Origin of the sequence: Lactococcus sp. dk101, assembly GCF_009601055.1 — a bacterium.
GTDB lineage: Bacteria > Bacillota > Bacilli > Lactobacillales > Streptococcaceae > Lactococcus.
On the sequence record NZ_WITI01000009.1, the window covers coordinates 1 to 57,671 of the forward strand.

The window sequence follows — 57,671 nt, forward strand, 5'->3', positions numbered from 1 at the left end:
AAAGAGGATAAACGTGCTCAGAGAGGCCAATAAGCGTTTTCTGTTTAGCCATGTCAGTAGCAAAGAGTAATCCTGCAGTAATTAGCTGCATGGTATAAGGATTTGAGATAGCTTTAGCAAGCAAGTCATTCTGTTCTTTTTCTTTGATTTCAATTGACAATTGAGCTTTCGTATCATTTCTCTTATACTCTTCATCTTTCCAGTTCACTTTCTTTTCAATATGAAACTGGATTTCTGACACTGAACGGCCTTTTTTAATCTTTTCGTAGGTAACATCAAAATGAGTTTTGCTAGTAATCTCATCAATTCCCTTTTTTATAACCTCTTTAGTAAAGTTATTCATAGCTTTATATTCGTCAATCGTATCAGTCATTGTTCTTAAGTCTGTTACCTGAATTTTGGGATTTTTGAATTCATTTAACTGCTTCTGTGTTCTAATGTTTTTATATTTATAATTTTCGTATTGATTATAATTCATAGAAAGCCATCTGTAAAGGATAATGCTGTATTTTGAATTTAATTCCATTATATCTGTCAAGGCATATTGAGTGAAGTTACTTTTTAAATCAATTAAATATGGCATGATAGCTGAATCAAATCTTATTGTTACTTCATCATTATAGTCATTCCATTTTACGTAGGGAATTGGAACAATACTTTCAAATTCATAACCTTTATTTTTTTCAATTTTAATTTGAAAAAAGGCTTGTTTTTGCATTTTTTCGACAGATTTTTTGAATCTTGAATGTTTTCCTTCATCGCTCACATCAAAAAAAGAAAAAAGTTCCATCTTTGATACATACACAATATTATCTTTCGGTGGGTTTTCTGTATTGATACAAGAAACTGCTAATTCAAATATTTTCATAGGTGTTTTATCCATTTTAGCAATAGATGTAATTAAATCATTGTGCTCGACTATTTTTCTGCTTTTTAAATCTTCCATTATTTAATCTCTCTTTGTTGATTTAATTAAAGTAACAACGATCAATTGATTATTGTTTAACTGACACAGGAATATTTTTTAATTTGAATTTCCTAATACTTTATTATATCACAATAGCGATAGTTAATAAAAAAAAATCTATCTTTATACATTGTTTTTCCTATCGGTATACATTGTTTTTCCTATCGGTATACATTGTTTTTCCTATCGGTATTATCGTCCTAATACTTGAAAACACTACCTTTTATTCTTCTTAAAAGAATAAAAGATAAAATATATAATATAAATAAAAATGCTTCGCATTATTTTTTATTTTTAATAAAAATGATAAAATGAAAAAAAAGGAAAAAATATGATTGAGAAAACTGTTAGAATATTAGCGGATGAGATTGGAGTTTCGAAACAAAGAATCCAACAGATAATAGACAAATTACCAGATAATCAAAAGCCCACAAAAAGAGGCAATAGATATGTATTAAGTGAAATAGATATAATAAATATAAAAATAGAGATGGGCTTGTTAGATCCAACAGCGACAAATATCGACAAATATCGACAAATATCGACAATAAAAAATATTTTGGATCAACAAATACCGGAAAATATCGACAATAAAAGCCAAGCGGAACAGCAAATATCGACAAATATCGACAATAAAGAACAAAAAACAACGAAAGAGGATAAAGAAAGTGAGTTAAATTCAGAGTTTGACATTGTTTTTGATTTTTTAAAAAAAGAAATCGGTGAAAAGAATAATCAAATCAAAGAAAAAGATAAGCAAATAGCTCAAATTCAAAAGTTGCTTGAAAACCAACAAATTTTAACTCTTCAAGCTCAAGAAAAAATTAAACTACTTGAAGAGTCTAAAACAGAAGAAGAAGATCCACTCTCAACAGAAACTTTTCAACAAGAACAAACAAAAAAACAAGGTTTTTTTTCCAAATGGTTTAAATAAAAAAGATTTTTTATGGTCATTTATATTTTGATGTTACATGATAAAAAACTAATAGAAGAACTTTGTAATAAAACATAAATAGTTCAATGATTCTCCTAAAGGAGAGGATTGTCTGATTCATTTTCTGAAGTATGGTTGTGTTTCACCTCAGAAAGCAGCGATTCTAAAAGAAAAAGATCAAGTTTGATGTGACCATTGGGTAAAGGTGTCACAGTTTGGGCCAGTGCCATCAGTTTATTGTTTAGAACATCATAGTTCGCCTCTGTTGCCCTTGTGAGCCGTTCTAAGTCTTCGTATGCAGTTTTCCACCGTAATGCCTCTGGAATGTCTCCAATGGCTTCTGAGAGGCCAGAAAGGTCATCACCAAATGAAACCGGCTTGTTTTGCTTGTTACTTGATGTCAGTTGTTCTAATTGCTCCTGAATTCTTGTTAATTTCTGCAGGACTTGTTTTTGAAAAGCAGAGGTGTCGTCTGACTTAATCAGTTTGTCTTTGATAATGTTCTTTCCAACTTCAGAAATGACAATTCTTCCTTGCTCATCTTTAGAAAATTCCTGAGCAGGCAAGGATTTGATGTGAACATTTATCAGGTCTTCTGAGCTTTTAAATTCCCTAGCAAGTTCGGATAAGCTATAGGTTTTATTTTCCATTTTTTTCTCCCTCTCTTTCTCAGGCGAGCATAGCAAGTGACTGGTCACTTACGGGTAAAAGTATCTTTTACTAGGAAACTCTCGTTACCTGGTAAATTCACTTTCTTATCATGATTTGGGGCAATCCCCAAATCCCTATAAAATAATTTTTTTTGAGCACATCATAAAATAAAAAGGCCTCCTTTTTTTGTCTTATGCTTCTATATCAGCTTATCATAAAAAGGAGTTCTCTTTTTTATTTGTTTGAAAAAAGCACTTGTTTTCTTATTTTCTTCTCATTCTTATTTTTTGAGCCTCTTTTTTATGTAAGAGCATAAGGAAAACTGTACCCACAATAGGGGTAAAGCCGCAGTGCGACTCGTTTTAGAGTGATAACAGATTTTTCTCATATTTTAGTGTTATTTTAGTTTTAAAATGCTTTAACGCCGGACCCTTTTAGTATTCTTTTAGTTTTGTAAAATGAGAACAATTTAATGTTTAAACATATTTTAGTTTTTTTTTTAGTCTTTAAATGTGAAAAATATTAAATTGAATGACAACGATTAGAGCTTATTTTGCATCTTTTTTCGATTTTTATCACTTATTGTTTTATGATTTTTAGTTTTCGAATAATCAAAAAATTGTTAAGCTTATTAGCCTTCAAAATGCCAGTTTTTTGATAGTCTACATTTCCCACTTATTTCACAAAATGAGACTTAAGAAAAACTTTTTTATAAGAACAATAAATCACGATTGGAGGCAATCCGAGGAATATACAAAAAGAACCGAAGAAATGGAATGCTCTTCATATTTTCGGTATCTACTGAAATTAAGGTGTTAATGGGTATATCTGCTTATGCATAAAACAAATAGATAAGAAATTTTGTTTTTATACAACTTTGCAACAGAACCTTTTTTCCTTTATATCATTTTTTAACCGTTAAAGAGTGATTATTGGTGATTAATGACGTATCTATCTTAACTTCAAATCTAACAACAAAGTAAGTATCAATTTAAGTTATCTATAAGTTAACTGTTGACTAACGCTTCTCTTTTTGTTATTTTTACTTATGGAGATCCTGAAGATATGAAAAAAATATTATCGCTTGTTATTCCATGCTACAATGAGGAAGAAACAATCAAATTATTTATAAAAGAAACACAAAAATATGAGTGGCAGCTATCTGAACAACTTGACTTTGAATATATTTTTGTCAACGACGGTTCTAAAGATAATACGTTGAAAGTTCTAAAAAAAATTAGCGTTGTTAAAAACATACATTATATCTCATTTTCAAGAAATTTTGGAAAAGAGAGCGCATTATTAGCAGGATTAAGATTTTCAAGTGGGGATTTCATAGTTGTAATGGATGTAGATCTCCAAGATCCACCAAAAATCCTTGGTAACATGTATGAAAAAATTAAAGAGGGTTACGATGTTGTTGGCACGAGACGGATTAACCGAGAAGGTGAACCACGCTTTCGCTCTTTTTGTGCTAACCTTTTTTATAAAATTATGAGTCACATATCAGAAACACCGATTGTTAATGGTGCAAGAGATTATAGGATGATGACTAGACAAGTCGTTGACAGTGTTCTAAATGTTCAGGAAGTAAATCGATTTTCTAAAGGTATTTTTTCATGGGTAGGATACGATACCTACTACATTGATTTTGAAAACGAAGAGCGTGTGGCCGGAAAAACATCCTGGAATTTTTGGAGTCTATTTAAATATTCTATCGAGGGATTTATAAATTTTTCAGAAGCATTACTGAATATAGCGACATATAGTGGAATGCTTGCATTTCTTATTTCTTTTGTTGGGATGATATTTGTTTTTATTCGAAAAATTATATTTGGTGATCAAGTTGATGGATGGACAAGTATGGTGATTATCATATTATTTATTGGTGCCATCCAACTATTTTGTATCGGAATTTTAGGTAAATATATTTCAAAAATTTTTTTAGAAACAAAAAAAAGACCCTCTGACGTTAAGTCAAGTTTTTAGAGTCACAAACGTAGAATTTTAATGTATTTATTTTAAGCAATTCCTTTTTCAAATTGATTAGGTGTAAGATAGCCTAAACTTTGATGGATTCGTTTTGAATTATAAAAGGCTTCAATGTACCAGAAAATACTCTGATAGGCTTCTTCAAAGTTCTTATATTTAAATTGATACACCCACTCTCTTTTTAAATGTCCATGCCAAGATTCAAGACTGGCATTATGATAAGGATACCCCTTACGACTGAAGGAGTGGGTGAGTCCAGAATTTTTTATTGTCTCTTCATACTCATGACTTGTATACTGACTTCCTTGGTCAGAATGAAGAATAACAGCTTCTGGATAGTTTTGTGATTCCAATGCCTTAATCAAAGTCCTTTGTACTAATTCTACAGTCATTCGCTTGTCTAAATCCCAAGCAATGACTTTTTTAGTGTAACGATCCATAATGGTTGAGAGATAAGCCCAGCCTTGTTGAGTCGGGATATAAGTAATATCGGTTGACCAAACCTTATTTTTCTTTGTAGGCTCATTTTGTATGAGGTTCTTTCTTTTAATGCCATCCCTAACGGAGTGTCCTGGTTTAAATTTTTTAACGACGACTGACTTGATCTGAAGTTGTTTCATTATTTTTTGTACGAGGTTTAACCCTACTTTTTCCCCTTGATTTAGTAAGAGGTGCTGAATCTTAGGTGCCCCATAGATTCCCCGATTCGCCTTGAAAAGTTGGACAATCTTAATTGCCAAGTGTTGCCTCCGTAATTGAGTTTTGGAAGGACGTCGATTGATCCGTTCATAATAACTTGATTCAGGGACACCAAGAAGTTGACAGCTGAGCCTGACATTGAGTGCTAAAGTTTTAATGGTTTGAGTCATATCCGCAGCACTCACTTCTTTTTCTCGGCGAATATGGTCAATACTTTTTTTAAGATGTCTCGTTCTTCCTTAACTTTTGCTAGTTGTCTTTTTAATTCTAGAAAATCAGCTTTAGAAACTGAGCTTTCATTAGACTTAGAGTAGAGGTCGATCCATTTATAAATTGTTGCAGGAGACACGCTGTATTCTTTAGAAAGCTGTGTAACGGATTGCCCAGAACGGTAGAAGTCAATAAGGGTTTCTTTAAATTCTTTTGAGTATCGTTTTTGCATGTTTTTTTCCTTTGTGTAAATTATACAATAATGACTCTAAGATTTAAGGATAACATCAGATTATATGTAAAAGACAAATAGCATAAAAAACTGATTTAATATTATTTATCTTATATATTATCAATTTTGAAATATGATATAAATATCATCTAATAAAATTTCACCTAAAACTCATATAAACTGGTAAAATAAATATAACAAAAATCATGCATTATTGAGAGGGAGAAAAAGGAATGGCAGAAGCAAAATTTGAAGCTGCTTTAATCAAAAAACTAGAAGCAGAAGGATGGACCTATCGTAAAGATTTATCTTATGTCCCCCTTAAGGTCTTAGAAGCGCACTGGCGTGAGGTTCTTAATGAAATTAATGCTTATAAATTAAATGGCAAACCTTTGTCTGATGTTGAATTTGGCTTAGTGATGCAAGAAGTTCAAAGGATTAAAACGCCTTATGATGCTCAACTTTTATTGGTAGGGGCAGGGGGGGTCGGCTCTATTCCTATAACACGAGATGACGGCTCCAACTTAGAAGTAGAGATTTTTTATGAAGATGATGTAGCTGGTGGTCGGTCACGCTATGAAGTCGTCAGCCAAGTGATTTTTGATGAGCTTCCTCATGGACTAGCGAGCAAAAGAATTATTGATTTAGCCTTGCTTATCAACGGAATCCCAGTAGCGCATATTGAAGAAAAAGATGAACACTTACAAAACCAATGGGGCGCTTTTGAGCAATTAAAAGGGTATCACGCAGAAGGGATATATGAGGGCTTATTTGCTTTTGTTCAAGTTCAATTTATCTTGAGTCAACACTCTGCCAACTATTTTGCCCGTCCTAATCGTCTTGAAAATTATAACAAAACTTTTGTCTTTGGTTGGCGAGATGAGCAACAGAAAGATATCACTGATGCGTTTGTCTTTGCCCATCAAGTGTTAGGAATCCCTGCACTTCATCGACTAGTGACCGTGAACATGATTCCAGATGCTTCCAATAGTAATTTGATGGTGATGAGAAGTTATCAAATTCAAGCCACAAGAGCGATTTTACAGCGTATGAAAGAAATGGAACATAACGACTACATTCAAAAGGAAGGGGGCTATATCTGGCATACCACTGGATCGGGTAAAACGGTGACCTCTTTTAAAGTAGCCCAGCTACTAGCGGCTGCCCCTAAAGTAAAAAATGTTTTATTTATTGTTGATCGTGTGGACTTAGTGGATCAAACGCTAGAAAACTTTAAAGACTTTGCTTACATTCAATTTAAAAATAGAATTAAAAAAGTAAATGGTAGGGAGTTAAAACGAGAGTTGAGCCATAAAGGCGCTTCACAGATTTTATTAATTTCTGTCCAAGGTTTAACAAAAGCCGTTAAAAATGGGCTAAAAAATACCGATCGAAACGTTATTATTATGGATGAAGCACATCGAAGTGCCAATGGAGAATCGGTTCAGCTTATTAAAGGTGCCTTTCAAAAAACGACATGGTTTGGGTTTACTGGAACCCCTAATTTTTATAGTGATGAGATTAATGATGTTCAAACCACTCGAGACATTTCAACCCATGATATTTTTGGGAAGAGACTCCATACTTATACCATCAAGGATGCGATTGGAGACGGAAACGTGTTAGGGTTTGATATCACCTACTTTAATCCCACGATTGAAATTGAAGCACTTGACGAAAAATATTCCGAAAAAGATTATGAAAAAGAAGTTTATCAAAGTCATGTTTATCGAGAACAAGTGGTCCAAGACATCTTAAACCACTGGGACAAAACGTCAAGTGGGGCTTTGAACGCTGGCAAACGAGAAAAGAATGTTTTTCAGGCGATGTTAGCTGTTTCAGGAAAGCAAGCCGTGGTTCATTACTACAATCTTTTTAAAGAAAAAGCCCCTCATTTGAGGGTAGCAATGACTTTTTCTCGAGATGAATCTAATCAACCTGGAACAAAAGAACAGAATGAAGCCTTAAAAAAAGCGATCAAAGAATACAGTAGTTGCTTCAATGTCCCTAGTCTTTTAAATGCTCAAGATCCGGCACGGGCCTACATGATTGATATCACTAAACGGCTCGCTCGTAAAAAACCATATAACCAAGGAAAAGATGAGGACCGATTAGATCTAGTGATTGTCTCGGACCAACTTCTGACAGGATTTGACTCAAAATATATTAATACGATTTATATGGATAAACAGCTGAGAGAAGGGATGTTAATCCAAGCGATGTCCCGGACCAATCGAACGTTTCACTTGAACAGTAAACCTCACGGAAAAGTTCGGTTCTATCGTCAAGGCGAACAAATGAAGTCTTTTGTAGAAAATGCTCTTCGGATTTATACACGAGGGGGGAATGATACGCTTCAGGAAGCAGATGAAGACTCAAAAAATGAAGATATCCAATCCTTAGAATACGAGCATATCCTGGCAGAACCCCAAAGTCATCAAATCCAAAAATTAACAACCGCTGTTCAAGAACTAAAAGCGTTTGCGGGAGAAGATTTTAGTCAAATTCCTCGTGGTGAGAAAGATTTAAAACAATTTGTAAGGCTAGGGCTAGAAACACAAAATAAGATTCAACAATTGGTTCAACAAGGCTATGAATTAGGGAGCGAAATTGACCTATTAGATGCTCAAGGAGAAGCTACTGGTGAAAAAGTTCGACTTGATATTTCTAATTTTGAGGAGTTTGGGGCTTTGCAAGCAAGGCTTAATGATGCTAGAGAAAAATTGCCCGAAGAGGAGCGTCCAGACCTCACAGAAATTAGAGTGGGCTTATCTTTATATGACCATGAGATTATTGACTACGATTGGCTGGTTGATCTCTTAAACCTCTTCATGGATCAGAAAACTCCTGAAAACAAAGCTTCAATTGAAAAACATATTCTCCCATTGGATGAAATGAGCCAACAAGAGATCAAGGATATTATCGTAGATATAGAATCTGGGGAAATTAAGGAACACTTTACGAAAGCAACCTTGGAAGATCAAAGAAAGCACAAACGCTCGGATCGACAAGAGTTAAAAATCCGTCGATGGGCGGCCAATCAAAAAGTCAATGGCAATCGTATTGTCCAAGCCTTTGATCTTTTCTTACCAGGTCACAGCCTAGTAGACAATTCTCAATTATCAGCGCTTGTTTCAGAAATTGAAGCAGAGGAAAACTTAAGCTTTTTTGGAGCCTCAGAATTTGAGACTGCCTTAATGAGCTTCTTCAATTCACTATAAAAAATTAAAAATACTCGCAAGAAATAAGGAGCGAATAAAATGGCATTATCAAATGAACAAAAAAATAAAATGTGGGCCCTCTTAAATCAAACCCGAGGACAGATTGGTTTAACCGCCTATAAAGACTACATTTTTGGCTTACTATTTTATAAATATTTATCAGAAAAGGCCACACAATGGCTGGGAGAAGTTTTACGAGGCGACACTTGGGAAAATGTTTATGGTCAAGATCCTGTAAGAGCCTTAGATTATATGAAACAAAAGCTTGGTTATGCCATCCAGCCTAAGGAATTTTTTAAAGATTGGGAAGCTGCCATTCATGAAGAACGATTTAACATTCCAATGATTTCAGATACATTTGGCCATTTTAATCAGCAAATTGCTTTTGAAGCGAAAGATGATTTTGAAGGTATCTTTGATGGGATGCGTTTTGATAGTTCTGATTTAGGAAGTAATGCGCAAGCTCGAGCAAGTGTGATGATCTCGATGATTGAGTTACTCTCTGCCCCCGAGTTTGATCTCTCTACAGGAGGGGACACGGTTTCAGATATCTATGAATACTTGTTAGAAAAGTTTGCGACCGTATTGGCCTCAGACATGGGACAATACTATACTCCCAAAGAAATTTCAGAGGTCATGGCTCGTATTTTGACTTTTGGTAAGGCCGACGAAGACAATTTCTCTATTTATGATCCAGCGGTCGGTTCAGCTTCTCTCTTAATTACTACCGCCAGTCATATGAAACATTCGAATCAAAGGGGAGCGATTAAATACTTTGGTCAAGAAAAAGATGCCACCCCTTACCGATTGGCTCGAATGAATTTAATGATGCATAATATTGAATACAATGATATTCAAATCCATCATGCGGACACATTGGAGAGCGATTGGCCCGATGGAGTCATTGAGGGGAAAGATACGCCTCGAATGTTTGACGCAGTGATGGCTAATCCACCTTATTCTGCCCATTGGAATAATAAGGATCGAGAAGATGACCCACGTTTTCGTGAATATGGCATTGCGCCAAAAACCAAAGCGGACTATTCTTTCTTGTTGCATTGTTTGTACCATACCAAAGAGAGTGGCCGCGTGGCCATTATCCTCCCACACGGAGTCTTGTTTAGAGGCGCTGCGGAAGGACGGATTCGAAAAGCTTTGATTGATAAACATCAAATTGAAGCGGTGATTGGTTTTCCAGATAAACTTTTTTTGAACACAGGCATTCCTGTTTGTGTCTTAATTCTTAAAAAGAATCGAGCAAATTCGGATATTCTTTTTGTGGATGCCAGTCAAGGCTTTGAAAAGATGAAGAATCAAAAGCAATTGCGTCCAGAAGATATTGACAAGATCACTGAAACAGTCATTCATCGCAAGGCGGTTGATAAATATAGCCACTTAGCAACGCTTGAGGAAGTCATTGAGAATGATTACAACTTAAATATTCCGCGTTATGTGGATACCTTTGAAGAGGAAGAATCGATTGATTTAGGGGCGATTCAAGGTCAAATAGATGAAGTAGACGCAGAGATTGCGAAAGCTAACCAAACCTTAGCAAACTACTTTAAGGAACTGGGAGTGTTGAAATGAAAGAAAAAGTAAAGGCTCCAGAATTAAGGTTTCCAGGATTTACGGATGATTGGGAAGAGCGTAAGTTAAAAGATGTCGTTGAAAAGCAGATAAAAGGTAAGGCTCAATTTGAAAAATTAGCACCTGGAGATGTTGAATATCTTGATACATCAAGGTTGAATGGTGGCCAAGCAATATTAACTAACGGTCTTAAAGATGTAATGTTAGATGATGTTTTAATTCTCTGGGATGGATCAAAAGCAGGAACTGTTTATCATGGATTTGAAGGGTCCTTAGGCTCTACACTAAAGGCTTACAGGACTTCCGCTGACTCAAAATTTGTTTACCAATATTTGAAACGTTACCAAGATAATATCTATAACAATTATAGGACGCCTAATATACCACACGTCCAAAAAGACTTTCTAGATGTATTTACGATTAGTGTACCAAGGAGCGATGAGCAAGCTAAAATTGGTTCATTCTTCAAACAATTAGATGACACTATCGCTCTTCATCAACATAAGTTAGATTTGCTCAAAGAACAGAAAAAAGGGTACTTACAAAAAATGTTCCCTAAAAATGGGGAAAAAGTTCCTGAATTGCGATTTGCGGGGGTTGCTGACGATTGGGAACAGCGTAAGTTGGATACTATATTTAATAAAATAAGAAATGCATTTGTTGGAACTGCTACCCCTTACTATGTTGATGCTGGCCATTTCTATTTAGAATCAAATAATATTAAAAACGGTCAAATTAATAGAGATACTGAAGTGTTTATCAATGATGAATTTTATAATAAGCAAACTGACAAATTGCTTCATACAGGTGACATAGTAATGGTTCAATCTGGGCATGTTGGACACACAGCAGTAATCCCACAAGAACTGGATGGGACGGCAGCTCATGCTCTCATTATGTTTACAGATTACAAAGAAAAAACTGATTCATTTTTCTTGAATTATCAATTCCAAACTTACAAATCTAAAATAAAATTAGACAAGATAACGACAGGTAATACAATTAAACATATTTTGTCTTCCGAAATGAAAGAATTTTTTATAGATTATCCTAGTTATGAAGAACAACAAAAAATCGGCTCATTCTTCCAACAATTAGACAACACTATCACTCTTCATCAGCGTAAATTAGATTTGCTTAAAGAACAGAAAAAAGGCTTTTTACAAAAGATGTTTGTTTAGGGTCTATAATTAGATAATAACCCCTAAGAAATCAAATAAAAACAGCCCCTATAATCCAAATTCTAGATTATAGGGGCTGTTTATTTATTTTAATGTTATAATAACCCCAAAAGGAGGACGTTATGCCATACCATATATTTATTAATCGAGAATCTGGAAATGATAATATTTCTATTTTTTATGATGAACCTACTTTTGTAGTTATTGCCAATAAAGACGATTTACCAGCAATTCAATTAATTGAGGAATCTCAAAAACCAGGTATATATATATTACTAGGAGATAATAAACGTTATGTAGGTCAAGCCTCTAATTCTATTTTTTCTAGGTTACAACAACACAATACAAATAAACCATGGTGGAACAAATTAATATTTTTTGGACGTGAAGATGGGCATCTATCTAAAGCACAACTAGATCTTTTAGAACGTTTAATCATTGAAAAAATGAATACTGCTAATATTGATTTAGATAATAGCACTCAAGGAAATAAAAGCTATATTGATAAATTAAGCAAATTTTCAGCTCTGTCATTATGGAATAAGGTTGAGAAACTATTGAATGATGTTGCCAATATCGATTTATTTGATTCAGAACACATTCAAACTGAAGATAATAGTGACAACTCAACTCTAAATAGTCATATATCAATCATATTTGGAGAATCATTATATACTGGGAAATCATATAGAGATATATTTACGCAATTAGTTTCTAATTTAGTATTATCCGCAGAGTCGGATAAATTGATTCCTTTAATGAGTCCTAATGAACCCAATACAGTACAAATACTTGGCAATAGAGAACATATATCAGCTAAAGGGACGAAGTTGACTAAACCAATAGAACTAACTAAATACCATATGTATGTTAATTTTTCAAAAATAGGCTTATACAATCAAATCAAAAAATTAGCTGAACTGACTGGAAAAAAAGTTATATTTGAAAGGTGGTAATTCATATGGTTCAACAAATCGTCCTCCCCATCAAAGATTCAAACATTTTAAAAATGGTTCAAGATACCTTGCTTGATAGTTTTCGTGCAGGGCGTCGCAATTACACCATCTTTCAAGTGGGGAAAGCCACTCTCTTAAGGGTAAGTGATGTCATGAAACTTAAAAAATCAGATGTCTTTAATCCTGATGGAACGGTTAAACAAACCGCTTTTATTCATGATCAAAAAACAGGAAAAGCGAATACGTTATATTTGAAACCAGTACAACAAGATTTATTAATTTATCATGATTGGCTGGTCCAACAAAATCTTAATTCTGAGTGGTTGTTTCCCTCAACGACTCACCCAGACCGTCACATCACCGAAAAGCAATTTTATAAGGTCATGGCACGTGTTGGTGATCTTTTAGGAATCAACTATCTAGGGACGCATACCATGCGTAAAACAGGCGCTTATCGTGTTTATACGCAGTCGAATTATAATATTGGTTTAGTCATGCATTTATTAAACCATTCAAGCGAAGCCATGACTTTAGCATATCTTGGATTGGACCAAGCAAGTCGAGAGAACATATTAGACCAAATTGATTTTGGGTAATGAATGTTTAGAACTTAGTAGTCGTCCAAAAACGACTACTTTTTTTGTTGTTGCCAAATATAACTTCTGACATACAATTTTTAGCAATTACACGATCCATTTATCGAATCCTCCGGACTTCTTCAACCACACTGAAAGGGAGGGAACACTCTTCGGCTTCTCGGTATCTACAGAAATAAAGGTATGTTAGTGACTGCAATTTGTAGTTTCCTAATCAGCTTGCTTACGTTTGTCATCTTGTTGATTAAAAAATCACCAAAAATAAGAACCGTCTCAACTTTGTCTAGTTAACGGTTCTCGAACTAAATACGACCACCGACTTTTACTCGGCTATATTGGACTTGTTTGCAGCAAGTCATTTTCCCTTATTATATGACTTTTTTCAATCGTTTTATTTTCTTGATAGTTATCAATTTTTATCTGTAAGGGTAGCGCTATACTAGTATCATAAAGAAGATTAAAGGAAGTAGAAAATATGGCAAAAATAACACTGAACTTTCAAAAACGACTTCAACAACACAGTAATCACTTGGTTATCCTCTCAGCCATTCTCATTGTACTCGGATACCTTGGTAAATATGGTGTAAATCAAATATGGATTTGGAATTCGACAATGATTATTGCAAGTATTATCGGTTTTATACCTGTTGCAATTCATGCCTATCAAGCAATCAAAGTGAAACAAATTTCGATTGACCTGCTAGTTTCTATTGCAGTTATCGGTGCTTTGTTCATCGGTGAATATGAAGAATCAGCAATTGTCACTTTTCTCTTCGCTTTCGGTGGATTTTTGGAGAAAAAAACGCTTGAAAAAACGCGATCAAGTATCAAAGAACTCACGAATATGGCACCCAGCACAGCCCTATCTGCTGATGGCGAAGAAATAGATATTGATGAAGTTGAAATTGGTGATAAACTTTTAGTAAAAACAGGACGTCAAGTTCCTGTTGATGGTCATATTTACCAAGGGTCTGGCTATGTCAACGAAGCCAGCATCACAGGTGAATCACGTGAAATCAGAAAGGAAACTGGTGCTAAGGTTTTTGCAGGTTCTATCTTAGAAAATGGTACAATTTACGTAGAAGCAGAAAAAGTTGGTGAAGATACAACTTTTGGTAAAATCATTGAACTGGTTGAAGAAGCCCAAGATACCAAATCTCCTGCTGAGAAATTCATCGACCGCTTTGCTAAGTATTACACGCCAGCGGTACTTGTTATTGCAGCTATTGCTTGGGTTTTTAGTCATAATCTAGAGCTAGCCATCACGATTCTCGTACTCGGTTGTCCTGGTGCCCTCGTGATTGGTGCGCCTGTTTCAAATGTTGCAGGAATCGGTAATGGTGCAAAAAGAGGTGTCCTTATTAAGGGAGGTGATGTTATGGGTTCTGTTGCGAAGTTTGAAAATCAAACGCGCCCTCTCTGAACTCCAAATATCTTAGGCTGGTATTCCCATTAATACCTTGATTTCAGTAGACACCGAAAAGCCGAAGAGCGTTCCATTTCTTCGGTTCTTTTTGTATATTCCTCGAATTGTCTCCATACCATTGATCGTAGTTGAGGCAGTGCGTAGACTTCGATAAAATTTATTGCGACGTTTAATTGAGCGGTGATCTTGTTCAATTAAATTGTTAAGATACTTAACCGTTCGATGCTCGGTCTTAGTATATAAACCATTTTTCTGTAATTTTCTAAACGCAGAAGCTATAGAAGGTGCTTTATCGGTCACAACAACTCTCGGTTGACCAAATTGTTTATGAAGTCGCTTTAAAAAAGCATAGGCTGCTTGAGTATCTCTTTTCTTTCGCAACCAAATATCTAAAGTTAAGCCATCCGCATCAATTGCTCGGTAGAGATAATGCCACTTCCCTTTAATTTTGATATAGGTTGCGTCCATTTTCCAGGAAGAGAAGGATTGTCTATTTTTCTTTTTCCAAAGGTGGTAGAGAACTTTACTGTATTCCTGCACCCAACGATAAATAGTAGTGTGACTCACCTGTATTCCTCGTTCATAAAGAATTTCTTGAACGTCACGATAGCTCAAATTATAACGGAGATAGTAACCTACTGCAACAATAATTACGTCTTTTTGAAATTGCTTGCCTTTAAAATGGTTCATATTCCCTAACCTCACTATCTTTTTTCTTCATTTTACACTAAAATAGACTTAAAGAAAAACTTTGCAACAGAACCACCTAGTCTGTTGAACCGTTTTTCAAGTCCTTTACCAATGCCCCAAAAATCAGTCATTTTTGGAAGTGTCCAGACTTTTTCAGGAACATCTTCATAATGAATTAATGCCCTCATATTAGAAGTGTGTTTTGCGTAATTATCCATTGCAAGCTTTGCAAGTAATGGATTGTCTCCCATACCAACGGTAACATACAATCCTAGTGTTTCATAGACTTCTCTTTGGAGTTTCTGAGCTATTAGGTCAATCTGTTCATATCTATTCTTAACATCAGGAAAGAAAAGATCTAAGGATTCCGTAACATCAAGAAAGGACTCATCAATCGAGTAAGAATGTATTTCTTCTATCGAAGTATAATTCTGCAAAATACGGTTCATCTTGATATTGTATTCGATATATAATGCCATTTGTGGTGGGACAATATAGGTTCGTTTAGCCCATGACTCGGTAAATGCAACGTATTCTACTGTCGGCTCTGTTCTTTGTCCATAAATGTCTGTATGTGTCTTATACCATGCGGAATAGTTAAATTTTCTACTTTCTAGATGGAAAGGGAAATCCCTGGCACGACTCACGTTTGATTTGCCAAAAACTTCTTTGAACTTTGGACTTGAAGCTAATGTTAGACCGTAGGAATTGTCAGCCCTGCTCATCACACACAACGAGGTTGTAAGAGGTGGCAAGCCTCGTTGAACACATTCAATTGAAGCATAATTTGACTTCACATCTTCAAAAAGAATTGCCCTTCTCGGTTCTTTTTCATAATCAAAATAGCCTTGTTTTATCATAGAACAATTATACTTTATTTTTTCAAAAAAAAAGTCTATTTCTAGACTTTTTTATTTCATATTTTTAATTAAATCATTGAAAAATCTCGAAGCTGATGGATATCCTTGTTCTTTTGCGATTAAATTCAATTTTTTCCTTACAGATGGCTGCAAACTAAAAGTATAATTTTTTGTTTTCTCTACATCATCTACGAAACTTGGGATGTCTAGTTCTTCTGTTTTGTCTTTTGTTATCTGATTCTGATTTTTTATCGAATTTGTTATTTTTGTGTTATTAGGTTCAAATGCCATTTTAATTCTCCTATACTTACGAGTCTACTTATATATGTTCAACATATGTTATACTTACCATTATAAATATGACATATATTTAATATTCATACATATATTTATTTTTTTATTAAACATTAGTTATTCTGTTTGTTATTTCAGAAAATGTTATATCGATACTTTCAAAGAATTGCTTTTGCTTGTTGAATACATTTTTATCATTTTGTAATGCAGAAATGGAAAGCCTATCAAGTGTACTTCTATTAAAAAGTTCCTTTTCAGGAATTACTCCAATTACTGAATTATCATTTTCTAACGCATTTAACAACTCATGAGAAGATTTCGTATTATGTTTTACCATATTAGCTACATAAAATAATTTCGCTGTAAAATACGATTTTCTTGTCGCATAATCAATCGCTTCACTTTTTAGTTCTTCTATGCGTGCCTCTAAATTAAATTTCGCATTAAAGCCATGTTCACTAGGAGTAATAGGACTAATAATTGAGTTACTAACTATGAGTGCATTTTTTGTTGCTGTCGAAAAATCTGGATGTGTATCTATTATAAGATGGTCATATGTTTCTAGTTCTAATCTTTCATAATTATCAGAAAGCCAAAGATAGAATAACATATTCTTATTTGTTTTGTTCTCGATATCTTTTTCAATAGTATCTAATCGAGTGTCTCCTGCAATAATACTTATATTGTCAGTTATAACTCTTGGAATCACTTTTCCTTTTCCTATAAAAATATTTCCAACAGAATCCTCATTATCATAAATATTATATATTTGAGATAAATTACACTGATGGTCAAAATCAAAAAACAATACTTTTTTGCCTTTACTCGCCAAATATTCTCCATAATTATAGGCTAAAGTTGTTTTTCCAACTCCACCTTTAATCGCTGAAAATGTTGTTATATTCATCATTTTATCTCCTTTACGATGAAATTATATTTATTATGTATACGTATATTGTATCATTATAAATATTGAGTGTCAAGTAAAAGTATAAATATATTTGTTAAATATACTTATACTTTTTTATTGTATGTATGATTACCTAAAAAGATACTAATAATTAGTATCTTTTCTTGATTGTTTCATATTTTTTTGCCATTCAGCAAACCTTGCTTGTTCTTCATCCGAAGTGCTTTCAACATATTTTGCGTTTGACCATTCAGGAACTTCTTTAACTGGTTTTCGTCTTGTGGCTTTCTTTTCTTCCGCTCGCTGTTGTTTATTTTCTGAAACGATTGTACCCACTCCATTATCAAGATATTGTTGTGCTGAAATCTGTAAATACTTAACAATATTCTTTTTGCTTGCAGTATAATCGACCATATTGTCGCTGACATAGCCTAAATGTTCCCTCAGAGCCACTTTTCCGTTTTCCTTGACTAATTCATCATAAAGAGGGTAAACGTGCTTAGAAAGTCCTATAATCGTTTCTTGATTGATTGTATCAAGAGCAGTGATTAAGTTGTCTGTGATAAGTTGTTCTGTATAGGGACTAGACATACCTAAAGCGTAATATTCTAAACGTGTCCTTTCTTTATTTTCTACAGATAATTGAGCAACTTCATCATTCCGTTTGTATTCTTCATCTTTCCAGTGAGCTTTCTTTTCAATATGAAATTGAATATCTGTAATTGAACGTCCTTTTTTTATTTTGTCATAGTAAACAATAAAATGAGTGTTTTTTTCAATGTCTTTTAAACTATTTTTTATTATATAGCTTTCAAAATTATCAAATCTTGGATATTCTTTTAAAGTATCTGTCAATGCCCTTAATTCTCTAATTGAAATCTTTGGATTTTGATATTCTTTTAGCTGTTTTTGAGTGCGATTTCCCTTTAATTCATATTTTTCAAATTGGTTAAAATTCATAGAAAACCACTTATAGAGAATAATACTATACTTACTTTCAAGATTCATAATATCAATAATGGCATATTGCGTAAAGTTTCTTTTTAACTCAATAATATATGGCATTATACGTTTGCTAAATTCAATTCCAACTTCATCATTTCGGTCTTTCCATTCAACATAAGATATTGGTGCAAATACCACTTCTTTATCATCGACTTTAGTTTGAAAAACTGATTCTTTCACCATCGTTTTCATTACATTTTTAAAACGTGTTCCTTTATCTTTATCAGATGCTTCAAAAAAGGAATAAAGTTCTGATTTAGATAAATAAATGATGTTATCCTTTGGTGGATTTTCTGTATCAATACATGAGACAGCCAACTCAAATATTTTAAGTGGCGTTTTATCCATTTTCGCCACACTAGTGATTAAGTCATTATGTTGGACGACTTTACGATCTTTAAGTTCAGTCATATGGCTAATCCGTTCTTTTTTTGTTATAATAGGCATATAGGTACTCCTTTGTGGGTATTGTGGGAAAGCATAGGAACAATCTTTTGTAGGAAATTCCTATGCTTTTATTATAATCCAATACACCTTAAAAGTCAAAATAAATTAAGGTATATGCCCAGTTTTTTTAAGGTATATGCCCAGTTTTTTTAAGGTATATGCCCAGTTTTTTTAAGGTATGTTATCGTGTTAAGCCTTGCAAACACTGACTTTTTTTTCGCCCAAAAGAACAAAAGACAAAATATATAGTATAAAATATAAAAGGGGACTTTTGTCCCCTTCTTTTTTATTTTTTTCTTTCAGGCTTAAAATGAGCTGTCACAATACCAATAATTCTTGGTTGCTCATCCCAACTTGCAAATTTATCATCGTAAATAGGATTGATGGAACGAAGGACTAAGCCTTCCTCTTCCATATAGACTTTTTTGATATAGGAATTGCCATCCCAATCTACTGCACAGACCTGTCCTTCATAATCTGCTTGGTCTTGTTTTTTAATTAACACAACTTCGCCATTATGAAAATCTGGTTCCATTGAATTACCATTGATCCAAGTGGCTAAATCATACTTTAATTCTTCATGCCAATAGACTGTACTGTAACTAACATCATCTGTATACCCAAAACCAGTGCCTGCGGATAGAGCTTGCTCGATTACACGGTATGGACAAAGTGAAGCATTAAACTGAATGATTTTATTTTCTTCTGTTTGCTCATTTAATTGGTTTTCAGCAAAATTTATTGTTTTTTCTTGGCGAGGTATACTCAGTTCTTCCATAATTTGAGTTATTTTATCGCCTTGTCTTAAATTTGACTCCCCTAATAAATAGCTTATTGAAACATTGAAAAAATTAGCTAGTGCTTCGATGTTCTTGGCTCTAGGCTTCCCTTTTTCCAATTCGTATTTTTGAATAGCTTGATATGAAACACCAATTTTATTTGCTAGTTCCGTTTGAGATAAATCTAGCTCTTTTCTTAATTTTTTTAATCTATTAGAAAACTTCATTTTTTATCCTTAAAAAGTATTGACATACACAACTTAAAGTAGTATTATATATTCACAGGGAACATTAAAGTATTCCCAACAAAAAAAGAGGGCTTCTAGTTTTTGACTAGAAAGTCAAAAAAACGGAAGTCCCTCATCTCTGAAAGCTTACCAAGGGCATCTTTCAAAATGTTGCATAACAACGTAGAATACTGTTATTGTAACATTTTGCGACAAAAATCTCAAACCATTCACTTGTGATTCAGATGTCATTACAATAACAAAAGGTCTAACCTTACTACAAAAGGTTCTGACAATCTTCTAGCATCCCTGGTATGAATAGCCAGTTGAAAAGGAAGCCCCTCAAAATCCCGAAGAAGGTTCAACAACCCCACCAAAGAGCGCGCCCATGAACCCACGCTTGGCTGTTGTGAATGAGACAGGACGATGACACTCTTTTCATCTAGATAAAGGTCAGGCAGGCATCCCTTAGACACCTTAGGGAATGTACTGGAAGGGAACACACCCTTCGTCTATAGGTAGTTTTATTGACTAAAGCGGAGACGCTTTTTTTAATACAGAAAGGGGCGATTGTTATTGTAAAGGCGCATAAAAGAGAAATCATACAAGTATCCTATTTCCTTGCAGGTCAAGCTTCGCACGGACTAGAAGAATTAAAAAACGAATTTGAACAACTCAACGACAAACAAATCATGTTAAGAGATCCGCTAGGTGAATATCACCGTGACTCAAGTAAACAAAGGCAACAAATACATAAAACATCTGATTGTAATAAAGACACAAAGGTGTTACACTAGAGATAGAAAAATAATATTCATTTTGAAAGGAGAGACTATGGAAAAAGAAAAAATTATCCCACATCTAGTGTCGGTAATGAAAACAGAAATGATGTTCAATCTCACCATCTTGTTTCACAATAATCCTGAATACATCCTTTTAAAATTTAAGGACGAAGCACAAGCAAAAGAAACACTGGAACAAATTAACCAAGCAAAATATTTTCAAGAGGTCATTTCCATTTGGGATGACCGAAACAAGGCAACCATTGACGGAAGTCAGGTCAGTACCATAAGCATTGAAGAAGTTGGTGCATAAGGAGAAAAAGCATGAAAAAGATTAAAGATTGGAATAAAAAACAAAAAATCACTGGTGTAGTCGTTCTGTCTGTCCTTGTTTTAGGCGGTGGTGGAACAGCACTTGCGGTTCACAATAACAATGCGGCACAAGCCCAAGAAGTCGCAACTCAAAAAGCACATGACAAAAAGGTCGCAGATGCCAAAGCAAAAGCTTTGAAAGTTGAAAAAGAAAAAGAAGCTAGTGCAGAAATCGTATTAAGCGAAGCTCTTGCTAAGGCAGTGAAAGAACCTAATGCAGACAACATTAAAGCTGTTCAAACGGCAATGAAAAATGTTAAGAACGAAACGATCGTCAAACAAACCACCACTTCCCTTAAAGCAGTTCAAAGTCGTTTAGACCTTATCAATCAAGCCAAAAAGGCAGTCGCAGATTATCAAGCGGATGCCATGAACGACACGAAAAAAGCAACCGCCCAACAAGCATTGAACAAATTGACTAATGCAAGTGATAAAGCAACCTTGACAGCACTTCAAAACAAGGTTACAGAAAGCACTAAACAAGCGGACAACGCTAAAGCAGTTGCTACCGCAAGTGCGAAAGCACAAGCTGAACAAGCACAGGCTAAAGCAAGCGAACAAGCCAAAGCAAGTGCAAAACAAGCAAGTGGTTCTAATTCAAATTCTAGTAATAGCTCAAGCGGTGGTTGGACGAATGCCAATGGTTCAAACTCAAGTGGCTATTCAAACTCAGGCAACTATGCGAAGTCAGGAGCTAGCCAAAGCGGTTCTACTTCAAACGCAGGAAGTTCATCAAGTTCAGGTAGCACAACCTACAGTGGTGCTTACGGAAATTCTAAAGAAGCTTCTGATAAATTAACACAGGCTGAAACTCAAGCTGGTAACCAAACAGAAGCTCCAAGTTGGTGGAAATAAAATCTAATAAAATTAAAAAGCAATTTCTTTATTGAGATTGCTTTTTCTCTTACAAATAATTGTCCGAAACGACATAAAACTATGTCCGATTAAACAACTGCCTTTTTTGAAAAGGCAGTTTTTCTTATTCAAAGGAGAATTTTTCATGAAGAAAAATGGAAAACACAAACACCTCTTTGCTTGTGGTACTGCCCTTGCACTTATGATTGGTGCGACAGGTGGTGTCCTTTATTTGTCAAATCAAACTCCGCTCCATGCCAAAGCTCTTGAGTTATCGGCAGGCGACAGTTTATTTGGCAAAATTAATGGCACGATTCCTGTTATCAAAGCAAGCAACAACGACACATCATCAACTGCCTTTCAAAATACGGTAGACTCGATTACACGAGAGATTTCCAATCAACCACGCTATTTGGTTCAAGATATTCAGTGGGGAGCTAATACTAGTCTAGCTAACGCTTCAAGTGGTACGATACAGCCCCTAAGTTCGTGGGTTGACTCTAAAGGCAATACGATTTTCTCAGATGTCAACGGAAATCCAAAATCACTATACGTCGATGGCTTTAATGGCAATGACTTAGGTGTTCAGTTGCCAATTGATGGTACTGGTGCAGTCCGAATTGTTAATGTCGGTACAGTCAAGGATTTAGAAACTGATAAGACGATTAATGTAGATTTACAGGTCACAATCAATGGTGTAAATCTTGTTAGTCCTGCAAGTAATGCAGGCGTTATTTTCTCTGCTAAAAATCAAGGTTCCACCCTCTCGCTCGGAGTGACACCAATCCAATCCGGCGGAACATCTTCAGGTGGTTCAAGCGAGGGTGGTTCATCAGGAGGAGATGGGTCAACGGTTGTTGGGGCAAACTTGGGTTGGATGGACAACGTACAGTACACAGTCACTTTGCGTAACCATGACACTGGCGAAGCGTTGCCAAACGACCAGACCATTATGGCAATGAAGGTGTCCGATATAGATGGTTATCAACTTGCCAATGTAGGTAAGGAAGGACTTTATGGAGTCATTGTTTCAAATGATACTTCCCTATCTATCAACGGTGAGGGGCTTTCATTTAATGGTGCAGGTACAACCGTTTCAGATGGCAAAAACCTTAATAAAGGTTCTTACATTGCCATAAAACAATGGAACTCTATTGGTGTCAACTTTACCGACCAAGCAGGGCTAGGTGATCCAAACGAAGGTACGCACTACGATATAGTTGCTAACCTATTCGGTAAACTCAACTTCCAGTTGAACCTTAAAGGGTCTCATAAAATTGTCAAGACACAAACCAAGCAACATGAAAATCAAGGCTCTGGTGCTATCGCAGGTGTCACTTTTGATGAAACGGTCTACAAGGCAGATGGTAAAACGGTCGCAACCGACTTTAACGGTTCCTTCCCTATTTTAGATGCCAATGGCAAGGACACAGGAAACAAAGCAGTCTTTAAAAATGGTGTTGCTAAAAACCTAACCACTGGTAAAGACGGAACAATTTATATTAAAGATTACGTGCCAATCGGTTTTATCGTTAAAGATGTTGAAACTTCTGTCCCTGAACCTTACACGCTAGGTCATACCAATGCGGAAGGTAAGCTCGTTAATGACCCAATCTCATCTACTATTGTTGGTGGCACGACAGGTATTGCGACAGCTAATTTCACAGATAACAAGCAGGTGGGCGGAGTGAAAATCGCTAAAACTGGACTTTGGTCGGGTGTTGATATGTTGAACAGCCTTTACACACTTAAAGGCAATGTCTTTACTATTTCAGATAAAGACGGTAACGTTCTTCAAACAATCACGACAGATGAAAAAGGTATCGCAAGTTCTACAGATGATCCAACTGCTAGCCCACTGGTTATCGGTCAAACCTACACAGTTAAGGAAATCACTTCTTCAGATGGTTTTGCAAATACTTTTGAAGATAAGACGGTTGAATTTACCTATCAAGGCGCAGACCAAACAATCGACTGGGAAAATGTCTCAGGAACGAATACAGAGGTCACAGGCGACTTTGAATTGCAAAAGAATGACCAAGATACCAAGAACACTGAAACGCAAGGGAACGCAACTCTGAGCGGTTCTGACTGGTCTATCTATTATGCCAAAGATGTAACCAATGCTAAGGGCGAAGTCATTCATCATAAAGACGACATTGTTTTGCTTTCAGACGGATTTGAAAAGAACCCTATCGAAGTTCTAAAAGGGACAGTTGTTACAAATAAACTTGCGACTGAAAAAGATGCGTTGACCTTACGAGTAGATGATAAGCGTCAAATTCAAGTGAAAAACTTGCCTGAAGGTTATTACTACCGCAAAGAAACTCAAGCCCCTTACGGCTACACACGTGATACCACTGAATATCCGTTTATCGTTATGAAAACGGATGATGAAACCAAAGTCATTGATGTTAACCACAACACAGAAAATAACGTACTGCGGTTCAGTTTCCGTTTCCTTAAGGCTCTTGGTCATGACGGTTCATTGACCAAAGAAAATGGTGCGAAGTTTGAACTGAAACCAACAGACGATGGTACTAAAGCAATCAATACGGAGTATGACAATGCCAATGATACAACCGTTACTGGTTCAACAGTAGATGCGGACGGTTATACTTCAGACGGACAAGGTTCATTCTCAAACGTTGCGATTGGGAACTACACCATGCACCAAACCGTAGTCCCTGAAGGCACTAAAGCAGTCGATGATATTTTGATTGAAATGAATAAGGTAACCCTTGATGGTGCGCCTGATAAGTACGTGATTACATTCCGTTGGAAAGAAAGCGGTCAGTTGATTTCTAGCCATGAAATTGATGCAAGCAAGTTAGTCGATGGCAACGTGTCAATGATTAAACTCAATCTTGGAACATTCACGGATAACGAAACACCAAAAGAACCAACCAAACCTAGCATCGACATTGAAAAAGCTAACGACTCTATTCCCAACGCAGGCAATGGCAATAACCAAGACAAAGACAATAACATTGGTGTCAATGACCATGACACTGAGTCAACTGCCTTTGATGTGAAAGCAGGTCAGCCAACTAAAATCTTCTTTAGAATTACAAACAATGGCTCTGAAGATTTAACCAAAATTAAGGTGGTTGATAAAACAACGGTCGGTAAAGTGGATGTGAAAGGCATTACGTTTGCTTTCGGCGAAACAAAACTGAAAGTCAACAGTGAAGGTCAGTTGACTACGGAAGATGGCAAACTGGTTGTCCTCAAACAAGGCGAAAGCATTACTGCAGAGGGAACGCTTGGAGCGATTGACAGCTTACACGCAGATGATGCGACAGTTACAGGTATTGGAGTAACTTCCCAAAAAGAAGTCAAAGACCACGACAAGTGGTACGGAAAAACACCAAAACCAAGTATCGACGTTGAAAAAACAAATGATGAATTTGGTTCAGTCGGAAACGGCAACAATACCGATAAAGACAACAACGCAGGTAAGAATGACCACGACACTAGTGCCACAGCTTACTCTGTTGCAAGTGGAAAGTCTACTACCATTAAATTTTTGATCACTAATAATGGTTCAGAAGCCTTAACAAAAGTCGCCCCAGTTGATAAAACAACTGACGGAAGTGTTGATGTAAGCAAAATCACTTGGACTTATAAGGATAAAGCAATTAGCTTGAATAAAGACGGTCAATTCATCAATGCGGATGGTACGTTCCTTGTGCTTCAACCAAAAGAAAGTATTCAAGGGACTGGCACGCTAGGAGCTTTGCCTACAAACACACTCCACTCGGATGAAATTTCAGTCACTGGTATTGGTGTAACATCAGGCAAAAAAGTTGGGGACAAGGACAAGTGGTTTGGAAAAGTACCAACACTTATAGAGTCAGTTTTACCAAAAACTGGCGAAAATAACACAGGACTTTATGCCATTTATGGTGTAATCCTCATTGGTTTGTCAGGTCTCTTTTATGCCTTTTTAAACAAAGATAAAGTCATGATGGCTTATCGCAAATGGCATCGTAAACTCAAAAAATAAGAAAGGAAAATGATGCATAATCATCAAAATAAAGATTACCCTTATTGGGGAATTAAAACTGTAAGAACTTTTTAAACAAAATTAAAAAAGGAGAATTCATGCCAAAATATGCAAGACCTACAAGCAGTGGGCAAAAAAAAGAAAAGAAAATTAGCTTTGAACCAGGTTCATACGAAGCAGTAATCAAGAATGTGTATCTTGAAAAGACAAAAACAAAAAAGAAGAAACTGGTGCTTCAAATCGCAGGCGATGAGGGACAAATCGGCTATTATCATTTAGTCTTTGACACTCCCTACACTGAAAACAACATGAATTGCATCCTCGCTTCAATCGAAGACAATGGGGAAGAAATTCCTGATATGGACTTTGATTACAACCAAAAAACCGCAGACTTCCTTAAAGAAAAAGCAGTTTATATCCTGGTTGAAGAAGATGACTGGCAAGGGGAAGTAAAACCTGCTATAACAAGTTTTTTACAAGAAGAAGAATACCTTGATGAACAAGGTTACACAGAAGATTAAGGAGAAAAGAAAAAATGGATGTTTTAACAAAATTAGTTGGTGTTGTAGGTGGTGTTTTTGCGGTTATTGGTTTGTTCTCCGTCTTGACAGGCGCAATGAACTTCTTTACAGGTCGGAAAAACGGTAACGGAAATAAAGTTGATGAAGGTGTCGAGTCAATGGTCTCAGGTGGGATTATGGCTGGCATTTCCGCAGGGGTAACGGCGGCGATTATCGCAGCCATCCAAAACATTAAATTTTAGAAGGGAAATAGAATGAAAGTTGAATCATCAACGATCAATCAAATTCTATCGAGTCTAAAAGATTATAATCCCACAGTTTATGCTTTAACAGATGCGGTATCTAAAGCCTTAATTCCAGTCGCTTTAGTGATTCTCGCAACCTTAATGTATATGGAACTCGCAAACACTAATCGAATGTTTGCCCAAGAACAAGGAAAAATGAATATCAATTTATTCATCCTTGTGGGCTTGAAATATTTTATTGCCTTTGCTTTGGTCATGATGAGTGGTCAAATCATTGATGCGATTGTGTGGTTAAATAGTGCGATTGGATGGTTGATTGATAAAACAGTAACCACTAATAGTTCTCCTGAAACAGTGATTCCTGAGATTAAAGGGGAATTGAACTTCCTTCAAAAGGGCTTGATATATGGCATGCAAATGATTGCTTATTTCTTCATTTGGGCATCTACCATTGTTGCTAAAATCTTAGTCTTTCTACGTTTCTTTACCCTTTATATTTATAAAGGTGTTGCACCTATTCTCTTGAGTGCTTACGTGAGTGATGAGTGGAAGAACGTTGCCACGAACTTTATTAGGGGCTTTGTCGCTTTGATATTCCAGGGCTTCTTACTTGTCCTCATTTTAAAACTCTACCCTGCACTCATTTCAAACGATATGTTTGATTTAGTCGCAAGTGGAACATTTGTAGAAAATGTATTGGCTTTGTTTATCGTCATCGCAAAGTCAGTCATATTTATTATACTTTTGATTGGTTCTCAGAACATGGTCAAACGTTGGATGGGGGTATAAATGGGTATTTACTCAGAATTTAATAAAGATTTATCAAAATTTGAACCAACTTACCGTTGGGGCATCAATAAAAAGCAATTAAAAATGATTGTACAAATCATTCCAGGCATCGTTTTAATTGGTGTAGAAGTGTTTTTTGTGGAAGGCATTTGGTTTTGGATTGCATCCATTCTAACGGCTTTAATCCTCATAACACCACCTGTTTTGGTTGCTTTTGGGAAATGGGAAAGTTTCAAGAAGGACTTAGATTTCTTTTTGAAATATCAAGACCGTTACTTGGTCAATGAAAAGATAAGGAGATATGATTCCAGTGAATTTATTAAGAAGAACAAACAAGAAAAAACAAGCAGACCTAAAAAATAAAAAACGTGAGCGCCTGGTTAATATGGCATCTACCACAACAAATACGTTGAACTTCACAGAAATGACACCAAATGGCATCATTCACTTGGTGGATGATGAGTATTCAAAAACCTATGAACTAGGCAATATTGACTATGACATTTACTCAGATGAAGAAAAAGTCAATATCATCTCAGGTTATGAAGAAGCCCTCAACTCGATTGATAAAAACTCACGCTATCAGTTGACGGTCTTCAATCAACGGATTCATTCTAGTGCCTTGAAAAGCTTCTTAGTGGACTATCAAAATGATGCCAATGATGTTTACCGCGAGGAAGTCAATCAGATTATCACAGACCACTTCCTGCATGACCAAAAAAACTTCAAAACAGTGAAATATGCGACTTTTAGTACACAAGCCAGTAGTCCTGATCAAGCCAATCGACAGTTGAAAAATCTAGCAACGAACTTTGAAAAACGCTTCAATGACAGTGATGCCAATCTTTCTATTAAGCCATTGGGCTATATGGAACGACTTCATCTCTTGAATGGTATTTTAAGACCACAAAAGAAGGTTCGTGTCACTTATAACGACATTCAAATTTCAGGCTTGAGTGAGAAAGCTTTTATTGCTCCAAACCGTTTGGAATTCTTTGAAGACTACTTCAAAATGGATAACCATTTTGGAAAAGTTATCTATATCCGTGAATATCCACATCAACTGGAAGACCGACTCATCACTAACTTGTGCGAATCAGGTCATGAACTGATGATTAGTATTCATGCCAAACCTTACGACATGGTACAAGCCAAAAAAGACATTCAAAACAAGCAAGTTTTAAACAGTGCAGACATTGTTAAACAACAAAAGGAAAACTTTAAAAAAGGAATTCCTGATGACAGCGTGTCTGACTTGGCAATTGACATTAAGAAAACGACGAAACAGCTCTTTGATGCCTTTCAAGATGGCGCACAGCTCTTCTCAGGCATCTTTGCGGTTATGGTTGTAGAAGAAAGCAAAGATGCCTTAGACGAAGCAATTAAGGACATTAAGGACATTGCTTTAACTGAACAGGTTCACTTTGATGACGTTTATAAAATGCAAGAAGAAGCCCTTAATACCATGTTACCTATTGGAAAACCTTATTTGGATGTGGAAATGGCTTATATGCGTGACATGACCACTGCCAATGTGGCAACTCAAATTCCCTTTAATAACGTGGAACTTCAAAGCGAAACAGGTCAATATTACGGACAAAATCAAATGAGTCATAACTTGATTACCATTGACCGTAAGAAAGATTTGATTACTCCATCAGGGCTTATCCTAGGTTCATCAGGTTCAGGAAAAGGGATGACCGCAAAATGGAACATGATTTCTAACCTTTTGAAAAATAATAACGACCGTATGATCATTGTCGATCCTGAGAGTGAATACCTTCCTATTGGCGAAGTGTTTGGCGCTCAAATTCTCGATATTTCAACTAAAACAAAAAACCATCTCAATATTCTTGATATGGCAGATGTTTCACTGCTTGATAAAGAAGACCAACAAGAAGACCTGGTCAAAGAAAAGTCGAACTTGCTCGCAAGCTTATTCGAGTCAGTCTTGAAGGAATTTTCAGATGCGGATGCCAGTATCGTTGACCGTGTGACTCGCTTAACTTATGAACGCTTTGAAAATAGCGATAAAACACCAACCTTAGTAGAGTGGCATCAAGTTTTAGATGAACAACCTGAAGCAGTCGCAAAAAGCCTGTCTCTTAATTTAGAACCATACACAAAAGGCTCACAAAACATTTTTGCTCACGAAACCAATATTGACCTCAGTGCAAAATTCATCATCTTCAATATCAAAGCCCTCGATGAACGCATGAAGCCTTTTGCCATGAAGGTCATCTTAGATCAAATTTGGAAACAGGTCGTTAGTGCGCAAGGCAAACAAACCACATGGCTTTGGTTTGACGAATTGCAACTAAATTTTGACACCGAAGAAAATGCCTCTTGGTTCATGAAGTTGTGGTCGCGTGTTCGTAAATATGGGGCAATTCCAACAGGGATTACTCAAAACATTTCAACACTTTTAGATGTTTCAGCAGGGGAGAAGATGATTTCAAACAGTGAGTTTATCGTTCTTCTTCGACAAAAAGCAGTAGATTTAAAACATTTGAAAACTGTTTTGACTTTGACACCTGAACTTGAAAAATATGCCAATGAGCGGATTCCGAAAGGGACAGGTTTAATCTATGCAGGTGGGACAGTTGTACCTTTTGAAAATCCAATTCCACATGACACTCAGCTCTTTGAACTCATGAATACCGATGCGTAGAAAGGGGGAAAATGGATATTAAGAAAACATCCTCAAAGAAAGAAGCAAAGGTGCATCTTTCAGAACTTGAGGAAAAATCAGGCAGTAAACATGGGGCAAAAATCGCAAGTAAAGCAGAATACATGGAAAAAAAGCGTGATGCTTATATCCATAAGACCTCACTCAAAAAACTTAAAAAAGAAGGGGGGAACGTTAAGGTTAAAGACTTGTCAAAGGCTCGTGCGAAATTAAAACTTTCAAAAAAAGAAGCCCAACAAGCCAAATTTACCTACAAAAAAGCAAAGAAAAGAGATCCTAAAGCCCTTAAAAACAAGATGAAGTCAGGGGCAAAAATATCGGCAAAGAAAAATCTAACGCAAGAAGCTCAAAAAGCACTGGCTCAAGACGATGTGCTTTCAGATGGTTTAGAACAATATCACAAGCTTCAAGGGGCAAGAATCAAAACGAAAATGACCAGTGATGTGGTCAAAGCTTCTGCGCTTGCTTCAAAGAATATTGTGAGACATGGTTATGGCTTAACCAATCGAAGCTATAATCTCATCCGAAAACGTGGTTTTGTCCGAACCCCTGAAGAACTGACTTTAAAAAATCAGGCACGACAAAAAGCTAGAAACTTCAAGAACCGTCTTCAAGCCTACAAAAAACGTAAGGATGCCGAAAAGGGAGTCGAAGCTTTAAAACAAGTTTTTACAGGAAAAGTAAAACTTACGAAAGCAGTCGCCATTGTAGTTTCTAACCCTATTACATGGATTGTCATCCTTATCTCGATGATTCTCTTCATTGTGATGGGGGCTTTAACTGCTTCGTCATCTGCCCCTATCAAGCAGGACGATTTCCAATTAACCAAGTCCTGGACTTACTTCACGGAACTTGATGCACAAGAGACCAATACCACCAATAGTTTTTATACTTCTTTGGACGAAGTCATGTTTTACATGAACCATGAATTTGAGGACTATGATATTGACTCCATTGTCCCTCAAGGACAAAGTACCTCTTCACTTGCCAATCAAAACTTCAAACAGTATGCGACAGGCTTGTGGACAGCTTTAAATGGCAGTGCGCCTGATTATGACCTAAAGACAATGGAAGCACTAGAGACCGATTCTAATTCCAAGTATTACATCCCAACAGATAACTATGAGGAAATGCAAGAACTCGTTTCAGAAATTGGCTATGACAGCTTGGACGGAAAATTAGAATTTCCCTTTGCGACAGAAGTCTTAACCATTAACCGCAGGTTTGGTTATGAACGAAATGGAGAAGAACTCAAGCTCCATACAAGCATTGAAACAAGCGTGAGTCAAGGGCAAAACATTACTTCTCCAATGGAAGGGAAGGTTAGTGTCGGAAAAGACAAATTGGTCATTACTGAAAAAGGGGATGCACGCTTAACGGTCTCAGGCATTACGACATCTCGCTTTAAAGAAGGAGATAACGTTAAAACAAATGCCCTTCTAGGAACAGCAACTGGAAGCACCTTAAGCATCAGTTACGAGAAATACAACGAGGACAGTCGGTCTTGGGAATTTGTCAATCCTGGTTTTTACTTTCCAAAGGTGGCTTATACGCAGTTTACCTCGATTGGCTTAAGCAACTTTAATCCTGATTCAGACATGGCAAAAAATGCTCAAAAAATCTATGACATCCTTACCAAATTAGGCTATCACAGAGAAGGCATTTCAGCCATTTTAGGCAATTGGGAAATTGAGTCATCCATCAATCCTAAAACCGCAGAAGGGGACTATCTTAACCCACCTGTTGGGGCAAGTGGTTCAAGTTGGGATGATGATGCCTGGTTAAACATGGGCGGACAAGAAATCTACAACGGAAAATATCCAAACATTCTTCATCGTGGTTTAGGACTTGGACAGTGGACAGATACGGCAGACGGTTCACGCAGACAAACAGCCTTACGTGACTATGCCAAAGCCAAAAATAAGAAATGGTATGACTTAGAACTGCAATTAGACTTCATCTTGAATGGTGACTCACCAGGCAGCCGTACCATTTTTAAAAACACCGCAGGAAACATTGTTGGTTCAAGCGTTCCTCAATTAACGGAATATTTCCTTAATTATTGGGAAGGTAATCCAGGAAACAAGTTGTCGGCTCGTGTTCAATCTGCACAAAACTGGTACAACTACTTCACGAATAACAGTCAAAACATGGGCAGTGTCACAAGCCAAGAAGTCTATAACAAGTACAAGGATAAAATCAAACCTTTGCCTACTTTAAAAGAAATGGGTAAAGGTCAAGGTTGGGCAGGCAATGGTTATGCACTAGGCAATTGTACCTGGTACGTTTATAACCGTGAAGCGCAACTCGGACATCATATCTATGCCTACATGGGTAACGGCGGACAATGGGGAACAAACTATCGGATGACACCTGGAGCGACTGCTTCTTCAACACCAAAAGTTGGGGATGCGGTAAGTTTCCTTCCAGGTGTTACGGTTGCCAATAACCAGTATGGACACGTTGCGGTTGTGGAATTCGTTAATGCGGACGGTACGTTCGTTGTCTCAGAAATGAACTGGAAAGGGCTTTATTCTATGAATTGGCGAGTGGTTACCCCACAAGCAGGCATGACCTTTATTCATTTCAACTAACTAGAAAGGAAGTCAGACGACTGAAATCAAATGTATAATCAAAAAAAATTAAATCTCATAAAAAAAGCAGGTTTCGCCCTTCTTGCCTTGCTTGTTCTCATTATTGTGGTCTTTGGTAGCTTTACAGCAGGCAAAATATCAAAACAGGCAAGCACAAAAACTCCTCAAGTCAAAACAGTGAAGCAAGAAACAAAACTGTCAGACAAGGCAGTCAACGGCTTTCTCCTTGCCTATTACACTAAAAAAGACTTGGGAGAAAACAGCAATCGCTATAAACCTTTAATGACAGAAGCAATGTTTAAAGAAGCTCAAGCTGATGAAAATTTACCAGTCAATCAAGCCTATAAAGGCTATGTGATTGACCAAGTTTTCAAAGAATCTACCAATTATATCGATGAAAAGAATATGGTTGCCATCTGTGTAGTCACTTACACCAATACACAGCTTTCACAATTAAATTCAACTGTTGGGGCAGTGATTGACCAGGCAAACTCAGACACCATCCGTTTGAGCTTTACAAAATCAGGAGATCAATATCTGGTCAATGATATTGAGTCAATGGTGCTTAAAACAGGCTCAGAGTCTGCGACAGAATCCATTCTAGGCTCAGATGATTACACTGCAAGCTCGTCTTCAAGCACTTCATCAAGTCAAACGACAGCTTCATCAACTCCAAAAGAAAGCAAATAAGAAAGGAATTCTCATGAAAATTGAATTAGAAGTTAATGTACTCAATGTTAAAGATGGCAAATTAAGTGAGACTTTCCCTGAGGAATTCTCTTGGAAAGTTTTGGATGAGCATTTGAAAGCAGAAAAAATGCCAAGTCATGGAAGTGTGTTTTACTTCCCTGATAGTTTTGTAATTTGGGAAACAACGGAAAATCCATTTATTCTCAAATATGGAAAGTCGTTTGATGATTTCTTTTCAAAGGAAATTTTTGAACTATTCATCGAACAAAAGAATTGGAAACAAGTCAAGCTCTCTTACAGTTCAGAATTGAGTCTTGAAGATGCGTCCTCAAAGGAATAGGAGAGAAAGTATGAAAGAAATAAAATTTATTAAATTAGAGCCAACAACTAACGATGTTCATCCATTGGAAATAGAAGGATTTACCAATTTAGGACGATTCACTGAGGTTGGTGCAGGAAACGTTCCGTTTGACACAAATCCTGGACATTACTCCATATGTAAAATCTTTCTCGTGATTGCGGATGAAAACTTTTTTCTAATTGTAATAAAAAATCCTGAAGATATTTTCACATTTCTTCAGGAAAAAGAGTGGTATACGGAAAAATCAACACGCCTATTATTCTTCCAATTGTATTCAAATTGGCTGGAAATTTATAGCTCTGGGGAGGAAAGAATTGAAGAGTTAGGTATTCACCCACTGGTTCATGATGAGGCAGTCAAAGAAATTTTTAAGTCTTTAAACCCACTATTAAATTTTAATTAGGTGTGACATGAATATGGTCTAGGATGAATTTGAATTCAGGTTGATTGATGTTGATGAATGTCTTATATTTTGTTTCATTAATGGTAAATGTTCCTTCATAGTATAAAGTAAAGTAACTTTCACGTTTAAATTTGTCACTATCAAAATCGTTTGCCAGCTGAGATAAAAGCTTATAAAATTCTTCCATACCATTGTTATTACAATCATTTTCATAAATATTAAATTGGACAAAAGCTTTGTGTATTCCCAGGGATATGGGTCCTGAAAATGTTACGACAATGTATCCATCTTTATTTGAAGCATGCGCTTGGCCGTAATAAATTTTTGAAAGATTTGATACATTTGTTGATTTACCTTTGCCCCAGGCTATTTCTTCAAATATATCACTAAATTTTATCTTTTCTCTATTCTTATCGAATAGCTCGATATATTTATTTCCATCTTGATACTCTTCAAAAAGGTCAATAATTTCTTTTAGATCATGAAGATGTTTCGTTCTATTTTGTGGTGATAGGGAAGAACTAGATTTCGTTTTTGTTGAATTGGAAAGATTAGCAGTCGAGCCAGCTTCATTTGTAGTTGTATGCGTAGGAATAGAAACACTAGGCAACAAACCTTCTCCAGGTAAAAACTCAATAACATATTTGTTACCTTCTTGGTTATAAAAAGTTTGTTGCTTTCGTTGTCCCCTTCTACGTTCTCGGAGCAACTCCCAACGACTACAATTTTTATCATGGGGATTTTGTTTACGGTTTACAAAATAAGGAGCTCTCTTATTTTTGTTCCGATCATCTTTAAAATCTACTGTATAGTTTGCACAAGAAATTTCAGCACTACAATTCTTATTACAAAAGAACTTAGTTTCCCTAGTAAATCCAGGATTACCTTCATCGAAATTTTCATTAGCCTGCTTTGCAGTCACTGATGGATAAGCATCATTAACATAAACTTTCTCGTAAGTATAACTCATCAAATCACCTCATTTATCACCAATTTTTACATCTATTTTACCATAAAAACGTTTTCATAAAACGTAACTATCAATAAAGGAGTCGTCATGACAAAATTAACCGACATCGAAAAAAAGAAAATGAGAGCAGAAGCTGAAATCGAAAAGGCAAAAGCACTCGTAACCAAGCAACAAGCCCTCATTAAGACAAAAGAGGAAGAAGTGAAGCTGTTGGAATCACAGTACATCTCAGAAAGCCTGATTCAAAGTGGACTCACTTTTGACGAATTTAAATCACTCATTTCAGACATTAAAGCAGAAGGAGACCACTCATGAACTTTTTTAACAAAAAAACATTCCATATTGAAATTACAGAACTGGAAAACATCGAACCATTAGAAGTAGAAGGCGCTGATCAACTCATCAATGCCGTCATTGAATTAAATGAACGGTTCATCACATCAGGAGAAAGCGGACATTTACTTGCGGAAAAGTACCTGTCTACCAAAAAGAAAGACACACGCTTGTATGCCATGCGTTTAGATTTTCCAATGGCAGAAGACACGGACTTCGATGCACTTCTATATGACTTCCATACACGTAAGCCCCTTGATTTTAAACTCGAAGCAAAAGCACCAGTAATCATGCCACAAGAAGAAAACAAGGTCAAAGCAGAAGCTAACCCTGCCTTTGTTCAAGTGGTAGAACGTTTCGACGATGAAGCCGTAGAAGCGGACAGCGAACCAAGTACAGCGCTTGAAGAAACCGCTGAAAAAGTTGCCCCACCTGTTGAACAATCGCCTGAAACAGCACCTGAAGTCCTCACACGTGAAGAGGTTGCCAGTATCGTCGCAGATACTGTCGCCAGTGTCGTGGCAGAAAAAGAAGATGAAATCAATCGTCTTAAAGCTTTGCTTGAACAAAAAGAACAAGCACCTGCTCCGACTCGTTCTAAAGAAAGTCCTGAAGAAGTCATACACGAACAAAGTTCAAATGATGATACTAACACCATCATTGATGATGAATTGATAACAGTTACTCCTTCTGACGATGACATTCAAGATGTGATTGCGACCGCAAAAGCAGAAATGAAAAAACAGCTTGACCGTTTTGTTTCTTCTGAAAAGAACCAAATTGATGAAGACATGAAATTGCTTGATAAGCGAGACAAGATTGAAGAAGAATTGACCGCAAAATCAAGTCTTTCGCTTGAAGTGACACTTGAAAACATTAAAACAAGTCTCAAACAAGAAAAAGATCAACTTGTGACAGAAGAAAATAACCGTCACAAAGAAAAACTCGCCTCACTTGATACACAGTTCAGTCAATCAGAAAAAGAACAAATTGAAGAAGCAACACAAACTTCAAAAGAAAAACTTGCTTCTGATATTGAAGCTGAAAGAGAGCGCCAAACCAAGCAATTGGAACGGATCTATCAAGCCAAAGCTGAAGAATTAAAAATCCGTCAAAAAGAAGTCAATGACGGACTTAAAACAAGCATGAAAGATGCCTTGACTGGCTTTAATACCGCACATAACCAAGTCATCAAGGACATTGAATTCCACGACACCAAAGCCCCACTAAGAGCAGTCGTTGGCTTACGTTAAGGAGACCACATGGAACAAAAAGAGATTTTCGATAAATTTTACATTCAAGGAACTGCCACTTTAAGAAGTTTGCTTCAATGTCTGAGTCAACTGTCGTCAGATAAGTTAAATGCCCTGCTTGAGCATCAATTCCCTTTAAAAGGGGAAACAGGACTTTACAAGCTCTTAAACAGTAAAGACAAGGTAACTTCACAATTCTTGAATCAAAAAGTAGACCTTAACAAAGTGAAGGAAGCCTTAAAAGAACAAGGGCTTCCTTTTGCTTTTAAAGAAACAAGCGAAGGGACAAATGTCTATTTCAAAACAAAAGACAGTGAATTGGCAAAAACCGCTCTAGAACGTGTCTTTACAAGCATTACAAACGAGCCGAATGCCTTTGCCAATAAAGTTTTGAAAGATCCTTCAAAAATATCCTTCAAAGAACGGCTTGAAACAGTTGAAAAGCATCTCTCTCAAGACACAAGCCAACAGGTCGAAGAAATCCTTGAAAAAGGGGGTGTGAGCCGTAAATGAACGAAGACGACATCAAGCAAAAACAAAAAGAAGAACGTTTGGCGCAAGATGCCTGGCAACCCTACAAGAAGAAATTCAAGCCTTATTTTATTTTAGGGTTGGTTTTGTTTCCTATTGGCATTGTCTTAGCCAATTTCTTTATGAAATTACCTGGTAAGGACTTTATTCAAAAGCAAGCGTACTTGTCTACGCATAACCTAGACAGCTATATTCAAACCTATCTCTTAAATTTTTTTGAGCTTAACCTTTGGAGTTTAGGTTTTGGCATGATGTTCTTTCTTCTTGCTTTGTTTGGCTATATTTATAAAAACGACAAAGGTGTCTACCGTGAACAAGAAGAACATGGTTCGGCTCGTTTTGCAACTTTACAGGAAATGATGAAGTATCGTGACAAAGAGGAATCAAATAACATGATCATTAGCCAACACGTTGAAATTGGTCTTTTCAATGAGCGCCTGCCTCAGAAACTTCAAAAGAATAAAAACGTCATCGTCATTGGTGACACAGGGGCTTCTAAAACACTGGCTTATGTAAAAACAAATTTGATGCAGACGAACGCTTCTTTTATCGTCACTGACCCAGACGGTGGGATTGTTTATGAGTTAGGACATCTTCTAATTGAGGAAAAATATAAAATCAAAATCTTAGATTTGAATACCTTATCAAACACTGATCATTTCAACGTATTTAACTATATCAGAACGGAATTAGACATTGACCGTGTCCTCGAAGCCATCACAGAAGGAACAAAAAAAGGCGACCAAAAAGGAGAAGACATTTGGATTCAAGCAGAAGCTCTTCTTTTACGTGCATTACTTGCCTTTCTATGGTTTGACGGAAAAGACAATGGCTATACACCAAACTTAGGTATGGTTGCGGATATGTTAAGGCACGTTGAGCGTAAAAATCCGAAAAAACCGAGTCCAGTCGAAGAATGGTTCTCAGAATTAAACGAAAAGCATCCCAATAATTATGCTTGCCGTCAATGGCAATTATTTAATGATGGCTTTAAGTCAGACACTCGAACAAGTGTCCTTGCGACTGCCAATGCTCGTTATTCCGTCTTTGACCATGAACAGGTAAGAGAAATTGTCGAAGAAGACACAATGGATATTGATTCCTGGAACGAAGAAAAAACAGCCGTCTTTATTGCTATTCCTGAAACAAACTCTACCTATAACTTCATCGCTTCCATTTTTTTATCAACGGTCATGGAAAACTTGAGATTAAAGTCAGACCAGGTACGTAAAGGTCTCCTTCAACTGCCCGACAATAAGAAACTGCTTCATGTCCGATTTTTGATTGATGAGTTTGCCAATATTGGTAAAATCCCTAACTTTGATAAGGCGCTTGCGACTTTTAGAAAGCGTGAGATGTCCTTTACCATCATTCTTCAATCACTTGACCAGTTAAAGACCATGTATCAACGAGGATGGGCAGGCATTGTCAATAACTGTGCCACCTTACTATTCTTGGGTGGAGATGAAGTTGAAACTCGAAAATTTCTCTCAGGTCGTGAGGGAAAACAAACCTTGACCATTCGGAATTATAGTCAGTCCAATGGCTCAAATGGTAAAACTAACGGCTCAGAAAATAAACAAAAATTAGGTCGTGAACTCCTCACAGAAGCCGAAATTGGCAAACTTGATGGGGACGAGTGCCTTGTTTTTATCACACGAGAACACGTTTATAAAGACCAAAAGTATTATGCTTTTAACCATCCTAAAGCACATCTGCTTGCACGAAGTCCATCAGATGAAAACTGGTTTAACTACCGCATCATCATTACTGAGGAAGATTCCATATTAAATCAAGTCAATGAAGGCAAAGCAATACTAATCGAACACGGAACAATAAAGGAGAATAAAGCATGACATTTGGTAAATATGATTTAAAATTCATTGATAAATCAGGGAAAGAACATCACTACACACTTTTAAATGAAGACATCAGCAAGGCAGATGAAAGAGGAAAAATAATTGCCAACCTTGAAGGGTGGACTTACGTTTCTTCAACTTATCTAGCACCCAAAAATAAATTTGAAGAGCGCCTTCAAAAAGCAGAGAGTAAGTCTAATTCCCTAGATTTTAGTCAAGAACAAACAAAGGGAAAGAAAAGATAGGTTGAATAAAAATGGTTAAAAAATTATTACTTTTAGTTGTATCAATCAGTTTCTTAACAGTTCTCACTGGCTGTGGAAGCAGTTATTCAAACCAATTACAGGGAAATACATGGACATTAAGTTCAGAGCTTGATGACGGCATTGCATCAGATGCAAGTTTTAGTGAAGACACGATGAAATTAAAATCTTTTGGCACGTTAGAGGTTTATACCTACAAAATTGAAGAAAAGTCAGGGAATAAAGTCATTACTTTTACCCCTAAAAATCTTAATTCCGATGGTGCGCTTCTCTATTCTATCGAAAAAGACGGCGACAAATTTAATTTAAAGCCACGTAATGAGGAAGCGAAGAAATGGTTCGGCAATGCTACATTGATTCCATGAGAGAGGAGAACGTATGAGAATAGAAACATTTGATTTGGTATTTTTTAATGAACAAGGAGTTAGGGAAAATTATTCAATCATGGCAACAGACCTGTTTGAAGCAGACAAGCGTGGGCAAGAAATTGCCCACAAAAATGGATGGATTCACACCGAAACAAACCCTCGGCTTCCAAAAAACCAATTTGAAGAACGGCTTCAAATGGCAGAAACCAGTGAACCCTTCATAGGATTTGGTCAGGAACAAACAATGGGAAAGAAAAGATAGGTTGAAACACTGAATATTTAGGAAAGGAACATTATGGATTATAATCGTCCGCCTGTAAGGGCGCAGAGAAGTCATCAAGAACGTGAACAACTTCTTGTGGAAGCACAATCCAAAAGTATTGTGGATGTGGCTCAGAAGCTCGGTATGGCTTTAGAGAAGATAGGGCAAGACTATCGATGGAAAGAACATAGTAGTTTGGTTATTCGTCCTAATCAAAACTATTTTTACTGGAACGCACAAGGGTTGGGTGGCAATACCATCCAACTCGTGCGTACAATTTTAGAGTGTGGGTTTAGAGAAGCCGTTGATTACTTGACCAATCAAGAAATTAAACACGCAAGTGAAGTGAAGGTTGTTAAAACCCCCTTTATCTATCGACTTCGTGAAAATAAAAATACATCTGAGATGTACGATTTTTTCAATGATAAAAGAAGGATAGCACCTTCTACTGTTCAAAAATTTGTGGCACAAGGATTAGTTGCAGAAACTAATTTTAAAGACTATGGAGCAACTCAATATGAACCAACCATTGTGTTCAAAAGTAAAAGCCTAGATGAAAAAATTAAAGGAATTGCCCTTCAAGGCATCAATGAAGATAGAGGGTTATATCCTGAACGTGGTCGGATGAAGAAAACAATGGGAGATGGACATTTTGGTTGTCTCTACACACATGGGAATCCCCCTTCCTTTGACAAAGCAACACAAGAAAACCCTCTTAAAATCATCGCTTTTGAAGCACCGATGGACATGATGGCTTACTCTGAAATATTTGAAAATGACATTGGCGATGCTTACCTTTTTGCCATGAATGGATTAAAAAAGAGTTCTATTTCTCTTTTGCTTGCGGACTTGGCAGGTTCTCAGGCAAGTGAAGATAAGAAGCTTAAATTTTTAGATACTATCGAAAAGACAGTTGAACCCTTAGAACAAGTGAAAATAATTCTTGCGGTTGATAATGATAAAGCTGGTCATAAATTCATCGATAACTTTAACATTTCAAAAATTAAGGTCTTTCCTCACTTAGCAAAATTAAAAGCAGGTCAAGAAAAGTCCGACTGGAACGATATGCTCATCAAACTTAAAAATGAACAGGGCAGACCAAAAAACATATTTGAGGAACGGCTTTTCAAAGCAGAAAACTGTCGAGCAGCGAACACAAAAGTTAATGAAAGGCAAACTGAAAATATTTCAGAAAATCATATCGTAGCAAGGAGATAAAATGAAGAATCAAAAACAAAGTCAATTATTTGATCGTCTACATCAAAAATATCACAACATTTCATTATATGGAACAAAGGACCTAGAAAAACTTGATTTAAAAAAAATGGACATTAAGGAAATTGTTTATCTTGTTCACTATACCATTTGGGACATCCATCGTACATCGATAGAATTAGATGAGTTAGATTCGTCCTTTTCGCACCGCAACTATATTTTTAAAGAAAGGGAAAATGAAGAAATTACTTTCTATACCTTAAAGTTTGAACTTGAAGATAGAGGAATAAATTTAAACGTATACTCCTCTGATTTTTATGAAGATGCTTTCGAAGATGATTCGACATCTTTGCGCTTTAATAATGCTTTAATTCAAGTTGTCAATGGTAAAGTTGATGCGACAGAACTTCAAAATTTGAAAGTCAATCATTCTTTAGAATTTTACGGAAAAAAATATAAACACGCTTCTCTTTTTGAAGAAAAAGCCCTTGAAAATTTTGATTTACAAGACATGAGCGATAGTGAACTTGCTTATCTTACGCATCGACTCGCTGTTCAAATTGAAGAGACAACTCAAGCTCTTGATGAAATGGAAATTCTCGATAAGGACAGAGATTATTATTTAACTGACTATAACAACGAGATTGATTCCTTTGACACTCTACTTGAAGAATGGGATGAACGTGGTATAGTGATCCAACTTGATGGCAAAGACTTTGATTACTCTAATTCAATTGATGGAGCGATTAGCGAACGATTTAAAACCTGCCTGGTTGAAGTCTCTAGTGGGGAAGAAAAGTCAGAAACACTTTCACAATTTCAACAATCCAGTTTAAAGAGAGGAAAATAATAATGGAAGAAAATAAAAAAACAATCAATCAGATGATCAAAGACAAAGACACAAAAGCTTTAAACGAACACCTGAAAGAAGGCGTTAAAAATTATTTAAAGTCAGATACACTAAAAGAATTTCTTAAATTCTGCTCAAAATTTCCAAAGTATTCTTACGGAAATGTCAGATTGATTGAATCACAAGCTCCTGATGCACATCATGTCGCATCCTTCAAAAAATGGAAAGACTTAGCAACTTCTGTAAAAAAAGGAAGTAAAGCAGTTTACATTTATGCCCCCTCAACTTATAAAGTCAAAGATAAAAATGGCAAGGTCATTAAAGATGAAAAAGGGGAAGCAGAAACAAAAACTTACTTCAAATTAGTGCCTGTTTTTACAGACCAAAGTGTCGAACATCCTGAGTTACTCCCCCAACAAGTGTACGCGGTCAAAGGCGACTTTGAGGACAAAGATACCTTCGTGAATTTGTATCGCACTTTCATGAAAGTTTCTCCTGTGCCAGTCCTTATGGATAACATTAACGGCACTGCTCACGGCTATTATGATGTGATTGAAAACAACATTGTCATTCAAGCAAACATGGGACAACTTCAAACGGTTAAGACAATGATCCATGAAATAACACACGCTATGCTTCATTCAAATTCATCTGCCGTGTTCGGAGATAGAGACTACCAAAGACAAGAATTTGAAGCAGAATCTGTCGCTTATGTGGTGTCAAATCATCTAGGAATTGACTCCTCAGATTATTCATTTGGCTATCTTGCTTCCTGGACTCAAGGTGGAAAAACCATTGATGATTTTGAAGAATCTTTAAAGACAATTACAAAAACAGCCACGGAACTAAATACAAAAATTGATGAAACGTTTGCTCGTATTTCTGATAAAGCCTTGACCAAACCAAAGAATAAATTTGAAGAAAGACTTCAAGCACTCGAAACAAAAAAAGAAATTCTTCCTAGAAAATCAGAACGTACAAGTGACAAGGAAGAAACGGAAAACGCATCTTTAAAAGGGCAGCCCTCTCCTCAAATGAACCACCGATAAGAGAGAGGGGAAGAAATAAAAGACGGTCGGATAAAAGCAAACAAATAGAAAAAGAAGGTACAACAAATGACTAGAGAAGAAATGAAACTGATGCTTATTGAATTCCTTGCGGAAGATTTTTCTAAAGAACCCTGCATCATTGATGAAGAACAATTTAACATTGGAAAGTTCATAATGGTTAAAGAAATTGGCAATTTTATTTCAGAAATGGAGAAGAAAGAAATTGAAATTGACCTCGAACCTTATCATGAATTATTGAGAAGTGTTCGTCAATTAAGAGAAGCAGAATTTGAAAATTTGATGGAAGAAATGGCGCAAGGAATTTAAAAAAATAGAAAAGGGGAGTGGGGAAACCCCACAAATTAAGTCTCCATTTAAGCTGATTTTTAGCTTAAATGGAACTTAAATATCGCAACATGGGGACATGTTGCTCTGCTCGCAAAAGAAAAAATTTCGTTTCCCCCCTCTTTGAGATTTGAAGGTTTTTAGAAAGCGTGGATGAGAAATTATGGAAAATAAATATAAATTGAACAGACCGATTGAAAGAAAAGTCCGACTTAATGAACAAGAAAATGAGTACATCAAGAAGAAAATTGAAGCCAGTCCCTTTAATAATTTTCAAAACTTTGCACGGACTTTACTCATTCAAGGGGAAATTAAAACAACCGACTACTCGGAACTCTTTACGCTCAATAAACAAGTGTCTGCCATTGGAAATAATATTAACCAGGTTGTAAGACTAGCCAATCAATTTGATGAAATCTCCAAAGAAGATATTCTTGACTTACAAAATCAAATTCAAGAAGTGAAGGATATGGTAAGAACAAAAATCAATCAAGAAATGAAAAAAAATAGGAAGGGAATTCACAATGGTTTACACGAAACATCTTAATGTCAGGTCAATCAAACACATGAACACCGCAGTTGGTTATGTCGAAAATGCAACAAAAACGGTAACGACTTTAAAGGAAAATGAGCATTTGGATTCACTCTTTCCATACATCATCAATGGCGACAAAACGATTGAACAGCAACTGGTTTCAGGCTATCAAATTTCAGATATTTATCATGCCAATGAAGAATTTCTTTGGACAAAACAAGTTGCCTTATTATCAAAAGGAAAAGATTTAACTTTGACAGATCAGGACGAAAAATTAAAATTAGATTCACATGCTTTTGAAGAAAATAATGCAACACTGGCACATCATCTGATTCAATCCTTCTCCCCTGATGACAATTTAACTCCTGAGGAAATTCATGAAATTGGAAGGAAAACAGTCCTAGAATTAACAGGTGGCAACCATGAATTTGTCATTGCTACTCACGTTGATAAGGAACATATTCATAACCACATTGTCTTCAATTCAACCAATTTAATTACTGGCAATGCCTTTCGTTGGCAAAGAAACACCAAACGACAATTAGAACAAATTTCTGATAAATATGCTTCACAACTAGGGGCAAAAATTATTGAGAAATCTCCTGCAGGTTCACATAAAAAATATACCATGTGGCAGACTGAAACACTCTATAAAAATAAAATTAAGCAACGGTTGGACTTTTTAATCGAACATTCTTCAAGTATGAATGATTTTTTAGAAAAGGCAAAAGCCCTTGAATTGTCAGTTGATTTTTCAGGAAAGTGGGCAACCTATAAACTGACAGACCAACCGCAAGTTAAAAACACCAGGTCAAGAAGTTTATCTAAAAAAGATCCTGAGCGCTACAATTTTAATCGCATTAAAGAAAGAGTTTCTAAAAACAAAACACCATTTTCAGTCGATGATGTGGTCGAGCATTACATTGAAAAAACAGATGACCAAAAAATGGATTATGATTATAAAGTAAAATTGGATGCCTGGCAAATTCATCATGCCACTAACAAAGGATATTATGTCAATGTGGATTTTGGGATTGCCAATCACGGTCAATTATTTATCGGTGCTTACAAAATGGACAAGCTAGAAGATGGAAGTTTTGACCTTTATTTAAAGAAAAGTGATTTCTTTTATTTCATGAACGAGAAGGACTCAGAGAGAAGCAGGTACATGGACGGACGGACACTCATGCGCCAACTTTCATCCTACAATGGCACTGTGCCAATCAAAAAAGAACCCATCATTAGCACCATCAATGACCTTGTGGATGCAATAAACTTTTTAGCAGAACATGACGTGACGGACCACTCTCAGTTGAAAAACTTGGAAGACAAATTACTTATGGCAGTCGATGAAGCACAACTTAGTCTTGACAAGATTGACAAAAAGCTTTTGGAACTTTCTCAAATCAGCAAGCACTTAATTGCTTTAAAATCTGAGAACGAAACAGAAGTGAATTCAGCTAAAATGGAATTACAAAAGATGAACGTTAAACCTGACCTTCGCTTTGAGGATGTGCGTTTGGAAATTCAATCTGAGAAAGTCGGACGACAGCTCTTGAAAAAGAAACTGGATGACACGATTGAAGACTTTAACCTTTATAATGGCATCAAGAAGGTTGGACAAGACAAGCAGGAAAAAGCTGAAGAAATAAAACACAAATCACTCTAAGGCTTTTTATAATGAATCAATTCAATTCAATTCAATTCCCAAAATAATCGCTATCTCTTTTTTCAGACGATCGTTTTTGGGATACACATTTCACTATTTAAACGTAAAGGAAAATAAAAATGAATACAGAAAATGAACAATTAGAGCAAGCCTTGCTTAATTTAAATCAAGCCAAGGCATTAAACGAAAAACAAGCCCAACAAATTGCGGAATTAGTTAATCGATATCAAAAATTAGAGCAAAAACATGAAAAGATTCTTCAAAAATTTGAAGGACTCCAACATGGACAAATCTCTCCTTCAGAAGAATTAAAAAGTTCCTTAAAAGAAAATCACCAGGAACAAATAAAACTCAAAGAAACTCTTTCTCGCTTTGTTAAACGCTTAATTGAAACATCAAAAATAAAAAGCAAGTATGCCCTTAAATTATCACTCACCACATTGCACATTGACTCTTTCATAACAAATATGGCTTCTCAATTAAGTCGCTTTTCTGAAAAGCTTACAGGTTTAGAAATAAACATTCAAGGTTTAAGTATCGAACGCCCCCCTTTGGAAAATCAAGAAGCAGCCTCTCCATTAGAAAACGCAACAATTAAAATAGGCGCTTATGACCAAAGTCCTCAACATCTTTCACCGTCTGCATTGCGTGATGAAGCGTTCAACAATGAAGTAAAGACAAAAGAAAATAAAAAGGAAGGTGTTTCAAAAACAGAACTGCCTCAGGAGAAGAAAAATGAATCGAGCTTGAAAGGACTGCCTGAGGATTTTCGTCCGATATTGGAAAATACTTTTATTCAAATTGATTCTGCACGCATGACCACAAGTGCGGAAGGCATAAAATATTATTCTTATTCCATCAATCAAAAGTACGAAGTAGTTGGCATGCTTTGGAAAGACTTGGAAAACCTAAGCAGCATTCAACAATCAGATCGCATGCATGTGGATGCCGTTAATCGTTTAATGAGTGGAGAGATTTCCGTAGATGACGTTTTTTTAGAAGCAGAAAAAAATAAAATGATCCATCAGTATCGTGATCAAAAAAAAGTACCGAATGCTTTTGAAAAACGGATGATAAAAGCAGAACAGGAAAACCGAACTGAAAGAATTGTAGAAAACCGTGAAAATACCAAAACAAATTATCGCTCAAGATAGAAGAGTAAAAGCTTTTAAATATTGAACTTTTCGCTTTGCAAAAATGATTTTGATTTCAAAAAAAATAAATAGAACGATCGCCATAATCCATTCTTGTTTTTGCTTAAATTGTGATATACTTAGCTCATTACAGCTAAAGGAGAACACCATGGCAAATAAAAAAGACCTTGTTGCTTCAGTCTCTGAAAAATCAGGATTGACTCAAAAGAAAAGCGAAAAAGCAATCAACGCATTAACAGAATCAATTATAGAAGTTCTTGTAAAGCATGAATCAGCTCAATTGGTTGGCTTTGGAGTATTTGAAACAAAGGAACGCAAAGCACGTACAGGTCGTAATCCTCAATCAGGAGAAGCGATTGAAATTGCGGCCGCAACTGTCCCTGCATTTAAGGCAGGAAAACTTTTGAAAGAAGCAGTAAAAAATAATAAGTAAAGTAAAATAAAAACGAACCATCTAACAGCTGATGGCTCGTTTTTTGAAACAACATAGTTCGTTTTGTAGCAGCGTGTTTCAGTCGCTGTATGAACCTAGTAAAACTTAAAAACGGAGGAACTATGTGATATTCATTATATAATAAAAACGCTTACTTTACAAATTGGAATAAATTCAGTTTTTTCTTATGCTATAATAGTTGAGTAGAGTTTATGAACGGTAGCCCAACTGGAGGTGATGCTTATGATTATGTCGTGAGCAAACCTCACAAAACAGAAAGACGAAAAGTTTGTCAGTGTATCAAGCACTCTCACTCGTGATTGCATTTGCGACCTTGGTGTTATTGCTTAACGATAAGAACAACAAAAAATGACCGTTCAACTTAGCAGTTAGGCCATTTTATGATTAGTATGCTACCGTTCTTAAAACGGTTACACGGGACCTGTTCGAAGCAAGTCCTTTTTATTTACCTTTATTATATCGCAATAAGCTATTCCTTGTCAAATGAGCTATAATAATCTTATACAATTGTTTTATTAATTTTATTGCATTTAATAGTTTAATGATAAAGATAAGGAGATACGTTATGGTTAGCAAAAATAATATATTAAATTCTTGGATTACAATAGAGCAGTTTTCAGAAGGTAATATAAATGTTAATGAAAATAGAAACAAAAAATATAAGCGTTTGCCTAATCATTCGAACGATTGGTTAATATTTTTCCAAGATAAATTATCGGAATTTAGATACAATCAAAAGAATGTTAATAAAAAATTGCAAAAGCGTGGATTTACAATTTATTTTGATGTATTTTCTTTTGATAAATTAATTCAGGATTTATCAAAATTTTTTCATTTACCCGAGGAGTATAGAGAAGAGAGTAAAACAAACAAATTTACATGGTGTCTGACTTTCATGGAAGATAACGGTGATTTTATACTTCTAGAAGATTCAATATTTTTGACTATAAGTGGATACGTGCATCATTATTTAAATATACCTTCAGATATTTTCATTGAAAATGAGGAATTAAAAAATGAGATGCTTGAAATTTTCGAAAACAATTTCAATGAAGGATTATCAAAATTAATAAAAAAAGAATCAGTATTAACTAAAAATAATTATTATGAAATTCATGAGGATGTAAAGAATAGGAAACTATACTTTCACTCATTTTATATCAATGAATTAGATTTAGCAAAAAAAATTAATTCTAAAAATGTAGATAAATATCTGCTAGGTTTTTTAGGTCCCCGTTCCAATTTAGATAGTGATCAGTTAAGCACTTCTTTCAATAAGAAAGATATTTATCAAATCCTCGAACCAAAAGAGTATCCTTTAGGACGTTTCCCATCAAATCCTGATTGGGGATTATCGCTAATGCAACAGATTGCCGTAAATACTTATTTGAATGGTAAAGATGATGTATATGGGGTAAATGGGCCTCCTGGTACGGGAAAGACAACACTACTTAAGGATATTTTCGCTGATCTTGCTGTTCGCCAAGCATATGAAATTTGTTATTTAGAAGATAAACACTTGAGAAGAAGCAACATGTACGATATGAACGTTGGTATAGCAAGACTTCCTGATGACATATCCAAATACAACATACTTGTAGCAAGCTCAAATAATGCTGCTGTCCAAAATATTGTTAATGAATTACCTCAAAAAATGCAAATAGACGAGACATTTTTAGAAGATGAAGTGTTCTCTAGCTATTTTTCCAATATAAAAGATGACGATATTTGGGGAGTTTTTGCTTCTGAGGGAGGGAATAGGACTAATATGTCCAATTTACTTGAAATTGTAAGCAAGATATCAAAAGAATTAAAATCGACTTTATTTATATCCGATAAAGAAATTTACAGTAAATTTTCAAAACAATATGATCTTGTAAATAAAATGAGACAAGATGCACAAAAAATATCAGATACAATTAAACAATTAGATTTATTAAGAAATGAATTAATTAATGAAACAAGAACTTTTCAAAATCAGTTGTCATATAAAAAAGAAAAAAGAGAACAGGAAAATATTACAATTAATAGGCTGATTGAAGGATTAGATATAGAAATAGGAGTGCTCTCTACTGATTTTGTGAAATATGAGCAAATTACAAAAGATAATCGATATAAATTGGAACAATTAAATCTTGACCTAGGTATTTTGAAGCAGCAAAGACCTCTTGCTTTTCATATTTTAAAACTCTTTCATAGCAAATCTGTTGCGATATACATCGAACAACTTTCAGCGTTAACTGCATCTATTTCTAAAATTTATAAAAAACAGCTCAGTCTTGATAAAGAATATAACAGAAAGAGTCAAGCATATATCATGCTTAAAAAATCGAGAGCAGAACATATCTCTTTTGAATGCAACAGTAAAAAAATTTTTGAAGAGTGGAAGAAAGATAATCTAAAAAAAATAGAAGATTTATCTAAAAAAATAAGAGATCTAAGTACAGAAATTAACAATTCTCAATTCTCACCTCCTGATTTTACACAAACTTACTCAAAATTTCAGCAAGATAACCCTTGGTTTGATAAAAAATATCGGATAGAACAATCAAAACTTTTTATCCTATCTATGAGTGTAAGAAAGCAATTTTTATATGAAAACCAAAAAAGCATAGCGGGAAGCGTCGAAATTTGGAAAAATACATCAAGGTATGCTATACCTGAAAAAAAATACCTTATTTCATTATCATGGAATTGGATAAATCTCGTTGTTCCTGTTATTAGTACCACTTTTGCAAGCTTCGGTCAGATGTTTAAATATCTGGGCACTAATTCAATTGCTAATTTATTCATTGATGAAGCGGGACAAGCAACACCACAGGCTGCAGTTGGAGGAATAATGAGAAGTAAGAAAATAATGGCGGTTGGTGATCCCTCTCAAATACAACCGGTTGTTTCCTTAAGTGAAGGAGTTATTGGATTGATCGCCACAAAATACAATGCATTAAACAATGTGGTTAATGGTTATGCATCAGTGCAAACACTTGTAGATAAAGCAAGTAAATTCGGATACTATAAAACGGAAAATGATTGGGTGGGCATTCCTCTATGGGTTCATCGCCGTTGTAAAAATCCAATGTTCAAAATATCTAATGAAATTTCATACCGTAATAGAATGGTTCTTCCCGAATCATTAAACGAACCCGGACGTGGTGAATGGTTCGATATTAAAGGGGAATCAGATAATAAATTTGTGAAAGAACAGGCCGATTTTTTAAAGGAAGTGTTGAAAAAGAATTTAAATATCCAAGAAGAAGGAGAAGAGAATGTTTTTGTGATATCTCCATTTAAGAATGTAGTTGATACATTGAAAAAAGATTTAAGAAATATTGGGTTCGACCAATCAAGAATAGGAACAGTTCATACATTTCAGGGAAAAGAAGCCGATATAGTCTTTTTAATTCTTGGAGCAAGTTCAAAAGAAAAAAGAGCAGCACAATGGGTAATTTCTAAGCCAAACATAATGAACGTCGCAGCAACTAGAGCAAAAAAAGAATTTTATATCATTGGAGACAAAGAATTATACCTCAGTTTAGATTGCGGTGTCGTAACTAAAACATTAGAAATACTCAAATGTTATTAATGCAATAAAAGAAAATTCCATTCAAATTGTTTTTTTCTTCAATTATCTATTCAATTTGGATTGGTTTTGTAATTTTTCCTATTTATGTTTCAAGAGATGTTTCCAAGATTTCCCCCTAAAACTTTTTATTTGAAGATAAGAAGTAAAGAAAAATGTTTTTAAGACGATACCAAGCAGTTTCAAGGTCTGTTAAAACACAATGACAAATTTGTTCTTCCACTATTCAAAGTAGATAAATTATTGGAAGACGCAGTAAAAAATAATAAGTAAAGTAAAAAGTAAATTGTAAAATTAGTTTAGCTACTCTAAGACAAGCAAAAAACACCTGAATTTCTTATACTTGAATTGTGAGATTACAAGTAGAAAAGGATTCAGATGCAAGATTATTATAACACGAAGTATAAAGAACTGACTTATTCAGAGCGACAATGTATTGAACGGTGGCATAACAAGGATAACTTCAGTAATCGACGGATTGCGAACTTACTGAATAAGGCGCCTCAGACCATCAATAACGAGATTAAACTAGGATTGGTTCAGCTCAAAACAAAGACCAAATATCTTGCAAAACTTGCTCAAGAACGGCACGAAGCCAATAAACAGCAGTGTGGTCGTCGTTCTAAACTTACAGCTGAATTGAACCAATCCATTATGGACGGTGTGCGAGATAAGCAATCCCTAGAAGTGATTCTTCAAGGTTTTCTAGGTGCCGTCTGTCTTAAAACGCTCTACAACTGGGTTGAAAAAGGGTTTCTTGATGTGAAATATCATGAATTGATTTATCCGCACTACAAGAAGGCTAAAAAGCTCCGTAAAACCAATCCAAAGCGACCTTACGGCTTGTCTATTGAAGAACGTCCAGAAGAGATTAACAACCGCTCTGTATTCGGGCATTGGGAGATTGACACCGTCATTTTAACGAAAACCAAGAACGCGTGTTTATTGACATTGACGGAGCGTGTCACACGTTTGGAAATCATTCGCTTGATTCCAGATAAGTCTGCTTTGTCGGTCAATACAGCACTTTGTGAGCTTCAAAAGGACTTTTATTTCAAATCCATCACTTCGGACAATGGTCGTGAATTTGCCAAACTGAGTGAAGCTGTGGCTTGTCCTGTGTATTATTGTCACGCTTATGCCAGCTTTGAGCGAGGAACTAACGAAAATCATAATCGCATGATTAGACGATTCTTGCCTAAAGGAACAACAAAAACGACTTCGGATGAAGTCGCTCGTATTGAAACTTGGATGAATCATTATCCAAGAAAGATGTTCAAGTATCAGACACCGCTTCAGATGTTACAAGGTGGCTAGATTAAACTTGCAATTTGCCAAGTAAAGTAAAACAAAAACGAACCATCTAACAGTTGATGGCTCGTTTTTTTGAAACAACGCAGTTCATTTTTGTAACAGCGTGTCTCTGTCGCTGTATGACATTATCAAATTTTTACAAAGAAAGGAAAGAACTACGCTATATTAAGTATATAATTAAAACGCTTACTTTGCAAATAAAAGTTAAATATAGTCTTTTTAACATTAAAAAACCCTACTTTTGAATAGGGATTCGGAGTTGATAAACTTTGCAAGAAAGTTCTACAATTTAATTATATCATACCACTTACTTCTATCAATTTTTATGAAAAGGTAAGTGATTTATTTGCTGTTTGGAACATTTTTCTTTTCTTGTCTGCTTATCAATCGTTCCTCTCGAGGAATAAATTGTCTTATATCGGATTTATCATAGCCTACTAACAGGCGTTCTTCGTCAAAAATAATTGGACTTTTTAAAACAATTGGATATTCAAGTAAAAACGAAATTAACAGAGAAAAAGAGGTTGTTTGTCCAATTTGACATTCATTAAATATATTAGTCGTCCGTTCACCTTTTTTAATAATTTCGGAAATGCCACTATTTGTTAAATGAAGAATATGATTTAATTCTTTTGGAGTAAAATTTTTAAATTCTATGATTTTAAATTCTAAATTATGAGAAGCAAACCACTGCTCACAAATTTTAATTGAACTATTTTCCCGTGAGTTGTAACATAAAAAAATCATATCGCTCCCTTTTATTTCTCTTTTGAAAATTAAACTTTCAATGTTTCTTGAAGTGCTTGTGTCAAGAGTGCTGAAAAATTCACTTTTTTCTCAACACCTAATGTGTTGAGATATGATGGAATTGTTAACGTTTTCTTAACTGGTGTTCGATCATTCTCACGTTTATATTGGTCAAAATCAATATCAACTAATGTAAATGTATCATTTTCCTTTAATTTGAATTCAACTGCCCCTGGTAGAGGGATTTCTTGGTGAAAGTCTTCGGTCATTGCTAAACCTGTCAGACCAATCAGGTCTCTTGACATATTTATTGCATCAGCAACATCTTCGCCCTGTGTATATGCATCAAAATCTGGGATATAAACACTGTAAGGCATCACGTCGTCGACTTTTGAAATAATAATTGGGTAAGCTTTTCTCATCTTCATTTCTCCTTTAATCCGAATTTCTTTATAATACTATTTTTAACGGTTATATCATTCATGTTAGGGTGTCTTACAACTTGGGTAAAATTCTTACCGTCAGTCCAAATTTCATGATTACTGCCCTCTCGTAACTTCCACCAACCGTTCTTTTTCAGAAGTTTTTTAACTTCATTTGTTTTCATTCACAACAGCCCTTCTTTATTCATAATTATATTATAGCACGTATTGAACACGTTGACAATTTTTATACGCTCCATACACGTTTTTTTTTGTAGATAATTCATCTTGTTTTCTTTTACTTTATAATACCCAGTTATGAGCTGTTAGAAAATCAATAATATCAATAGCTACAAAACCAGCTCATAACTGTTAAGTTATGAGCCGTTTTTTAACAATAACATTCGAAAACTATTCAATTGAATAAATTTTTTGTAAGCCAAATTTTTCTTTGATTTCTAGGAATGAATTGTCGGATATCATCTTTATTATAGCCAATTTGGAGATGACAATTATCGAAGATTATGGGGCTCTTAAGAATTTCAGAATGACGTAGAATAAAAGATGTCATCGTAGAAAATGACATAGTGTCATTTGAGGGCCTGTTTTTTAATAATTCTTGTGTTTTATTTCCATCAATAATAATGTCATCGAAACCTCGTTCAGTTAGTGAAAGAATATGTGAAATATTTTTTTGAGATAAATCTTTGTATTTAATTTTTTTAAATTGCAAATGATGACTAGAAAGCCACAACTCACAATCTTTTACTGACTTGTTACTAAGGGTACCATAACATAAAAAAATAATTTTAAATTCTCCTAATTTTTATAGAGCCATTCTTGTATTAAGTGTTTTTTCGAAAAATAGAAAAAATGTGATAAAGAAAAGATAAGACTAATTAACAGGTTCAGAATGGTGGTGGATTATACTGTGTAATTCTCTAATTTCATTTATTTTTTAACTTATTATATCACCTTTTGTTGAATTGTGCTTCAGTATTATGATATGATGGAATAGAGAAGAATATTCAAATTATCAAGTGCACCTCTTATCAGGTGCTTTTATATTGTAAAATATAGTTAAGTCTATAATATTGACTAGTGATAGATTAAATGTTATTATTAGCAAGCGGGATGGAGCAGCTCGGTAGCTCGTCGGGCTCATAACCCGAAGGTCATAGGTTCAAATCCTATTCCCGCAATTCGCACAATAGGTTACGCGGAAATGAAGTGATATTTCCTTAATATTATTGAAGTAGAGGATCGTGATTGTACGATTTTTTATTTTATTCGTATTTTTAATATTTTTACTAAAATGTTACATCTTGTTTAAAATTAGAAAATGTGTTATTATTAGAGGGTAGATTTTGTAATGAGTTAACTGTTTTAAAGTTTCATCGATTCACTTTTCACAAAATAAGATTTACAATTTTGTAAAAAGGATGGCTATAAAAATGGCAAATGGAACAGTAAAATGGTTTAACGCAGAAAAAGGTTTTGGATTTATTACATCTGAAAATGGACAAGATGTGTTTGCACACTTCTCACAAATTCAATCAGATGGCTTTAAATCATTAAACGAAGGTCAAAAAGTGACTTTCGATGTAGAAGAAGGTCAACGTGGACCTCAAGCTACAATTATTCAAAAGGCTTAATTAGAAAAGAACCTGTTTGGGTTCTTTTTCTTTATATTAACTAGAATAGGAGGATATTATTAAAAAAATAGAAAGTACAAATACAATAAAAATTAATGGAATTTATTTCTCTTTAGATAACACTACAATGATGCTCACAAAACTAAATTCTAGCAAATAAAATATTACATCATTCAGTGAAATGGGTAAGGGAGAAAATATGTTTAAAGTTGGCGAAAAAATAATATTATCAGATGGAAGCGAAGCTTTAGTCGTTGTTTCAGATAAAAAGAAATATCAAAATATTATTATTGTTGAATTTGAAAAGAAATTACGTGTCATTGATCGTGCAACTAAAAGCATGGCCTATACTAACCAAATCAAATAAAAAAAGATTCTGAGAAAAATTTCAGGGTCTTTTAATATTAACTGATAGATTGGTGTGACGTTAAGTCAAGTTTTTAGAGTCACAAACGTAGAATTTTAATGTATTTATTTTAAGCAATTCCTTTTTCAAATTGATTAGGTGTAAGATAGCCTAAACTTTGATGGATTCGTTTTGAATTATAAAAGGCTTCAATGTACCAGAAAATACTCTGATAGGCTTCTTCAAAGTTCTTATATTTAAATTGATACACCCACTCTCTTTTTAAATGTCCATGCCAAGATTCAAGACTGGCATTATGATAAGGATACCCCTTACGACTGAAGGAGTGGGTGAGTCCAGAATTTTTTATTGTCTCTTCATACTCATGACTTGTATACTGACTTCCTTGGTCAGAATGAAGAATAACAGCTTCTGGATAGTTTTGTGATTCCAATGCCTTAATCAAAGTCCTTTGTACTAATTCTACAGTCATTCGCTTGTCTAAATCCCAAGCAATGACTTTTTTAGTGTAACGATCCATAATGGTTGAGAGATAAGCCCAGCCTTGTTGAGTCGGGATATAAGTAATATCGGTTGACCAAACCTTATTTTTCTTTGTAGGCTCATTTTGTATGAGGTTCTTTCTTTTAATGCCATCCCTAACGGAGTGTCCTGGTTTAAATTTTTTAACGACGACTGACTTGATCTGAAGTTGTTTCATTATTTTTTGTACGAGGTTTAACCCTACTTTTTCCCCTTGATTTAGTAAGAGGTGCTGAATCTTAGGTGCCCCATAGATTCCCCGATTCGCCTTGAAAAGTTGGACAATCTTAATTGCCAAGTGTTGCCTCCGTAATTGAGTTTTGGAAGGACGTCGATTGATCCGTTCATAATAACTTGATTCAGGGACACCAAGAAGTTGACAGCTGAGCCTGACATTGAGTGCTAAAGTTTTAATGGTTTGAGTCATATCCGCAGCACTCACTTCTTTTTCTCGGCGAATATGGTCAATACTTTTTTTAAGATGTCTCGTTCTTCCTTAACTTTTGCTAGTTGTCTTTTTAATTCTAGAAAATCAGCTTTAGAAACTGAGCTTTCATTAGACTTAGAGTAGAGGTCGATCCATTTATAAATTGTTGCAGGAGACACGCTGTATTCTTTAGAAAGCTGTGTAACGGATTGCCCAGAATGGTAGAAGTCAATAAGGGTTTCTTTAAATTCTTTTGAGTATCGTTTTTGCATGTTTTTTTCCTTTGTGTAAATTATACAATAATGACTCTAAGATTTAAGGATAACATCACTCTTACTTCATAAAAGAAAGTGACTTCAATGCTAAAGAATATACTCAAAAATAGATATAAAAGAATTTTTCTCTTTTTTATAATGTCATTAATCCCTATAATCCCTTTTTTGGTTTTTGAACGATTTCAAATGGATTGGGATGCATGGTTTCATTTATCTCGAATTTATGAAATCGTAAATAATATAAAATATGGTAAAATTTTTCCAGATATTTCTTATTTTACCTTTAATAAACAAGGTTATGCTGTCAACTTTTTTTACCCGTACTTTGCTAATTACCCAATAGCATTGTTGTTATTAATAATTAAGAAACCAATTTTGACACTTATAATTTTTAATGTTATTTTTCATACTGTTGGATTAAATATAGCATACCATGTTTATTATAAACTGAAAAAATCTTTATATTTTTCTTTTCTATTTTCAATTTTGTATATTTTTGGGTACACAGACTTCAATACAAGACTACTGAACATGGGAACTTACAATCAACAAATAGCCTATATCTTCTTACCTTTAGCAATTATTGGAATCTATCAAACTCTCTTAGGAGATGCTAAAAAATGGAGATACGAATTAGTTATTGGTATTGTTTTAATAACACTAACTCACTTGCTAACAACATATCTTCTTATCATATATGCAGTTATATTATTCACGTATCTCGTTTTATTTAAAAGACGGCTAATTACAAAAACGAGAGCCATAACTTGGGGCTACTCTATTGTAGAAATTATTTTATCTACTCTAATTTTCACCATCCCTCTTTTACAACAAAAATTTGCAAATGATTGGTTAAAGGTTCCCGCCTTAAATTTGGGTAGTAGCGGTATTTTGAGTAATTCTGCGTCAAAAGTGTCGTGGTGGCAACGTCTTTCAGATGGTTTCTCATTTCAAGATATAATTATTGTTTTATTTTTAATCATGATTATTGTAGCGGCGACCTATAAATTATTTGATAACGATACAAAGATCATTCTGATTGGAATTGTTGTTGTGGGGATTATGCAAAGTAATCTGC

General features: G+C 35.3%; 54 protein-coding genes, 1 tRNA gene and 4 pseudogenes (1 of these 59 running past the window's edge). 44 read left to right on the plus strand and 15 right to left on the minus strand.

What is annotated here, in order from left to right:
* On the minus strand, nucleotides 1-946 hold a 946-nt coding region (locus GHI45_RS07500; protein WP_147780909.1), incomplete at its 3' end, for a RepB family plasmid replication initiator protein.
* A 352-nt stretch (nucleotides 947-1,298) separates the two neighbouring features.
* Between GHI45_RS07500 and GHI45_RS07505 the strand changes: the two genes are divergently transcribed.
* Nucleotides 1,299-1,901, plus strand: a complete 603-nt coding sequence (locus GHI45_RS07505) for a DUF536 domain-containing protein (protein WP_147780908.1) — start codon at nucleotides 1,299-1,301, stop codon at nucleotides 1,899-1,901.
* 95 nt (nucleotides 1,902-1,996) lie between these two features.
* Here GHI45_RS07505 and GHI45_RS07510 read toward each other — a convergent pair whose 3' ends face one another.
* The gene (locus GHI45_RS07510; protein ID WP_147780907.1) at nucleotides 1,997-2,551 is read right to left on the minus strand and encodes a hypothetical protein; all 555 of its coding nucleotides are present in this window, start codon (nucleotides 2,549-2,551) and stop codon (nucleotides 1,997-1,999) included.
* Nucleotides 2,552-3,283: 732 nt separating this feature from the next.
* On the opposite strand from GHI45_RS07510, the pseudogene GHI45_RS07515 reads away from it, so the two are divergent.
* A pseudogene (locus tag GHI45_RS07515) lies at nucleotides 3,284-3,394 on the plus strand (IS6 family transposase); the annotation flags it as partial.
* Between the two features lie 223 nt (nucleotides 3,395-3,617).
* Complete coding sequence (locus GHI45_RS07520; protein ID WP_147780906.1) at nucleotides 3,618-4,541, plus strand: glycosyltransferase family 2 protein; 924 nt, start codon at nucleotides 3,618-3,620, stop codon at nucleotides 4,539-4,541.
* A 32-nt stretch (nucleotides 4,542-4,573) separates the two neighbouring features.
* Here GHI45_RS07520 and GHI45_RS07525 read toward each other — a convergent pair.
* Nucleotides 4,574-5,685 (minus strand): IS3 family transposase gene (locus tag GHI45_RS07525; protein WP_153497422.1). Its coding sequence is split into 2 segments (ribosomal slippage): nucleotides 4,574-5,469 and nucleotides 5,469-5,685, totalling 1,113 coding nucleotides; the frame shifts between segments, so codons are not numbered across the junction.
* A gap of 233 nt (nucleotides 5,686-5,918) precedes the next feature.
* Here GHI45_RS07525 and GHI45_RS07530 point away from each other — a divergent pair.
* From GHI45_RS07530 to GHI45_RS07555, 6 genes and pseudogenes are all read left to right on the plus strand, one after another.
* Complete coding sequence (locus GHI45_RS07530) at nucleotides 5,919-8,906, plus strand: type I restriction endonuclease subunit R (RefSeq protein ID WP_147780598.1); 2,988 nt, start codon at nucleotides 5,919-5,921, stop codon at nucleotides 8,904-8,906.
* Nucleotides 8,907-8,945: 39 nt separating this feature from the next.
* Nucleotides 8,946-10,493, plus strand: coding sequence for a type I restriction-modification system subunit M (locus tag GHI45_RS07535; RefSeq protein ID WP_147780597.1), 1,548 nt, complete (start codon nucleotides 8,946-8,948; stop codon nucleotides 10,491-10,493).
* A complete protein-coding gene (locus tag GHI45_RS07540; RefSeq protein ID WP_147780596.1) occupies nucleotides 10,490-11,674 on the plus strand; it encodes a restriction endonuclease subunit S in 1,185 nt (394 codons plus the stop codon). The genes GHI45_RS07535 and GHI45_RS07540 overlap by 4 nt, the downstream gene beginning before the upstream one ends.
* Nucleotides 11,675-11,796: 122 nt before the next feature.
* Entirely contained in the window at nucleotides 11,797-12,630 is an 834-nt protein-coding gene (locus GHI45_RS07545; protein ID WP_147806229.1) for a GIY-YIG nuclease family protein, read from the plus strand.
* A gap of 5 nt (nucleotides 12,631-12,635) precedes the next feature.
* On the plus strand, nucleotides 12,636-13,226 hold the full coding sequence (locus tag GHI45_RS07550; RefSeq protein WP_147780595.1) for a site-specific integrase: 591 nt from the start codon (nucleotides 12,636-12,638) through the stop codon (nucleotides 13,224-13,226).
* Between the two features lie 475 nt (nucleotides 13,227-13,701).
* Nucleotides 13,702-14,628 (plus strand): annotated as a pseudogene (locus GHI45_RS07555) (HAD-IC family P-type ATPase); the annotation flags it as partial.
* A 33-nt stretch (nucleotides 14,629-14,661) separates the two neighbouring features.
* Here GHI45_RS07555 and GHI45_RS07560 read toward each other — a convergent pair.
* The 6 genes and pseudogenes from GHI45_RS07560 to GHI45_RS07585 form a co-directional block, all read right to left on the minus strand.
* Entirely contained in the window at nucleotides 14,662-15,342 is a 681-nt protein-coding gene (locus GHI45_RS07560) for an IS6 family transposase (RefSeq protein WP_147780594.1), read from the minus strand.
* Between the two features lie 74 nt (nucleotides 15,343-15,416).
* Nucleotides 15,417-16,202: pseudogene (locus tag GHI45_RS07565) on the minus strand (DNA polymerase); the annotation flags it as partial.
* 51 nt (nucleotides 16,203-16,253) lie between these two features.
* Entirely contained in the window at nucleotides 16,254-16,493 is a 240-nt protein-coding gene (locus tag GHI45_RS07570) for a hypothetical protein (RefSeq protein ID WP_147780592.1), read from the minus strand.
* A 109-nt stretch (nucleotides 16,494-16,602) separates the two neighbouring features.
* Nucleotides 16,603-17,403: a ParA family protein gene (locus tag GHI45_RS07575; protein WP_147780600.1), complete on the minus strand. Its 801-nt coding sequence runs from the start codon at nucleotides 17,401-17,403 to the stop codon at nucleotides 16,603-16,605.
* Nucleotides 17,404-17,550: 147 nt separating this feature from the next.
* Nucleotides 17,551-18,858, minus strand: a complete 1,308-nt coding sequence (locus tag GHI45_RS07580; RefSeq protein ID WP_147780591.1) for a RepB family plasmid replication initiator protein — start codon at nucleotides 18,856-18,858, stop codon at nucleotides 17,551-17,553.
* Nucleotides 18,859-19,144: 286 nt separating this feature from the next.
* A complete protein-coding gene (locus GHI45_RS07585) occupies nucleotides 19,145-19,864 on the minus strand; it encodes an XRE family transcriptional regulator (protein WP_147780590.1) in 720 nt (239 codons plus the stop codon).
* A 527-nt stretch (nucleotides 19,865-20,391) separates the two neighbouring features.
* Between GHI45_RS07585 and GHI45_RS07590 the strand changes: the two genes are divergently transcribed.
* The 13 genes from GHI45_RS07590 (at nucleotide 20,392) to GHI45_RS07650 (ending at nucleotide 34,174) form a co-directional block, all read left to right on the plus strand.
* Entirely contained in the window at nucleotides 20,392-20,661 is a 270-nt protein-coding gene (locus tag GHI45_RS07590; protein ID WP_147780589.1) for a hypothetical protein, read from the plus strand.
* A 37-nt stretch (nucleotides 20,662-20,698) separates the two neighbouring features.
* Entirely contained in the window at nucleotides 20,699-20,959 is a 261-nt protein-coding gene (locus tag GHI45_RS07595; protein ID WP_147780588.1) for a hypothetical protein, read from the plus strand.
* Between the two features lie 11 nt (nucleotides 20,960-20,970).
* Nucleotides 20,971-21,873 (plus strand): hypothetical protein, encoded by a 903-nt coding sequence (locus GHI45_RS07600; RefSeq protein ID WP_147780587.1) that lies wholly within the window; start codon nucleotides 20,971-20,973, stop codon nucleotides 21,871-21,873.
* A gap of 145 nt (nucleotides 21,874-22,018) precedes the next feature.
* Nucleotides 22,019-25,882: an LPXTG cell wall anchor domain-containing protein gene (locus tag GHI45_RS07605; protein WP_147780586.1), complete on the plus strand. Its 3,864-nt coding sequence runs from the start codon at nucleotides 22,019-22,021 to the stop codon at nucleotides 25,880-25,882.
* 98 nt (nucleotides 25,883-25,980) lie between these two features.
* Nucleotides 25,981-26,403, plus strand: a complete 423-nt coding sequence (locus GHI45_RS07610) for a hypothetical protein (protein WP_147780585.1) — start codon at nucleotides 25,981-25,983, stop codon at nucleotides 26,401-26,403.
* A 14-nt stretch (nucleotides 26,404-26,417) separates the two neighbouring features.
* Complete coding sequence (locus GHI45_RS07615) at nucleotides 26,418-26,645, plus strand: hypothetical protein (protein ID WP_147780584.1); 228 nt, start codon at nucleotides 26,418-26,420, stop codon at nucleotides 26,643-26,645.
* Between the two features lie 12 nt (nucleotides 26,646-26,657).
* Nucleotides 26,658-27,437 (plus strand): hypothetical protein, encoded by a 780-nt coding sequence (locus GHI45_RS07620; protein ID WP_147780583.1) that lies wholly within the window; start codon nucleotides 26,658-26,660, stop codon nucleotides 27,435-27,437.
* Nucleotides 27,438-27,800, plus strand: coding sequence for a hypothetical protein (locus tag GHI45_RS07625; protein WP_147780582.1), 363 nt, complete (start codon nucleotides 27,438-27,440; stop codon nucleotides 27,798-27,800).
* Nucleotides 27,748-30,108, plus strand: coding sequence for a VirB4-like conjugal transfer ATPase, CD1110 family (locus GHI45_RS07630; protein WP_370450763.1), 2,361 nt, complete (start codon nucleotides 27,748-27,750; stop codon nucleotides 30,106-30,108). Before GHI45_RS07625 ends, GHI45_RS07630 begins: the two co-directional genes overlap by 53 nt.
* 11 nt (nucleotides 30,109-30,119) lie before the next feature.
* Nucleotides 30,120-32,720 carry a phage tail tip lysozyme gene (locus GHI45_RS07635; RefSeq protein ID WP_147780580.1) on the plus strand — a complete coding sequence of 867 codons (2,601 nt, stop codon included), beginning with the start codon at nucleotides 30,120-30,122 and terminating at the stop codon, nucleotides 32,718-32,720.
* Nucleotides 32,721-32,750: 30 nt separating this feature from the next.
* A complete protein-coding gene (locus tag GHI45_RS07640) occupies nucleotides 32,751-33,410 on the plus strand; it encodes a hypothetical protein (RefSeq protein WP_147780579.1) in 660 nt (219 codons plus the stop codon).
* Nucleotides 33,411-33,423: 13 nt separating this feature from the next.
* Nucleotides 33,424-33,750 carry a hypothetical protein gene (locus GHI45_RS07645; RefSeq protein WP_147780578.1) on the plus strand — a complete coding sequence of 109 codons (327 nt, stop codon included), beginning with the start codon at nucleotides 33,424-33,426 and terminating at the stop codon, nucleotides 33,748-33,750.
* A gap of 10 nt (nucleotides 33,751-33,760) precedes the next feature.
* Nucleotides 33,761-34,174: a hypothetical protein gene (locus tag GHI45_RS07650; protein ID WP_147780577.1), complete on the plus strand. Its 414-nt coding sequence runs from the start codon at nucleotides 33,761-33,763 to the stop codon at nucleotides 34,172-34,174.
* Here the strand turns inward: GHI45_RS07650 and GHI45_RS07655 are convergent.
* Nucleotides 34,167-35,144 carry a hypothetical protein gene (locus GHI45_RS07655; protein ID WP_147780576.1) on the minus strand — a complete coding sequence of 326 codons (978 nt, stop codon included), beginning with the start codon at nucleotides 35,142-35,144 and terminating at the stop codon, nucleotides 34,167-34,169. The genes GHI45_RS07650 and GHI45_RS07655 overlap by 8 nt on opposite strands.
* Nucleotides 35,145-35,231: 87 nt before the next feature.
* Here GHI45_RS07655 and GHI45_RS07660 point away from each other — a divergent pair, with 87 nt between their 5' ends.
* From GHI45_RS07660 to GHI45_RS07740, 18 genes and pseudogenes are all read left to right on the plus strand, one after another.
* Entirely contained in the window at nucleotides 35,232-35,459 is a 228-nt protein-coding gene (locus GHI45_RS07660; RefSeq protein ID WP_147780575.1) for a hypothetical protein, read from the plus strand.
* On the plus strand, nucleotides 35,456-36,730 hold the full coding sequence (locus tag GHI45_RS07665) for a hypothetical protein (RefSeq protein WP_147780574.1): 1,275 nt from the start codon (nucleotides 35,456-35,458) through the stop codon (nucleotides 36,728-36,730). Before GHI45_RS07660 ends, GHI45_RS07665 begins: the two co-directional genes overlap by 4 nt.
* Before the next feature lie 9 nt (nucleotides 36,731-36,739).
* On the plus strand, nucleotides 36,740-37,243 hold the full coding sequence (locus tag GHI45_RS07670; RefSeq protein WP_147780573.1) for a DUF3801 domain-containing protein: 504 nt from the start codon (nucleotides 36,740-36,742) through the stop codon (nucleotides 37,241-37,243).
* Nucleotides 37,240-39,117, plus strand: a complete 1,878-nt coding sequence (locus GHI45_RS07675) for a VirD4-like conjugal transfer protein, CD1115 family (RefSeq protein ID WP_147780572.1) — start codon at nucleotides 37,240-37,242, stop codon at nucleotides 39,115-39,117. Before GHI45_RS07670 ends, GHI45_RS07675 begins: the two co-directional genes overlap by 4 nt.
* Nucleotides 39,114-39,365: a hypothetical protein gene (locus GHI45_RS07680; RefSeq protein WP_147780571.1), complete on the plus strand. Its 252-nt coding sequence runs from the start codon at nucleotides 39,114-39,116 to the stop codon at nucleotides 39,363-39,365. The genes GHI45_RS07675 and GHI45_RS07680 overlap by 4 nt, the downstream gene beginning before the upstream one ends.
* Before the next feature lie 11 nt (nucleotides 39,366-39,376).
* Nucleotides 39,377-39,748, plus strand: coding sequence for a hypothetical protein (locus GHI45_RS07685; RefSeq protein ID WP_147780570.1), 372 nt, complete (start codon nucleotides 39,377-39,379; stop codon nucleotides 39,746-39,748).
* A 13-nt stretch (nucleotides 39,749-39,761) separates the two neighbouring features.
* Nucleotides 39,762-40,013 (plus strand): hypothetical protein, encoded by a 252-nt coding sequence (locus GHI45_RS07690; RefSeq protein ID WP_147780569.1) that lies wholly within the window; start codon nucleotides 39,762-39,764, stop codon nucleotides 40,011-40,013.
* A gap of 33 nt (nucleotides 40,014-40,046) precedes the next feature.
* The gene (locus GHI45_RS07695) at nucleotides 40,047-41,231 is read left to right on the plus strand and encodes a toprim domain-containing protein (protein ID WP_147780568.1); all 1,185 of its coding nucleotides are present in this window, start codon (nucleotides 40,047-40,049) and stop codon (nucleotides 41,229-41,231) included.
* A 1-nt stretch (nucleotide 41,232) separates the two neighbouring features.
* Nucleotides 41,233-42,078: a hypothetical protein gene (locus GHI45_RS07700; RefSeq protein WP_147780567.1), complete on the plus strand. Its 846-nt coding sequence runs from the start codon at nucleotides 41,233-41,235 to the stop codon at nucleotides 42,076-42,078.
* A gap of 2 nt (nucleotides 42,079-42,080) precedes the next feature.
* Nucleotides 42,081-43,127, plus strand: coding sequence for an ArdC-like ssDNA-binding domain-containing protein (locus tag GHI45_RS07705; protein WP_147780566.1), 1,047 nt, complete (start codon nucleotides 42,081-42,083; stop codon nucleotides 43,125-43,127).
* A gap of 66 nt (nucleotides 43,128-43,193) precedes the next feature.
* Nucleotides 43,194-43,454, plus strand: a complete 261-nt coding sequence (locus GHI45_RS07710; protein ID WP_147780565.1) for a hypothetical protein — start codon at nucleotides 43,194-43,196, stop codon at nucleotides 43,452-43,454.
* Between the two features lie 181 nt (nucleotides 43,455-43,635).
* Nucleotides 43,636-44,019 (plus strand): plasmid mobilization relaxosome protein MobC, encoded by a 384-nt coding sequence (gene mobC, locus GHI45_RS07715; RefSeq protein WP_147780564.1) that lies wholly within the window; start codon nucleotides 43,636-43,638, stop codon nucleotides 44,017-44,019.
* Nucleotides 43,997-45,676 carry a relaxase/mobilization nuclease domain-containing protein gene (locus tag GHI45_RS07720; protein ID WP_147780563.1) on the plus strand — a complete coding sequence of 560 codons (1,680 nt, stop codon included), beginning with the start codon at nucleotides 43,997-43,999 and terminating at the stop codon, nucleotides 45,674-45,676. Before mobC ends, GHI45_RS07720 begins: the two co-directional genes overlap by 23 nt.
* Nucleotides 45,677-45,795: 119 nt before the next feature.
* On the plus strand, nucleotides 45,796-46,830 hold the full coding sequence (locus GHI45_RS07725; RefSeq protein WP_147780562.1) for a hypothetical protein: 1,035 nt from the start codon (nucleotides 45,796-45,798) through the stop codon (nucleotides 46,828-46,830).
* A gap of 148 nt (nucleotides 46,831-46,978) precedes the next feature.
* Nucleotides 46,979-47,263, plus strand: coding sequence for an HU family DNA-binding protein (locus tag GHI45_RS07730; protein ID WP_147780561.1), 285 nt, complete (start codon nucleotides 46,979-46,981; stop codon nucleotides 47,261-47,263).
* Nucleotides 47,264-47,579: 316 nt separating this feature from the next.
* Nucleotides 47,580-47,636 (plus strand): hypothetical protein, encoded by a 57-nt coding sequence (locus GHI45_RS11575; RefSeq protein ID WP_228777601.1) that lies wholly within the window; start codon nucleotides 47,580-47,582, stop codon nucleotides 47,634-47,636.
* Nucleotides 47,637-47,849: 213 nt separating this feature from the next.
* Entirely contained in the window at nucleotides 47,850-50,867 is a 3,018-nt protein-coding gene (locus tag GHI45_RS07735) for an ATP-binding protein (protein WP_187230138.1), read from the plus strand.
* 375 nt (nucleotides 50,868-51,242) lie between these two features.
* Nucleotides 51,243-52,206 (plus strand): annotated as a pseudogene (locus GHI45_RS07740) (IS30 family transposase).
* 314 nt (nucleotides 52,207-52,520) lie between these two features.
* Here GHI45_RS07740 and GHI45_RS07745 read toward each other — a convergent pair.
* From GHI45_RS07745 to GHI45_RS11580, 4 genes are all read right to left on the minus strand, one after another.
* Nucleotides 52,521-52,925 carry an ArsC/Spx/MgsR family protein gene (locus tag GHI45_RS07745; RefSeq protein ID WP_147780558.1) on the minus strand — a complete coding sequence of 135 codons (405 nt, stop codon included), beginning with the start codon at nucleotides 52,923-52,925 and terminating at the stop codon, nucleotides 52,521-52,523.
* Between the two features lie 29 nt (nucleotides 52,926-52,954).
* Nucleotides 52,955-53,347 carry a type II toxin-antitoxin system HicB family antitoxin gene (locus GHI45_RS07750; protein WP_228386052.1) on the minus strand — a complete coding sequence of 131 codons (393 nt, stop codon included), beginning with the start codon at nucleotides 53,345-53,347 and terminating at the stop codon, nucleotides 52,955-52,957.
* Nucleotides 53,348-53,349: 2 nt separating this feature from the next.
* Complete coding sequence (locus tag GHI45_RS07755; RefSeq protein ID WP_147780556.1) at nucleotides 53,350-53,532, minus strand: type II toxin-antitoxin system HicA family toxin; 183 nt, start codon at nucleotides 53,530-53,532, stop codon at nucleotides 53,350-53,352.
* A 230-nt stretch (nucleotides 53,533-53,762) separates the two neighbouring features.
* Entirely contained in the window at nucleotides 53,763-54,101 is a 339-nt protein-coding gene (locus tag GHI45_RS11580; RefSeq protein WP_052727812.1) for an ArsC/Spx/MgsR family protein, read from the minus strand.
* Nucleotides 54,102-54,475: 374 nt separating this feature from the next.
* Here GHI45_RS11580 and GHI45_RS07765 point away from each other — a divergent pair.
* The 3 genes from GHI45_RS07765 to GHI45_RS07775 all read left to right on the plus strand — a co-directional run bounded on the left by GHI45_RS07765 (nucleotide 54,476) and on the right by GHI45_RS07775 (nucleotide 55,369).
* Nucleotides 54,476-54,549 (plus strand) — tRNA-Met (locus GHI45_RS07765).
* Nucleotides 54,550-54,801: 252 nt separating this feature from the next.
* Nucleotides 54,802-55,002, plus strand: coding sequence for a cold-shock protein (locus GHI45_RS07770; RefSeq protein WP_147780555.1), 201 nt, complete (start codon nucleotides 54,802-54,804; stop codon nucleotides 55,000-55,002).
* A gap of 199 nt (nucleotides 55,003-55,201) precedes the next feature.
* The gene (locus GHI45_RS07775; RefSeq protein WP_153497423.1) at nucleotides 55,202-55,369 is read left to right on the plus strand and encodes a hypothetical protein; all 168 of its coding nucleotides are present in this window, start codon (nucleotides 55,202-55,204) and stop codon (nucleotides 55,367-55,369) included.
* A gap of 109 nt (nucleotides 55,370-55,478) precedes the next feature.
* Here GHI45_RS07775 and GHI45_RS07780 read toward each other — a convergent pair.
* A protein-coding gene (locus tag GHI45_RS07780; RefSeq protein ID WP_147780923.1) for an IS3 family transposase occupies nucleotides 55,479-56,590 on the minus strand; the annotation gives its coding sequence in 2 pieces (ribosomal slippage) (nucleotides 55,479-56,374 and nucleotides 56,374-56,590; 1,113 coding nt in all).
* Between the two features lie 189 nt (nucleotides 56,591-56,779).
* On the opposite strand from GHI45_RS07780, the gene GHI45_RS07785 reads away from it, so the two are divergent.
* A protein-coding gene (locus GHI45_RS07785; RefSeq protein ID WP_147780762.1) for a hypothetical protein crosses the window boundary here: on the plus strand, nucleotides 56,780-57,671 show its 5' portion. Its footprint extends 860 nt past the window's final position; the window shows 892 of its 1,752 coding nt (coding positions 1-892); the start codon lies at nucleotides 56,780-56,782; the stop codon falls past the right edge of the window.

Bases quoted from the DNA above. Each gene is read 5' to 3' on its own strand.
- GHI45_RS07505 (WP_147780908.1), top strand. From the start codon at position 1,299: ATGATTGAGAAAACTGTTAGAATATTAGCGGATGAGATTGGAGTTTCG.
- GHI45_RS07510 (WP_147780907.1), bottom strand. From the start codon at position 2,551: ATGGAAAATAAAACCTATAGCTTATCCGAACTTGCTAGGGAATTTAAA.
- GHI45_RS07520 (WP_147780906.1), top strand. From the start codon at position 3,618: ATGAAAAAAATATTATCGCTTGTTATTCCATGCTACAATGAGGAAGAA.
- GHI45_RS07530 (WP_147780598.1), top strand. From the start codon at position 5,919: ATGGCAGAAGCAAAATTTGAAGCTGCTTTAATCAAAAAACTAGAAGCA.
- GHI45_RS07535 (WP_147780597.1), top strand. From the start codon at position 8,946: ATGGCATTATCAAATGAACAAAAAAATAAAATGTGGGCCCTCTTAAAT.
- GHI45_RS07540 (WP_147780596.1), top strand. From the start codon at position 10,490: ATGAAAGAAAAAGTAAAGGCTCCAGAATTAAGGTTTCCAGGATTTACG.
- GHI45_RS07545 (WP_147806229.1), top strand. From the start codon at position 11,797: ATGCCATACCATATATTTATTAATCGAGAATCTGGAAATGATAATATT.
- GHI45_RS07550 (WP_147780595.1), top strand. From the start codon at position 12,636: ATGGTTCAACAAATCGTCCTCCCCATCAAAGATTCAAACATTTTAAAA.
- GHI45_RS07560 (WP_147780594.1), bottom strand. From the start codon at position 15,342: ATGAACCATTTTAAAGGCAAGCAATTTCAAAAAGACGTAATTATTGTT.
- GHI45_RS07570 (WP_147780592.1), bottom strand. From the start codon at position 16,493: ATGGCATTTGAACCTAATAACACAAAAATAACAAATTCGATAAAAAAT.
- GHI45_RS07575 (WP_147780600.1), bottom strand. From the start codon at position 17,403: ATGAATATAACAACATTTTCAGCGATTAAAGGTGGAGTTGGAAAAACA.
- GHI45_RS07580 (WP_147780591.1), bottom strand. From the start codon at position 18,858: ATGCCTATTATAACAAAAAAAGAACGGATTAGCCATATGACTGAACTT.
- GHI45_RS07585 (WP_147780590.1), bottom strand. From the start codon at position 19,864: ATGAAGTTTTCTAATAGATTAAAAAAATTAAGAAAAGAGCTAGATTTA.
- GHI45_RS07595 (WP_147780588.1), top strand. From the start codon at position 20,699: ATGGAAAAAGAAAAAATTATCCCACATCTAGTGTCGGTAATGAAAACA.
- GHI45_RS07600 (WP_147780587.1), top strand. From the start codon at position 20,971: ATGAAAAAGATTAAAGATTGGAATAAAAAACAAAAAATCACTGGTGTA.
- GHI45_RS07605 (WP_147780586.1), top strand. From the start codon at position 22,019: ATGAAGAAAAATGGAAAACACAAACACCTCTTTGCTTGTGGTACTGCC.
- GHI45_RS07610 (WP_147780585.1), top strand. From the start codon at position 25,981: ATGCCAAAATATGCAAGACCTACAAGCAGTGGGCAAAAAAAAGAAAAG.
- GHI45_RS07615 (WP_147780584.1), top strand. From the start codon at position 26,418: ATGGATGTTTTAACAAAATTAGTTGGTGTTGTAGGTGGTGTTTTTGCG.
- GHI45_RS07620 (WP_147780583.1), top strand. From the start codon at position 26,658: ATGAAAGTTGAATCATCAACGATCAATCAAATTCTATCGAGTCTAAAA.
- GHI45_RS07625 (WP_147780582.1), top strand. From the start codon at position 27,438: ATGGGTATTTACTCAGAATTTAATAAAGATTTATCAAAATTTGAACCA.
- GHI45_RS07635 (WP_147780580.1), top strand. From the start codon at position 30,120: ATGGATATTAAGAAAACATCCTCAAAGAAAGAAGCAAAGGTGCATCTT.
- GHI45_RS07640 (WP_147780579.1), top strand. From the start codon at position 32,751: ATGTATAATCAAAAAAAATTAAATCTCATAAAAAAAGCAGGTTTCGCC.
- GHI45_RS07645 (WP_147780578.1), top strand. From the start codon at position 33,424: ATGAAAATTGAATTAGAAGTTAATGTACTCAATGTTAAAGATGGCAAA.
- GHI45_RS07650 (WP_147780577.1), top strand. From the start codon at position 33,761: ATGAAAGAAATAAAATTTATTAAATTAGAGCCAACAACTAACGATGTT.
- GHI45_RS07655 (WP_147780576.1), bottom strand. From the start codon at position 35,144: ATGAGTTATACTTACGAGAAAGTTTATGTTAATGATGCTTATCCATCA.
- GHI45_RS07660 (WP_147780575.1), top strand. From the start codon at position 35,232: ATGACAAAATTAACCGACATCGAAAAAAAGAAAATGAGAGCAGAAGCT.
- GHI45_RS07665 (WP_147780574.1), top strand. From the start codon at position 35,456: ATGAACTTTTTTAACAAAAAAACATTCCATATTGAAATTACAGAACTG.
- GHI45_RS07670 (WP_147780573.1), top strand. From the start codon at position 36,740: ATGGAACAAAAAGAGATTTTCGATAAATTTTACATTCAAGGAACTGCC.
- GHI45_RS07675 (WP_147780572.1), top strand. From the start codon at position 37,240: ATGAACGAAGACGACATCAAGCAAAAACAAAAAGAAGAACGTTTGGCG.
- GHI45_RS07680 (WP_147780571.1), top strand. From the start codon at position 39,114: ATGACATTTGGTAAATATGATTTAAAATTCATTGATAAATCAGGGAAA.
- GHI45_RS07685 (WP_147780570.1), top strand. From the start codon at position 39,377: ATGGTTAAAAAATTATTACTTTTAGTTGTATCAATCAGTTTCTTAACA.
- GHI45_RS07690 (WP_147780569.1), top strand. From the start codon at position 39,762: ATGAGAATAGAAACATTTGATTTGGTATTTTTTAATGAACAAGGAGTT.
- GHI45_RS07695 (WP_147780568.1), top strand. From the start codon at position 40,047: ATGGATTATAATCGTCCGCCTGTAAGGGCGCAGAGAAGTCATCAAGAA.
- GHI45_RS07700 (WP_147780567.1), top strand. From the start codon at position 41,233: ATGAAGAATCAAAAACAAAGTCAATTATTTGATCGTCTACATCAAAAA.
- GHI45_RS07705 (WP_147780566.1), top strand. From the start codon at position 42,081: ATGGAAGAAAATAAAAAAACAATCAATCAGATGATCAAAGACAAAGAC.
- GHI45_RS07710 (WP_147780565.1), top strand. From the start codon at position 43,194: ATGACTAGAGAAGAAATGAAACTGATGCTTATTGAATTCCTTGCGGAA.
- mobC (WP_147780564.1), top strand. From the start codon at position 43,636: ATGGAAAATAAATATAAATTGAACAGACCGATTGAAAGAAAAGTCCGA.
- GHI45_RS07720 (WP_147780563.1), top strand. From the start codon at position 43,997: ATGGTTTACACGAAACATCTTAATGTCAGGTCAATCAAACACATGAAC.
- GHI45_RS07725 (WP_147780562.1), top strand. From the start codon at position 45,796: ATGAATACAGAAAATGAACAATTAGAGCAAGCCTTGCTTAATTTAAAT.
- GHI45_RS07730 (WP_147780561.1), top strand. From the start codon at position 46,979: ATGGCAAATAAAAAAGACCTTGTTGCTTCAGTCTCTGAAAAATCAGGA.
- GHI45_RS07735 (WP_187230138.1), top strand. From the start codon at position 47,850: ATGGTTAGCAAAAATAATATATTAAATTCTTGGATTACAATAGAGCAG.
- GHI45_RS07745 (WP_147780558.1), bottom strand. From the start codon at position 52,925: ATGATTTTTTTATGTTACAACTCACGGGAAAATAGTTCAATTAAAATT.
- GHI45_RS07750 (WP_228386052.1), bottom strand. From the start codon at position 53,347: ATGAGAAAAGCTTACCCAATTATTATTTCAAAAGTCGACGACGTGATG.
- GHI45_RS07755 (WP_147780556.1), bottom strand. From the start codon at position 53,532: ATGAAAACAAATGAAGTTAAAAAACTTCTGAAAAAGAACGGTTGGTGG.
- GHI45_RS07770 (WP_147780555.1), top strand. From the start codon at position 54,802: ATGGCAAATGGAACAGTAAAATGGTTTAACGCAGAAAAAGGTTTTGGA.
- GHI45_RS07775 (WP_153497423.1), top strand. From the start codon at position 55,202: ATGTTTAAAGTTGGCGAAAAAATAATATTATCAGATGGAAGCGAAGCT.